The organism is Nitratireductor mangrovi (genome assembly GCF_007922615.2).
Classification (GTDB): domain Bacteria; phylum Pseudomonadota; class Alphaproteobacteria; order Rhizobiales; family Rhizobiaceae; genus Mangrovimarina; species Mangrovimarina mangrovi.
This window is the reverse complement of sequence record NZ_CP042301.2, coordinates 4213966-4269223: the sequence shown is the minus strand read 5'-3', so window position 1 is coordinate 4269223 and position 55258 is coordinate 4213966. Positions and strand designations below refer to the sequence as shown.

Annotated in this window: 57 protein-coding genes and 1 pseudogene (2 of these 58 running past the window's edge); 35 read left to right on the top strand and 23 right to left on the bottom strand. The window is 63.7% G+C overall.

Annotation, left to right across the window (positions count from 1 at the left end; genetic code table 11):
• The 5 genes in view from FQ775_RS20955 to FQ775_RS20935 are tightly spaced (at most 17 nt apart) and all read left to right on the top strand, a layout consistent with a single transcriptional unit that may run on beyond the window.
• Positions 1-496 carry the 3' portion of an ABC transporter permease gene (locus FQ775_RS20955; protein ID WP_146300916.1) on the top strand. The gene continues 410 nt to the left of window position 1, outside the view, so the window shows 496 of its 906 coding nt (coding positions 411-906); the start codon falls outside the window, past its left edge; the stop codon is at positions 494-496.
• 12 nt (positions 497-508) lie between these two features.
• Positions 509-1825 carry an amidohydrolase family protein gene (locus tag FQ775_RS20950; protein WP_146300915.1) on the top strand — a complete coding sequence of 439 codons (1317 nt, stop codon included), beginning with the start codon at positions 509-511 and terminating at the stop codon, positions 1823-1825.
• Between the two features lie 11 nt (positions 1826-1836).
• On the top strand, positions 1837-2679 hold the full coding sequence (locus FQ775_RS20945; protein ID WP_146300914.1) for a purine-nucleoside phosphorylase: 843 nt from the start codon (positions 1837-1839) through the stop codon (positions 2677-2679).
• Positions 2680-2688: 9 nt separating this feature from the next.
• Entirely contained in the window at positions 2689-3468 is a 780-nt protein-coding gene (locus tag FQ775_RS20940) for an SDR family NAD(P)-dependent oxidoreductase (protein WP_146300913.1), read from the top strand.
• 17 nt (positions 3469-3485) lie between these two features.
• Positions 3486-4256, top strand: a complete 771-nt coding sequence (locus FQ775_RS20935) for an SDR family NAD(P)-dependent oxidoreductase (RefSeq protein WP_146300912.1) — start codon at positions 3486-3488, stop codon at positions 4254-4256.
• 152 nt (positions 4257-4408) lie between these two features.
• On the opposite strand, the gene FQ775_RS20930 is transcribed toward FQ775_RS20935, so the two are convergent.
• Both FQ775_RS20930 and FQ775_RS20925 read right to left on the bottom strand, forming a co-directional pair.
• Positions 4409-5134 (bottom strand): response regulator transcription factor, encoded by a 726-nt coding sequence (locus FQ775_RS20930; RefSeq protein WP_146300911.1) that lies wholly within the window; start codon positions 5132-5134, stop codon positions 4409-4411.
• Positions 5131-6384 (bottom strand): GAF domain-containing sensor histidine kinase, encoded by a 1254-nt coding sequence (locus tag FQ775_RS20925; protein WP_146300910.1) that lies wholly within the window; start codon positions 6382-6384, stop codon positions 5131-5133. Before FQ775_RS20925 ends, FQ775_RS20930 begins: the two co-directional genes overlap by 4 nt.
• 264 nt (positions 6385-6648) lie before the next feature.
• On the opposite strand from FQ775_RS20925, the gene FQ775_RS20920 reads away from it, so the two are divergent.
• The 5 genes from FQ775_RS20920 to FQ775_RS20900 all read left to right on the top strand — a co-directional run bounded on the left by FQ775_RS20920 (position 6649) and on the right by FQ775_RS20900 (position 12026).
• Positions 6649-7665, top strand: a complete 1017-nt coding sequence (locus FQ775_RS20920; protein ID WP_146300909.1) for an ABC transporter substrate-binding protein — start codon at positions 6649-6651, stop codon at positions 7663-7665.
• Positions 7666-7758: 93 nt separating this feature from the next.
• Positions 7759-9219 carry a sugar ABC transporter ATP-binding protein gene (locus tag FQ775_RS20915; RefSeq protein WP_146300908.1) on the top strand — a complete coding sequence of 487 codons (1461 nt, stop codon included), beginning with the start codon at positions 7759-7761 and terminating at the stop codon, positions 9217-9219.
• On the top strand, positions 9216-10163 hold the full coding sequence (locus tag FQ775_RS20910; RefSeq protein ID WP_146300907.1) for an ABC transporter permease: 948 nt from the start codon (positions 9216-9218) through the stop codon (positions 10161-10163). Before FQ775_RS20915 ends, FQ775_RS20910 begins: the two co-directional genes overlap by 4 nt.
• Positions 10160-11110, top strand: coding sequence for an ABC transporter permease (locus tag FQ775_RS20905; RefSeq protein WP_146300906.1), 951 nt, complete (start codon positions 10160-10162; stop codon positions 11108-11110). Before FQ775_RS20910 ends, FQ775_RS20905 begins: the two co-directional genes overlap by 4 nt.
• A 10-nt stretch (positions 11111-11120) precedes the next feature.
• Entirely contained in the window at positions 11121-12026 is a 906-nt protein-coding gene (locus tag FQ775_RS20900; RefSeq protein ID WP_146300905.1) for an SMP-30/gluconolactonase/LRE family protein, read from the top strand.
• 129 nt (positions 12027-12155) lie between these two features.
• Here FQ775_RS20900 and FQ775_RS20895 read toward each other — a convergent pair whose 3' ends face one another.
• From FQ775_RS20895 to FQ775_RS20855, 9 genes are all read right to left on the bottom strand, one after another.
• Entirely contained in the window at positions 12156-13076 is a 921-nt protein-coding gene (locus FQ775_RS20895) for a methylenetetrahydrofolate reductase (protein WP_146300904.1), read from the bottom strand.
• A gap of 239 nt (positions 13077-13315) precedes the next feature.
• Positions 13316-14728: a vanillate/3-O-methylgallate O-demethylase gene (gene ligM, locus FQ775_RS20890; protein ID WP_146300903.1), complete on the bottom strand. Its 1413-nt coding sequence runs from the start codon at positions 14726-14728 to the stop codon at positions 13316-13318.
• A 119-nt stretch (positions 14729-14847) separates the two neighbouring features.
• A complete protein-coding gene (locus FQ775_RS20885) occupies positions 14848-15582 on the bottom strand; it encodes a GntR family transcriptional regulator (protein WP_146300902.1) in 735 nt (244 codons plus the stop codon).
• Between the two features lie 140 nt (positions 15583-15722).
• The gene (locus tag FQ775_RS20880) at positions 15723-16679 is read right to left on the bottom strand and encodes a VOC family protein (RefSeq protein ID WP_146300901.1); all 957 of its coding nucleotides are present in this window, start codon (positions 16677-16679) and stop codon (positions 15723-15725) included.
• Positions 16680-16717: 38 nt separating this feature from the next.
• Entirely contained in the window at positions 16718-17437 is a 720-nt protein-coding gene (locus FQ775_RS20875; protein ID WP_146300900.1) for an ABC transporter ATP-binding protein, read from the bottom strand.
• Positions 17430-18188 (bottom strand): ABC transporter ATP-binding protein, encoded by a 759-nt coding sequence (locus FQ775_RS20870; protein WP_146300899.1) that lies wholly within the window; start codon positions 18186-18188, stop codon positions 17430-17432. Before FQ775_RS20870 ends, FQ775_RS20875 begins: the two co-directional genes overlap by 8 nt.
• Positions 18185-19174 carry a branched-chain amino acid ABC transporter permease gene (locus FQ775_RS20865; RefSeq protein WP_146300898.1) on the bottom strand — a complete coding sequence of 330 codons (990 nt, stop codon included), beginning with the start codon at positions 19172-19174 and terminating at the stop codon, positions 18185-18187. Before FQ775_RS20865 ends, FQ775_RS20870 begins: the two co-directional genes overlap by 4 nt.
• 2 nt (positions 19175-19176) lie before the next feature.
• On the bottom strand, positions 19177-20025 hold the full coding sequence (locus FQ775_RS20860; protein WP_146300897.1) for a branched-chain amino acid ABC transporter permease: 849 nt from the start codon (positions 20023-20025) through the stop codon (positions 19177-19179).
• A gap of 53 nt (positions 20026-20078) precedes the next feature.
• A complete protein-coding gene (locus tag FQ775_RS20855; RefSeq protein ID WP_167813085.1) occupies positions 20079-21257 on the bottom strand; it encodes an ABC transporter substrate-binding protein in 1179 nt (392 codons plus the stop codon).
• Between the two features lie 469 nt (positions 21258-21726).
• On the opposite strand from FQ775_RS20855, the gene FQ775_RS20850 reads away from it, so the two are divergent.
• From FQ775_RS20850 to FQ775_RS20830, 5 genes are all read left to right on the top strand, one after another.
• Positions 21727-22680 carry an AEC family transporter gene (locus FQ775_RS20850; protein WP_146300896.1) on the top strand — a complete coding sequence of 318 codons (954 nt, stop codon included), beginning with the start codon at positions 21727-21729 and terminating at the stop codon, positions 22678-22680.
• Between the two features lie 165 nt (positions 22681-22845).
• On the top strand, positions 22846-23961 hold the full coding sequence (locus FQ775_RS20845; protein WP_146300895.1) for a PRC-barrel domain-containing protein: 1116 nt from the start codon (positions 22846-22848) through the stop codon (positions 23959-23961).
• Between the two features lie 129 nt (positions 23962-24090).
• Complete coding sequence (locus tag FQ775_RS20840; RefSeq protein ID WP_146300894.1) at positions 24091-24435, top strand: ElaB/YgaM/YqjD family protein; 345 nt, start codon at positions 24091-24093, stop codon at positions 24433-24435.
• A 58-nt stretch (positions 24436-24493) separates the two neighbouring features.
• Entirely contained in the window at positions 24494-25006 is a 513-nt protein-coding gene (locus tag FQ775_RS20835; protein ID WP_146300893.1) for a Dps family protein, read from the top strand.
• A 59-nt stretch (positions 25007-25065) separates the two neighbouring features.
• On the top strand, positions 25066-25293 hold the full coding sequence (locus FQ775_RS20830; protein WP_246730202.1) for a hypothetical protein: 228 nt from the start codon (positions 25066-25068) through the stop codon (positions 25291-25293).
• 15 nt (positions 25294-25308) lie between these two features.
• On the opposite strand, the gene FQ775_RS20825 is transcribed toward FQ775_RS20830, so the two are convergent.
• The gene (locus tag FQ775_RS20825; RefSeq protein WP_146300891.1) at positions 25309-26073 is read right to left on the bottom strand and encodes a Crp/Fnr family transcriptional regulator; all 765 of its coding nucleotides are present in this window, start codon (positions 26071-26073) and stop codon (positions 25309-25311) included.
• Between FQ775_RS20825 and FQ775_RS20820 the strand changes: the two genes are divergently transcribed.
• Together FQ775_RS20820 and FQ775_RS20815 are read left to right on the top strand one after the other, a co-directional pair.
• Positions 25990-26211, top strand: a complete 222-nt coding sequence (locus FQ775_RS20820) for a hypothetical protein (RefSeq protein ID WP_167812706.1) — start codon at positions 25990-25992, stop codon at positions 26209-26211. The genes FQ775_RS20825 and FQ775_RS20820 overlap by 84 nt on opposite strands.
• A 5-nt stretch (positions 26212-26216) precedes the next feature.
• Positions 26217-26606 carry a response regulator gene (locus FQ775_RS20815; protein ID WP_167813084.1) on the top strand — a complete coding sequence of 130 codons (390 nt, stop codon included), beginning with the start codon at positions 26217-26219 and terminating at the stop codon, positions 26604-26606.
• Here the strand turns inward: FQ775_RS20815 and FQ775_RS20810 are convergent.
• Both FQ775_RS20810 and FQ775_RS20805 read right to left on the bottom strand, forming a co-directional pair.
• Complete coding sequence (locus FQ775_RS20810) at positions 26586-27152, bottom strand: RNA polymerase sigma factor (protein WP_146300889.1); 567 nt, start codon at positions 27150-27152, stop codon at positions 26586-26588. The genes FQ775_RS20815 and FQ775_RS20810 overlap by 21 nt on opposite strands.
• A complete protein-coding gene (locus FQ775_RS20805; RefSeq protein ID WP_246730403.1) occupies positions 27149-27313 on the bottom strand; it encodes a NepR family anti-sigma factor in 165 nt (54 codons plus the stop codon). Before FQ775_RS20805 ends, FQ775_RS20810 begins: the two co-directional genes overlap by 4 nt.
• A 194-nt stretch (positions 27314-27507) precedes the next feature.
• Here FQ775_RS20805 and FQ775_RS20800 point away from each other — a divergent pair, with 194 nt between their 5' ends.
• The 3 genes from FQ775_RS20800 (at position 27508) to FQ775_RS20790 (ending at position 29670) form a co-directional block, all read left to right on the top strand.
• Positions 27508-28302 (top strand): response regulator, encoded by a 795-nt coding sequence (locus FQ775_RS20800; RefSeq protein WP_146300888.1) that lies wholly within the window; start codon positions 27508-27510, stop codon positions 28300-28302.
• Between the two features lie 95 nt (positions 28303-28397).
• Positions 28398-28562 carry a DUF1328 domain-containing protein gene (locus FQ775_RS20795; protein WP_146300887.1) on the top strand — a complete coding sequence of 55 codons (165 nt, stop codon included), beginning with the start codon at positions 28398-28400 and terminating at the stop codon, positions 28560-28562.
• Positions 28563-28689: 127 nt separating this feature from the next.
• Positions 28690-29670: a sensor histidine kinase gene (locus FQ775_RS20790; protein WP_146300886.1), complete on the top strand. Its 981-nt coding sequence runs from the start codon at positions 28690-28692 to the stop codon at positions 29668-29670.
• A 106-nt stretch (positions 29671-29776) separates the two neighbouring features.
• Here the strand turns inward: FQ775_RS20790 and FQ775_RS20785 are convergent, their stop codons facing one another.
• Complete coding sequence (locus FQ775_RS20785; protein ID WP_146300885.1) at positions 29777-29974, bottom strand: CsbD family protein; 198 nt, start codon at positions 29972-29974, stop codon at positions 29777-29779.
• Positions 29975-30128: 154 nt separating this feature from the next.
• Here FQ775_RS20785 and FQ775_RS20780 point away from each other — a divergent pair, with 154 nt between their 5' ends.
• The gene (locus FQ775_RS20780) at positions 30129-31763 is read left to right on the top strand and encodes a CHASE domain-containing protein (RefSeq protein WP_146300884.1); all 1635 of its coding nucleotides are present in this window, start codon (positions 30129-30131) and stop codon (positions 31761-31763) included.
• Positions 31764-31851: 88 nt separating this feature from the next.
• Here the strand turns inward: FQ775_RS20780 and FQ775_RS20775 are convergent, their stop codons facing one another.
• The 4 genes from FQ775_RS20775 to argH all read right to left on the bottom strand — a co-directional run bounded on the left by FQ775_RS20775 (position 31852) and on the right by argH (position 37572).
• The gene (locus tag FQ775_RS20775) at positions 31852-34413 is read right to left on the bottom strand and encodes a TIGR02302 family protein (RefSeq protein WP_246730201.1); all 2562 of its coding nucleotides are present in this window, start codon (positions 34411-34413) and stop codon (positions 31852-31854) included.
• A 134-nt stretch (positions 34414-34547) separates the two neighbouring features.
• Complete coding sequence (lysA, locus tag FQ775_RS20770) at positions 34548-35816, bottom strand: diaminopimelate decarboxylase (protein WP_146300883.1); 1269 nt, start codon at positions 35814-35816, stop codon at positions 34548-34550.
• Between the two features lie 45 nt (positions 35817-35861).
• Positions 35862-36071 carry a lipoprotein gene (locus FQ775_RS20765; RefSeq protein WP_146300882.1) on the bottom strand — a complete coding sequence of 70 codons (210 nt, stop codon included), beginning with the start codon at positions 36069-36071 and terminating at the stop codon, positions 35862-35864.
• Positions 36072-36171: 100 nt separating this feature from the next.
• Positions 36172-37572 carry an argininosuccinate lyase gene (gene argH, locus FQ775_RS20760; RefSeq protein ID WP_146300881.1) on the bottom strand — a complete coding sequence of 467 codons (1401 nt, stop codon included), beginning with the start codon at positions 37570-37572 and terminating at the stop codon, positions 36172-36174.
• Positions 37573-37598: 26 nt separating this feature from the next.
• On the opposite strand from argH, the gene tlpA reads away from it, so the two are divergent.
• Together tlpA and FQ775_RS20750 are read left to right on the top strand one after the other, a co-directional pair.
• The gene (gene tlpA, locus FQ775_RS20755; protein WP_146300880.1) at positions 37599-38273 is read left to right on the top strand and encodes a thiol:disulfide interchange protein TlpA; all 675 of its coding nucleotides are present in this window, start codon (positions 37599-37601) and stop codon (positions 38271-38273) included.
• A 135-nt stretch (positions 38274-38408) separates the two neighbouring features.
• Entirely contained in the window at positions 38409-38585 is a 177-nt protein-coding gene (locus FQ775_RS20750) for a hypothetical protein (protein WP_167813081.1), read from the top strand.
• 15 nt (positions 38586-38600) lie between these two features.
• On the opposite strand, the gene FQ775_RS20745 is transcribed toward FQ775_RS20750, so the two are convergent.
• Positions 38601-40985: a putative bifunctional diguanylate cyclase/phosphodiesterase gene (locus tag FQ775_RS20745; protein WP_146300879.1), complete on the bottom strand. Its 2385-nt coding sequence runs from the start codon at positions 40983-40985 to the stop codon at positions 38601-38603.
• 353 nt (positions 40986-41338) lie between these two features.
• Here FQ775_RS20745 and FQ775_RS20740 point away from each other — a divergent pair, with 353 nt between their 5' ends.
• Together FQ775_RS20740 and FQ775_RS20735 are read left to right on the top strand one after the other, a co-directional pair.
• Positions 41339-42709 (top strand): aminotransferase class I/II-fold pyridoxal phosphate-dependent enzyme, encoded by a 1371-nt coding sequence (locus FQ775_RS20740; RefSeq protein ID WP_146300878.1) that lies wholly within the window; start codon positions 41339-41341, stop codon positions 42707-42709.
• Positions 42710-42719: 10 nt separating this feature from the next.
• Positions 42720-43127: a response regulator gene (locus FQ775_RS20735; RefSeq protein WP_146300877.1), complete on the top strand. Its 408-nt coding sequence runs from the start codon at positions 42720-42722 to the stop codon at positions 43125-43127.
• A gap of 65 nt (positions 43128-43192) precedes the next feature.
• Here FQ775_RS20735 and FQ775_RS20730 read toward each other — a convergent pair whose 3' ends face one another.
• Entirely contained in the window at positions 43193-43579 is a 387-nt protein-coding gene (locus tag FQ775_RS20730; RefSeq protein WP_146300876.1) for a response regulator, read from the bottom strand.
• Positions 43580-43590: 11 nt separating this feature from the next.
• On the bottom strand, positions 43591-45465 hold the full coding sequence (locus FQ775_RS20725; protein ID WP_146300875.1) for an ATP-binding protein: 1875 nt from the start codon (positions 45463-45465) through the stop codon (positions 43591-43593).
• Positions 45466-45776: 311 nt separating this feature from the next.
• Between FQ775_RS20725 and FQ775_RS20720 the strand changes: the two genes are divergently transcribed.
• A complete protein-coding gene (locus FQ775_RS20720) occupies positions 45777-46547 on the top strand; it encodes a GNAT family N-acetyltransferase (RefSeq protein ID WP_246730200.1) in 771 nt (256 codons plus the stop codon).
• Positions 46548-46633: 86 nt separating this feature from the next.
• On the opposite strand, the gene FQ775_RS20715 is transcribed toward FQ775_RS20720, so the two are convergent.
• On the bottom strand, positions 46634-47122 hold the full coding sequence (locus tag FQ775_RS20715) for a phasin family protein (RefSeq protein ID WP_167813078.1): 489 nt from the start codon (positions 47120-47122) through the stop codon (positions 46634-46636).
• Positions 47123-47315: 193 nt separating this feature from the next.
• On the opposite strand from FQ775_RS20715, the gene FQ775_RS20710 reads away from it, so the two are divergent.
• The 9 genes and pseudogenes from FQ775_RS20710 to FQ775_RS20670 all read left to right on the top strand — a co-directional run.
• Positions 47316-48617: a DUF445 domain-containing protein gene (locus FQ775_RS20710; protein WP_146300873.1), complete on the top strand. Its 1302-nt coding sequence runs from the start codon at positions 47316-47318 to the stop codon at positions 48615-48617.
• Positions 48618-48704: 87 nt separating this feature from the next.
• Positions 48705-49136 (top strand): phasin family protein, encoded by a 432-nt coding sequence (locus FQ775_RS20705; RefSeq protein ID WP_146300872.1) that lies wholly within the window; start codon positions 48705-48707, stop codon positions 49134-49136.
• 21 nt (positions 49137-49157) lie between these two features.
• Positions 49158-50426, top strand: a complete 1269-nt coding sequence (locus FQ775_RS20700; RefSeq protein ID WP_146300871.1) for an alpha-hydroxy-acid oxidizing protein — start codon at positions 49158-49160, stop codon at positions 50424-50426.
• 87 nt (positions 50427-50513) lie between these two features.
• Positions 50514-50987: a MaoC family dehydratase gene (locus FQ775_RS20695; RefSeq protein WP_146300870.1), complete on the top strand. Its 474-nt coding sequence runs from the start codon at positions 50514-50516 to the stop codon at positions 50985-50987.
• A 197-nt stretch (positions 50988-51184) separates the two neighbouring features.
• On the top strand, positions 51185-52477 hold the full coding sequence (locus tag FQ775_RS20690) for an imelysin family protein (protein ID WP_146300869.1): 1293 nt from the start codon (positions 51185-51187) through the stop codon (positions 52475-52477).
• A gap of 74 nt (positions 52478-52551) precedes the next feature.
• On the top strand, positions 52552-52863 hold the full coding sequence (locus FQ775_RS20685) for a (2Fe-2S)-binding protein (RefSeq protein ID WP_146300868.1): 312 nt from the start codon (positions 52552-52554) through the stop codon (positions 52861-52863).
• Positions 52829-53314 carry a bacterioferritin gene (bfr, locus tag FQ775_RS20680; protein ID WP_146300867.1) on the top strand — a complete coding sequence of 162 codons (486 nt, stop codon included), beginning with the start codon at positions 52829-52831 and terminating at the stop codon, positions 53312-53314. The genes FQ775_RS20685 and bfr overlap by 35 nt, the downstream gene beginning before the upstream one ends.
• Positions 53315-53396: 82 nt before the next feature.
• Positions 53397-54896 carry a di-heme oxidoreductase family protein gene (locus FQ775_RS20675; protein ID WP_246730401.1) on the top strand — a complete coding sequence of 500 codons (1500 nt, stop codon included), beginning with the start codon at positions 53397-53399 and terminating at the stop codon, positions 54894-54896.
• Positions 54893-55258: pseudogene (locus tag FQ775_RS20670) on the top strand (imelysin family protein) (its annotated part continues 15 nt past the right edge of the window); the annotation flags it as partial. The gene FQ775_RS20675 and the pseudogene FQ775_RS20670, both read left to right, overlap by 4 nt.

The following is a 55258-nucleotide window of genomic DNA, read 5'->3' as shown; positions in this document are numbered from 1 at the left end:
CGAAGATATACCGGTCATCGGCCATGTGATCAGCGGCCAGTCGCCGCTGTTCTACCTGGCGCTACTGCTCGTGTATGCGCTGCACATCTTCTTCGCGCGCCATCGCCTCGGCTTGCGCATCCGTGCCGCTGGCGAGAACCCTGCCGCGCTGCGTGCCGGCGGCGTCAATCCGCTCTGGGTGCAATGCTGGGCGCTGCTGATGTGCGGCGGACTGTGCGGTCTCGCCGGCGCGCAGCTGTCCATCTCCAACGTCAATCTCTTCGTCGAGAACATGAGCGCCGGTCGCGGCTGGATCGCTGTCGTCGCGGTCCTGCTCACGCGCGGGCGACCCTGGCCGCTGTTCTTCATCGCGCTGCTGTTCGGCATGGTCGACAGCCTGTCGTTCCGTGTTCAGGGACTGGGACTGGCGCAACAGTTCACCGACATGATGCCCTACCTCGCCACGCTCATCGTGCTTACCGCGCTGTCGTGGTGGCGCATGCGCCGGCAGGCCTAGAGGAACCGTTCAATGACCGATCTCGTCATCAACAACGCTGTCGTCGTCACCTCCGATGCCAAGGGCTCGGTCATCGACAAGGGCGGCGTGGCTGTCGAAAACGGCCGCATCAGGCAGATCGGTCCGGCTGACGAGATCGCGCCCGTCGCCGCGCATGCCGCCAAGGTGGTGGACGGCAGCGGCCACATCCTGATGCCGGGCATCGTCAACACGCACTGCCACGCTGCCGACAGCCTGTTTCGCGGACTGGTCGAGAACCTGCCGCTGGAGCCCTGGCTGCAGACGGTGTGGCAGGCCGAGGGCGCGATCCTCAATCCCGATACGTCCCGGCTGGGCAGCGTGCTCGGTTTCGCCGAGCTTCTGTTGTCGGGCGTCACCAGCGTCATGGACATGTTCTGGTACCCGTTCGAGACGGTGGCGGCCGCAAGGCAGGTCGGCCTTCGCGTCTCAACGGGCGGCATCTTCTTCGATCCCGCCGGCGTGACGGCGCTGTCGATCGACGAGCGCGTCGCCGAGGCCCGGCGTTTCTTCGACGAATTCGCACAGGCGGAGGATGTGTTCGCGGCTTCGATGCCGCATGGTGCCTACACCGTCAGCCCGGAGAACCTGAAGGCGGCATGGGCCGTCTCGCATGAATGCGGCGGCCTCTTCTGTACGCACTGCGCCGAGACACGCGCCGAACAGCTCGATATTCAGACGCGCTATGGCCGCAGCGTCGTGCGCCACCTCGACCAACTCGGCTGCCTCGACGAACGTACCGTGCTCGCCCACTGCGTCCACCTCGACGAAGAGGAACTGGACATTGTCGCGCGCACCGGGGCGCATGTTGCCCACAACCCGATGTCGAACATGAAGCTGGCGTCAGGCTTCGCGCGCGTGCCGGAGATGCTCGACCGCGGCATCAACGTCTCGCTCGGCACCGACGGGCCCCTTTCCGGCAACGACCTCGACATGTGGATGACGCTGCGCCTCGCCGCGACGATGCACAAGGGCTTCACCGGGCGCGCCGACTTGATCTCGACCCGGCAGGCGTTCGACATGCTTACCATCAACGGCGCGAAGGCGCTGGGCGCGGAGGACCGCATCGGCAGCCTGGAGGTCGGCAAGCTCGCCGACATGGTGCTGGTCGACGTGAAGCGACCGCACGCCGTGCCGATGTTCGACCCGATGACGCACCTCGTCTATTCGACCAACAAGTCGGACGTGCGCCACGTCTTCCTCGGCGGCGAACAGGTGGTGCGCAACGGCGAACTCACTCGCATGTCGCTCGACGACACGCTGGCGACAGTCGAGGACATGGTGCCCAAGATCGCAGCCACAATCGCATAACGAAGGACCTCATGTCAGACAGCCAGTCGGAGCGGCTTGCCCGCGCTTACGCCTCGATCGAAAACCGTGTCGGCGCGCCATGCGAGATCGCGCTGGTGCTCGGCTCGGGCCTCGGCCATCTTGCCGACGCGGTCGAGAATCCGACCGTCATCCCTTATGGCGAGATCGACGGATTTCCGGTTTCGAGCGCTCCCGGCCACAAGGGGCAGTTCGTCATCGGCTCGCTGTTCGGCCGGCGCACAATCGTCATGCAGGGCCGCCTGCACCTCTACGAGGGCTGGCAGCCGCGTCAGATAGCGCTCGCTGTCTACCTGCTCAAGCGGCTCGGCGCGGGAACCTTTGTCGTGACCAACGCCGCGGGCGGTCTCAACGCCGATTTCGATGCAGGCGACGTGATGCTGATCGAGGATCATCTCAACTTCACCAGCACCAGCCCGCTGATCGGGCCGAACGACGACGAGATCGGCCTGCGCTTCCCGGATCAGTCTAAACTCTACGATCCCGAACTGAGGCAACTGGCAATCGATTCCGCCGCGCGCACAGGGACGCCGCTTCGGCGCGGTATCTACTGCGGTCTCAACGGCCCGGAACTGGAGACCTCGGCCGAGCGACGCTTCTTCCGTTCCGCCGGCGGCGACGCAGTGGGGATGTCGACGGTAATGGAGGTAATTGCCGCAAACCATGCCGGCATGCGCGTACTCGGCCTGTCCGCCATCGCCAACGCCGCCACCGGCGGTCCCGACCAGCAGCCGGACACGATCGAATCCGTCGCCGAGATGGCGGCGGTCTGCGGCGAGAAGATCGTCGGCATTCTCGAGGACCTGTTCCCGCGCCTCCCCGCGGCGAGCGCATGAGGACGAATGATGAGTGACCCAATACCCGCGGTATCGAAGCTTCTCGACCTCTCGGGACGCACCGCGATCGTTACCGGCGCGAGCGGCGGCATCGGCTCCGGTATCGCGAAGCGCTTCGGCGAAGCCGGCGCCCATGTGATCTGCCACTACCACTCCAACGAAGACGCGGCTGAAACGGTGGCGGCCGGGATCAGGTCCGCGGGCGGGAAAGCCACGGCCAGTCAGGCCGATGTCGCTTCGGCAAGAGACATCGCTGCCCTCATCGAGAACGCCGGCAATGCCGACATCCTGGTCAACAATGCCGGCATCCAGCCGGTGAAGTCGTTCATCGACCTTTCGGAGTCGGACTGGGGAGACATGATGGAGGCGAACTTGGCCGGGCCGTTTCTGCTCGTCCGCGCCTTCGCCGATGCCTTGCGCAAGAGCGGCAAGGGCGGCTCGGTGGTGAACATCGCTTCGATCGAGGCGCACAACCCCGCACCGGGCCACGGCCACTACGCCACCTCCAAGGCGGCGCTGCTGATGTTCACCAAGGCGGCGGCAATGGAACTTGGCGCATACGGCATTCGCGTCAACTCGATCTCGCCGGGGCTCATTCACCGCGACGGCATCGAGGACGGTTGGCCCGAAGGCGTCGAGCGCTGGAAAAAGGCAGCCGCCCTCGGCCGTCTCGGCCGTCCGGAGGACATCGCGGATGCTGCTCTCTTCCTCGCCTCCGACGCGGCGCGCTGGATCACCGGCACCGACATTATCGTCGATGGCGGCGTGATGGCGCGGCCGACCTGGTAGATGCGCAGAGGTTCGAAATGAGTGACTTGCAGGACAAGGTCTATGTGATCACCGGCGGCGCGGGCGGCATTGCGCGCGGCATCGCCGAAGCCATACTCGAGCGGGGCGGGCGGGTAGCGCTGTTCGATCTCGACCAGGCAAAGGTCTCGGCCGCCGCAGCTGCCCTCGAAGTGCGCGACCGGGCCATGAGCGCGGTCGCAAACGTGACCGACCTCGACAGCCTGAAGGCGGCTTTTGGCGACGTCGAAAGACGCATGGGCCGCCTCGACGGTCTGGTGAACAATGCCGGCATCGTGCGCCTCGGCCCCGCCGACGAGACGACCCCGGACGGGCTCGATCTCGAACTGGCCGTGAACGTAAAGGGCGTGCTGCTTGCTTCGCAGGTCGCGGCGACGCATTTCGGCGACGGCGGCGGGTCGATCGTCAACATCGCCTCAAATGCCGGTAAGGTCGGCTACCGCAACATGGCCGGTTACAATGCCTCCAAGGCCGCCGTCATCAATCTCACCCGCTCGCTGTCGCTGGAGTGGGCGGAGAAGAGGATCAACGTGAACGCGGTATGCCCCGGCGGCGTCGCCACCGACATGCTGAAAAGCGTAGCCGACTTCCTCGCGCCGCGGCTCGGCCAGGACAAGGGCGCGTTGTTCGACACCATGTATCCGGCGCAGCTCGGCCGGCACATCCAGCCGATCGAGGTCGGCCGCGTCGTCGCCTTCCTGCTCTCGGATGCGGCCACGATCATCCGCGGCCAGTCAATCAATATCGATGGCGGCGACACCCCCTACTAGCTGTGGAGCGTCATCAGGTTGTTCATCCGCTCCGGGAAGCTGAGCTTGCCCAGAGGTTCAGTGATGGGATCGGATGAACATTCAAAAGAGGCCAGTCTGACGCCGCGTGCTCGTTGGCGAAATGCAAGGCAGGTCGTGCGAGGCGTTTCTTCCTAAGAGCGGCTGTTCAGCCACTCCTGCTGCTCGTTTTCGGCGCGTTCGAGTGCGCTGTAGTTGAGGAGCTTTCTCAGCACCGCCACCGCGACAGCGCGCGTGCGCAGGTTGAATCGGCCGTCGTCATGGTCTGAGTTCGACGTCTGGTAGACGCCAAGCTTGTCATAAAGCTGCTGCAGCCGGTTCTGCACGCTGCGCAGCGAAAGGTTGCGTCGACTGGCGATCGCCCTGTCGGTGAGCCCCAGCGCCACGTCGACCAGAATCTCGTATTCGCTATCGGTGAAGCCATTCGCCTGGCCCATGCTCTTTTGCTGCAGCCCGCGCACCTCGCGATCGATCACACACTGGCTCTCGATGAAGATCGAGCGCAGCGCCAATCTCAGGCGCTCGTCGGATGCAGACTTCAGAACGTAGCCGTAAGCGGCACCGTCGGGCACGATGCGCGAGACACCACGCACATAGGCCTCGTCGGAATAGTTGGACCAGAACAGGATGCGCGTCTCAGGCCGCTCCTTCCAGATGGTACGCGCCGCTTCGATGCCGTTGCGCGCGGCCATCTGCAGGTCCATCACGATGTGGGCGGAGACATGATCACGGGCAAGCTTCTCCCCCGCGGTGCCGTTGTCAGCCTCGATGACCGCCTTGCATTCAGGCAGGGCGGCGCGCACGGCATCGTTGAGATAGGAGCGGTGCAGCGGGTCGTCCTCGACGATCAACACCTTCATCGTGCGCCCTCCTCCCGCGGAGCGGCGGCATCGGGCCTCGCGGCGAACGGCAGAGCGAGCTTGACGGCGGTACCTCCGCCGCCTCGGTCGGGCCCGATCGCGAAGCGGGCCGAAATGAGCCGTGCGCGCGTTCTCATATTGTCGATGCCGCCGCCGACTCGGCCGCGCCGCTTTGCGATTCCCGCACCGTCGTCGACGATCTCCATGGAAAGCTGCTCCTCGCTGCACAGCAGGCGAACCACGATATGGCTGGGCCGCGCGTGGCGCACGGCGTTGTTGATCGCTTCCTGGGCGATGCGGAAAAGGGCCACTGCAACCGTAGGCTCAAGCTCGTCGCAGGCGCCGTCCGTCTCGTCGGCGAGTTCCCAGGCGATCGTCGTGCCGCTGTCGCGGACGGAGCGCTCCAGATGGTTCTCAACCGCCTGGGCAAGGCCGAAGAGTTGAAGAACGGAGGGTTTGGCCTCCTCGATGATGTTGCGCAGGTCCTGCATGCAGTGCTGCAGGCTTCGCGACAGCGGTTCCAGTGCTTCTGTCGTGATATCGCCGGTGCGCGACAATTGCTCCAACCGGCGGGCGAGGCGAGTGAGGTCGGCGAGGGTCTGATCGTGCAGGTCCATGCCGATGCGCTGGCGTTCCTGCTCCAGCGCTTCGGTGAGTTTCAAGGCGCCCTGGCGCAGGCCTTCCTCGCGGGCCCGCGCCTCGGCCTCCACGATGGCCGAACGCTGCGCCTGCTCGGCGGCACGCAGCGCGAAGAAATAGGGCGACAGCAGATCCGCAATTACCCTCGCGTGCCCGACATCCTCCATCGTGTAGATGCGTCGCCTGGTCGAGGAACAGGAGAAGGCGCCGATGATCTCTCCGCGCACCTTCATCGGTGCATGCACCCGGCTTCGCAGCGACTGCTCCACAATCGGCCTCTTGAAAGCCCCCTCGAAGTGGAAGCGCGGGTCCTCGCAGGCGTCGTCGGTCAGGAGATAGTCGACCTCGCCCCAGAGCAACGAGCGGATCGGGCTGTTGGCGACCGGAGCGGCCTTGAGTTCACTCCAGGCGGTGTTCATGCCGGTTTCGTAAGCGGTATGGTATTTGCCGTCGACCATCAGGATGCACACATCGAGATGGTCGTGGGGCAGGATGTGGCCCACCTCTGCCGCCACCGCGCGGATGGCGGAGCGGAAATCAAGCTGGCCCGCCAGAAGGCGGGCAATGCCGAGATAGTGATCGACCAGCGCCGGCGGCGCCGTATCAAGCATGCCCAGTCTCCTCCCGAGGGTGCCGGTACCCGCACCCGCTTCAGTTAAGCGCGCAAGGAGGCATGCCCGTCTTGCATGAACCCGCATCATCTGCGGTAGAACCCGCAAACGGCTTGCCTCAATGTTCCTATACACCATCCCGGTTCCAATTCATCCTGCGGGTACTGAGGGAGGAAACTCAGCAACAGAAAACAGGTCCGCTCTGCCGCCGGCAGGCGCAGAGACCAATCCCGCCGCCGAGGCGGGCAGAAGAGGGAGAGAGGCATGAAACTTCACGCGTTTCTTATGGCATCGGCCGCGGTCCTTTCGGTCGCCGCTTTCAGCCCGGCGATGGCCGATACCTCGGGCAAGAAGATTGCCCTGTCGAACAACTATGCCGGCAATTCCTGGCGTCAGGCCATGCTGACCAGCTGGGGCAAGGTGACCGGCGAGGCCGTCAAGAACGGCGTCGTCGCGGCCGCCGACGCCTTCACCACTGCGGAAAATCAGGCGACCGAGCAGGCGGCCCAGATCCAGAACATGATCCTGCAGGGATACGACGCCATCGTGCTCAACGCGGCTTCGCCGACCGCGCTCAACGGCGCGGTGAAGGAGGCATGCGATGCCGGCATTACCGTCGTGTCGTTCGACGGCGTCGTGACCGAACCGTGCGCCTGGCGGATCGCCGTCGACTTCAAGGAGATGGGACGTAGCCAGGTTGAATATCTGTCAGGCCGGTTGCCCGACGGCGGCAATCTGCTGGAAATCCGCGGCCTGGCCGGCGTTTTCGTCGATGACGAAATCTCCGCCGGCATCCATGCCGGCGTCGAGCAATATTCGGGCTTCGAGGTCGTCGGCTCCGTGCACGGCGACTGGGCGCAGGACGTGGCGCAGAAGGCCGTCGCCGGCATCCTGCCGAGCCTGCCCGAGGTCAAGGCAGTGGTCACCCAGGGCGGCGACGGCTACGGCGCCGCGCAGGCGTTTGCAGCCACCGATCGGCCGATGCCGATCATCATCATGGGCAACCGGCACGACGAGTTGACCTGGTGGAAAGAGCAGAAGGACGCCAACGGTTACGAGACCATGTCGGTCTCCATTGCCCCCGGCGTGTCCACGCTCGCCTTCTGGGTCGCCCAGCAGATCCTGGACGGCAAGGACGTTCCCAAGGACCTCGTGGTCCCGTTCCTGCGCATCGATCAGGACAACCTTGAAGAGGGGCTTGCCAATACGGAAGTCGGCGGCGTGGCCAATGTGGAGTACTCGCAAGAGGATGCTGCCGAGGTCGTAAAGTCGGCGATGTAACGCTTGGGCGTTAAAGACGCACAGGCCAATACGGTGACCTTGAGGGCGCAACGGGTTGCGCCCTCACGTACACGTCGATAGTCAAAGCTAGCCATGTCGGCTTCCCCAGCACCAATCCCCGTCATCGAGGTCGAGGACGCCCGGATCAGCTTTGGCGCGGTCAAGGCACTGGCGGGTGTCAGCCTTCGCATCATGCCCGGCGAGTGCGTCGGCCTTGTCGGCCACAACGGCGCCGGCAAGTCGACCATCGTCAACGTCATCAATGGCGGGCTGTCCCCGGACGAAGGCCGGATCTCCGGTGACGGGGCGACCCTGGAACGCTACGGCATCAACGTGGCGCGGGCGCATGGCGTGCGCTGTGTTTTCCAGGAGCTGTCGCTGTGCCCAAACCTGACCGTCATCGAAAACACGCGGCTGGTGCACCGCGACCTGGGCGGGCTGGGCTGGCGGGGCCGCGCCCGCGCCATCATCGAGGAGAACCTGGACGCCATCTTCCCCGGCCATGGCATTGATAGCGGCGAGATCGTCGCAGCACTTTCCATCGCCCAGCGGCAGATGGTGGAGATCGCCATGGCGTTCTCGAGCGCCGGCACCGCTCCGCGCCTCGTTATCCTCGATGAGCCGACATCGTCCCTCGATTCCAGCCTCGCCAAACAGATGCTCGCCCATGTGCGCAGGTTCGTCGCCGAAGGCGGGGCAGTTGTCTTCATCTCCCACATCCTCAACGAGGTGCTCGCCACGGCAGACCGCATCGTCGTGATGAAGGATGGCCGCGTGGTAGCCGAACAGCCGGCGGGCGACTTCACCATCCATGGCCTAGTCGAGGCGATGGGCAGCGTCGCCAAGGAAGAGGCTGAACGTCGTGAAACCCGCGAACTGGCCTCCGCGCCGGCCGTTATCGAGCAACCGGGCCACGGCCTGCCACTGGTAGCCCGCAAGGGCGAGATCGTCGGCCTTGCGGGGCTGAGCGGCCATGGCCAAACGGAGATGCTGCTGCGCCTTCACGCCAAGAGGAGCGGCGACTGGGTGCTGCAGCGCGACCCGGCGGTGACTTTCGTCGCCGGAGACCGCCGGCTCAACGGGGTGTTCGAGCTGTGGAGCATCCTGAAGAACCTTTCGGTGGCGTCACTTCCGGATCTGTCGCGCCACGGCCTCGTCGCTCTGGAAGCGGAGCGTCACAAGGGAGCCGACTGGAAGGAGAGGATCGATATCCGGACGCAGGATATGGAGAACCCTGTCCTTTCGCTTTCCGGCGGTAACCAGCAAAAGGTGCTGTTCGCGCGGGCGCTTTCGACCCGGGCACCGGTCGTGCTGATGGACGACCCGATGCGCGGCGTCGATGTCGGCACAAAGCAGGAGGTCTACCAGATCATCCGCCAGGAAGCCGCAGCCGGCCGCACCTTCATCTGGTACTCCACCGAAATGGAAGAGGTGTGTCTGTGCGACAGGGTCTACGTCTTTCGTGAAGGCGAGGCCGTAGCCGAACTCGAAGGCGATGACGTGAACGAGAAGAACATTCTCGCCGCGTCCTTCCAGGGAGCCCTGGTGGCATGAGCATCAGGCTTTCCGCGGAGACGATAAGGCTCGCCATTCCGGCGCTTTCGCTCGTCACCCTGCTTGTCGCCGTCTTCTGGCTCCAGCCGCGTGCGATGAGCTATTTCGGCGTGAACCTGCTGTTCAACCTGGCTGTGCCGATCGCGCTCGCCACGATCGCGCAGATGCTGATCATGGCCGTCAACAATCTCGACCTGTCGATCGGCGCCTTCGTCAGCTTCGTGGCCTGCGTCGCCGCCACGTTCCTGCAATCAAACCCGCCGCTCGGCGTGCTCATCCTCGCCGGGGCCGTGGCGGCCTATGTTGCGCTCGGTGTCATCATTCATCTGCGCGATCTGCCTTCCATCGTCGTCACGCTGGGCATGAGTTTCGTGTGGACCGGGCTCGCCGTGCTGCTGCTTCCGGCGCCCGGCGGGCAGGCCCCGGAATGGGCGCGCTGGCTGATGACGGTCAAGCCACCCCTTCTGCCGATGGCCATCGTCGCCAGCATCGTCATAGCCGCGATTGCCCACCTCATCGTCATGCGCTCATCGCTCGGGGTCCTTATCCGCGGCATCGGCGGCAATGAGCGCTCGGTTGAACGCGCCGGCTGGTCGGCGCTGGCGGCGCGAGCGGCGGCCTACGCGCTTGCCGGCGCATTCGCGGTCGCGGCAGGCATCGCGCTCGTCGGGCTGACGACGTCGGCCGACGCCAATATCGCACTGCGCTACACGCTTCTTTCCATCGCTGGCGTCATTCTCGGCGGTGGCGAGTTCGTCGGCGGCCGCGTTTCGCCGATCGGCGCCGTCATCGGTGCGCTGACGCTTACGCTCGCCGGCTCGTTCCTCTCGTTCCTTCGAATTTCACCGGACTGGCAGATCGGCGCGCAGGGCGCGATCCTCATCATCGTCCTGGCGCTCAGGTTGCTTCTCAACCGGATCGAGAAACGCGAGGGGCGCCGATGACTATCCTCGGCGCGCTTTTTGGGAAGCCCTGGATCTGGGCGTGGCTGGGAGCCGCGATCGTCTGGTTTGCCACCGTCATGGTTACCGGTGGAGCAAGCGCGATCGGCCTCACCCAGGCCGCGCTGACCTTCGCCGCCTTTTCGGTGATCGTTGGCACCGGGCAGATGTTCGTCATCACGCTGGGGCCCGGCAACATCGACCTTTCCGTTCCCGCCACGATGACACTCGCGGGCACCGTGGCGCTGAAGCTGATGAATGTCGACAACGGCATGGTGGTGCCGGGGCTCCTCGCAGCACTCGTCGTCGGCTCGTGCGTCGGCGCCGCCAACTACTCGCTCATCAAGCTGTTGCGCATCCCGCCCATCATCGCCACGCTCGCGATAGGCTTCATCGTCCAGTCGGCGGCGATCTGGACCAACCGTGGTCTGAGGATCAAGCCGCCGGCCTTCCTGGCCGAGTTCACGACCTCGAGCACGTTCGGCATACCGAATGTGGCTCTTGCGGCATTGCTGATCACCGTCGCCGCATGGCTCCTGCTCGAAAAGAGTATCTACGGCCGCTGGGCAACGGCGATCGGCCAGAGCATGGCAGCCGCGCGTATGGCAGGCATCCCAGTCGATGGCACACGTTTTGTCACCTACGTGTTCTGCGCCGTGCTTGCCTCGCTCTGCGGCTATCTGCTGGCCAGCTTTTCAGGCGGCGCCGCGCTCAACATGGGTACCGAATACCTTCTGATGTCGATCGCGGTCGTCGTTATCGGCGGGACGTCGGTCGCCGGCGGCAATTCCAACGTGCCCGGTATCTGGGGGGCTTCGCTCTTCATGTTCCTGGTCGTGTCGATGCTCAACACATACGGACTTGGCGCCGGAATCCGCCTTGTCATGACGGGTCTCATCATCATCAGCGTCATCATCGTGGCCAGCGGCCGCGGCGCGCGGCAATCCTAGGCAAGGCTCCATGGGCGACAATACACTCTACGAAATACACGATCCCCGCTTCCGGGCGCTGATCATCGAAAACGCGCGCCTGGAGGAACTCTACAGCGGCTGCCGCTGGGCCGAGGGGCCGGTCTGGTTCAGCGACGCCAACCAGCTTGTCTGGAGCGACATTCCCAACCAGCGCATGCTGCGCTGGTTGCCCGGAGCTGGCGTGTCGGTCTTCCGCGAGCCGTCGAACTTCGCCAATGGCAACACACGGGACGGCCAGGGCAGGCTGGTGACCTGCGAGCACGGCACGCGCCGTGTCACGCGCACCGAGACCGACGGCTCGATCACCGTGTTGGCGGAAACCTTCGAGGGCAAGCGGCTCAATTCTCCCAACGACGTGGTCGTTCGCTCTGACGGTTCCGTGTGGTTCACCGATCCGACCTACGGCATCCTTCACGATTACGAAGGCTACAAGGCCGAGCCGGAACAGGCGTCGCGCAACGTCTACCGCGTCGATCCGGAAGACGGGGAATTGACCGCGGTCGTGAGCGACTTCCGCCAGCCGAACGGGCTCGCCTTCTCGCCGGACGAAAGCGTGCTCTATGTCGCGGACTCTGCGGCCAGCCACGATGAGACGGCGCCGCGCCACATCCGCGCCTTCGACGTGGTAGGCGGCCGGAAGCTCGCCAACGGCCGGGTCTTCGCGGTGATCGACAACGGCATTCCCGACGGCATGCGCGTCGACACGGGCGGCAATGTCTGGTCGAGCGCCGCCGACGGCGTGCATTGCTTCGCGCCCGACGGCCGCCTCATCGGCAAGGTTCGCGTGCCGCAAACCGTGGCCAACCTGACCTTTGGCGGACTGCGCCGCAACCGCCTGTTCATCACGGCAACGACCTCGCTCTACTCATTGTTCGTAACGGCGACGGGTGCTTAGCCCGACAAAACCGCTTCTTGTCGATACGCGACGCTGAGAGCAGTTTTCCGATATGGTCAACGAGGCAGAGGGCGCCAGAGTCCAAGGCGCGTCGGACTAGCGGATCGAGCTCACGCTCCGGTCAGCCGCTCAGCCTGCGGCGCGCAGGGCCACCGCGCCGCTGACCTCGTTTGCCCATTCCGCTGCTTTCGTGACGCCGCCGAGCGGGAAAAAGTGCGCCTGGGTGATCAGGCTCGCAGGATCGTCGGCGCAATGGGCAGCTAGATCGGCAAGGAAGTCCGCAGGTTCATAGGGCAGCATCAGGCGGCGCAAATCCATGGCGCGGCGTTGCAGCACGCGGATCGACGGCCCGACACCGCAAGAGAGCGCATATTTGATCAGCGTCTGAAGCCTGGCCGGCCCGGCGACGCCGACATGGATCGGAAGCGTGACGCCGGCCTCACGGAGACGCTTGCTCCACGCGATGACCGGGCGAGCGTCGAAAGCGAACTGGGTAACGATCGCCATTTCGGCATCGGTGCGCTCGCAAAATGCCTGCTTCCACGACAGTGCCGCGTCAGCAACGGCTGTAGAGCCGTCGGGATCGATGTCGCGATTGCCCTCCGGATGGCCGGCGACATGCAGTCGCCGGAAGCCGAGCCGGTCGAAGAGGCCGGTTTCCATCATCTCGATAGAACTGTTGAACGCGCCGTACGGTTTTGCCGTGCCGCCGGCCAGCAGCAACGCTTCGCTGACCCCGGCATCGGCGTAGCGGCGGAGCCACTCCTCCAATGTCGCCACATCGGCAATCATCCTTGCGGGGAGATGCGGCATGACCGCAAAACCCTCGTGGGCAAGCCGCGATGCGGTGGCAACCATGTCATCGATGGGCGTGCCCTCTATGTGGGCGACATAGACGCGCGTCCCCGCCGGCAGAAGCGCTGAAAAATCAGCGATCTTCGCCGCCGTTCGCGGCATCACCTCGATGGAATAACCGTTGACGAAGGCGGCTATCTGCCGCCCGGAGGAGACCGATCCGGCACCGGAGACCGCGTCTTTCAGAAAGGCCATTCTTACCCTCCAAGTCGTTGCCTATGTATACATGCTTGGGAAATGCACGCAAGTCGATCTCACGTCCTGGTGCGAAAAACCTGAATTTTTCGGCTAATTTTGCCCTCTACGCCGCTCAGGACCCTCTTGTCACGCCCGGCAGGATTGCCGGCGTGAATACATATGACGACTCTTGATGATGCAAAAAAGGCGACGCCCATGACGCCGCCCTTTGCAAGATCGCGACGCGCAGTAGCGCGTCAGGCACTCCTGGTCGTGCGCCAGCTGTCCTCGGCATAATGCTCGCGCACCTCGCGGGCGTAAGGCGTCGGAGAGACGCGTACCCTGATCTCGGTCTGCTTGTGCTTTTCGGTCGAGGTCTTGCCGGTGGTCTCCGGCTCGCCCCACAGCATGGTCAGCACGTCGCCGACCTCGACATCGCTTTCGACGACGCCTAGCGACAGCATGCAGCGCTCGTTGTAAGAATAGCCGTTGAACATCGACATTCCGACCATCTTGCCGTCGCGCATCACCATGTCGGCGCTGGTCGAGGCGTAGTTGGGCTGCGGGAAGTCGATCCACTTGTAGGGCGTGCCCTGCTCGAAGCCGGAGGCGATGACCTTGAGCACATCGTCGCGGTTCCACTCGAAGGTGACCTTCTTGCGGTTGTTGCGCGACTTCATCTCGGCCAGCGCCTGCCTGCCGATGAAATCGTCCTTCTTCCAGCCGATGTAGAAATCGTAGCCGAGTTCGAACGGGTTGACGTAATAATCCTCGATATTCTTCGAGACGTAGGAGCCACCGATCGCGCCCATGGCCTCGTAGCTGTCGGCGCCGAGCCACTGGCGGTAATCGGCCAGCATGCCGTCGCCAGTGTAGATTGCCGGCAGCGGCGACGGAATCCAGCCCGATTCCAGCGTGTTGGTGGAATAGGCGCGGCTGCCGCAGCGCACGAGGTCGACCCCGGCATCCTTCGCGGCCTGCAAGATGCAGGCAAGGATATAGGGCTTGTCCTCGTAAGGACCCCAAATCTCGAGGCCCGGCGCACCGGACATGCCGTGGCGCAACGCCTGCACCTTCTTGGAGCCGACATTGATCCAGTCGACATGGAAGAACTTGATATCGGGGATCGGGCCGCCATTCATCTTTTCGAATATCTTCGGCGCGTCCGGACCCTGGATCTGGTAGCGGTAATGGGTGCGCAGCACGCGCTCGCCCTCAGGCCGCGAAGGCGAGCGCGGATCATGGCGGATGCGGACGTTCCACTTGCCCCAGGCGGCGCAGAATTGCAGCCAGTTCGACACCGGCGCGCGGCCGACGAGGATGAACTTGTCCTGCCGCTCGCGAAAGATGATGTGGTCGCCGATCACATGGCCGTTCGGCGTCACCGGCACGAAGTGTTTGGCGCGGCCGAGGTCGAAATTGGAAAACGCGTTGATGCCGTGATGGGCGAGGAACTTCTCGGCCTCCGGCCCCTCGACGAACAATTCGTCCATATGGTGGGTCTGGTCGAAAAGCACCGCGGAATCGCGCCAGGCGCGCTGTTCGTCGCGCCAATTGGAGAACTCGGGCGCAACCACCGGGTATACATACATGCCGATCTTCGAGTTGCGCAGAAGCTCGACTGCATTGCCGGATGCATCCAAAACGGCCTGAAGGCTGGATTTTGTCATTCTCGCTCCTCCCGAGTGCTCGCTGCTATGTATACATCTAACTGGGAAGCATATGGAATGCAATAGCTGGCGCGTATGGCCGGCGCGGCACCAGGGCCGGCGGATGCAGGTGAGGAGGCTCAGTCCTTGACGAGAGCAAGCCCGGGCAGGTGCTTCATGAGGCTGCGGTCCTCGGCAAGGACGTAGTCGAGGTTGCGCCGCGCCGTGCGGGCATGCTCGCGCGCCAGAGCCTCGGCCCGCGAGCTTTCGCGGCCGGCAATGGCCGCGATGATCTGGCGATGCTGTTCCTGGGCGATGTAGAGCGAGCGGGTGAAGGCCTCGATCTCGGCGGAGTTGGGCAGGAAGGCCGATGGCGAGGCAAATGGCAGTCCCGTCACGCGTTCGACCTCGCGGCGAACGATCTCGCTACCGGAAAGCCCCGCGAGTTCGTGGTGGAACCGGGCGTTGAGATCGGCATAACGCTCGAAATCGACTTCCTCGCGGTCCGGACCGAAACATTTGTCCAGCTCGGCGACGATTTCCTGGATACGTTGCAGCGCCTGCTCACCGGCGCCGCGCTCGGCCGCCAGCCGGGCCGCGGTGCCTTCCAGAACGCCGCGCAATTCGATCGCGTCGATGACGTCGCCAAAGCTGAACGAACGCACGACGAAACCGCCGCCGCGGGCCCGGTCGAGAAGGCCCTCCTCTACGAGCCGCGACATGGCATCGCGCACCGGGGTTCGGGAGATGTCCAATTGCTCGGCCATCTGCACCTCGAAGAGGCGGGTGCCGCCCGGCAGATCGCCGCTCAGGATGCGTTTGCGCAACTCGATCTGGGCGCGTGTCGCGTGGGTGTTGCCGGTCGGTTGACGCATTGCCAGCGAGCCTCCTTGTCTCCAGGCGGGAGCGGTCATGCAGATACCACACCGTCGAAAAGCTTGCGCACCGTTCGCAATACACCGGCCGAACCGACCACGCCATCTTTACGCCTGGCCATCGTTCCGCTTCGCGCCCCTCATCCCTTCGTGATGGGCGGCGTACCGTGGGTATGAAAACTCTCGATCGTCTTCAGCCCCCAGGCCTGGCCCTTCCTGCGCTCGGCCTCGGTCCACACGACGGTTTCCCAGTCGGGGTCGAGCACCAGCCGGGCACCGGCATTGGCAACCTCGACCCGGTTTCCCGCCGGCTCATAGACATAAAGGAAGAACGTACCCTGTATGGCGTGCTTGTGAGGCCCGGTCTCGATAAAGACCCCGTTCTCCAGAAAGATGTCGGCCGCGCGCAGAATATCGTCGCGATGGTCGGCGGCATAGGTGATGTGGTGGAACCGGCCGGAAGCGCCGGAGTGGTCTTCGGTGCAGGCCATGTCGTAGCCCTTGTTGTTGACCGTGAACCAGCAGCCGCCGATGCGACCGTTTTCCAGCTGGATCATTTCGGTCACCCGGCTGCCAAGCGCTTCGACCATGAAGTCGCGCATCTTCGACACGTCGGTGGCAAGCAGATTGAAATGGTCGAGGCGGCGCGGTGCTACGCCGCGCCCATGATAGCGTTGAGCGATGTTCTTGAGCGCCGGCTTCTCCGCCTCCGGCGCTTCATATTTGTTGGTTTCCCAATAGAGTTCGAAGACATGGCCGTCAGGGCTGTTGAAGCGGTAGGCAGGGCCGTGGCCAAGGTCGCCATCGGACCAGCCGATGCCGAGATTCATGCGCTCGATCACCGCGACCCGGCGCTCCAGCGCGGCCCGCGATGACGCGCGGTAGCCGCAATGCGCCATGCCGGTGGTGTTCGATGCCGTCAATTTCAGCGAATGGAACTCGTAGTCGTCCCAGGCTCGCAAATAGACGGAATCGCCGTCGCGTCCGCTTTCGGTGAGCCCGTAGACGTTGACGAAGAAGTGGAGGCTTTCCTCAAAGCGGTTCGTCAACAGTTCCAGGTGACCGAGATGCGCCGCGTCGAAGCAGGGTTCGTTCATGTGATCGCTCCTCCAGTCCGCCGTTCCCGCATTTTCAATCATTCCTCCGTCGCGACAAGGTTCATGCCGACAAAGCGGTCGAGCGTCGGACGATCCTGAAGCAGTTCCCTGGACCTGGCCCGGTGCGCAATCGTGCCGCGCTCGACCACGATGGCATCGCTGGTCAGTTCCAGCGCCGTTTCGGCGTGCTGTTCGACGAGTATCAAGGTCACACCTTCGGCGGCCATCTTGCGGATCGCCGCTGTCAGCTCCTCGACGATGATCGGCGCCAGGCCTTCAAGCGGCTCATCAAGCAGCAGCACGACCGGGTTGGTCATCAGGGTGCGTCCGATGGTGAGCATCTGCTGTTCCCCGCCCGACAGCTGGCTGCCCATATTGGCGCGGCGCTCCCTGAGGCGGGGAAACAGCCCGTAGACGGCATCGCGATCCCAGCGCCCAGGTTGCGCCGCCACGGTCAGGTTTTCCTCAACGCTCAGCGAAGGAAAGATGTCGCGCTCCTGCGGCACCCAGCCGATACCTAGCCGGGCCCGCTTGTGCGGTGGCAAGCGCGAGATGTCGGCACCGCGGAAGAGAACACTGCCTCCTGCCAGAGGGAGAAAGCCCATCACCGTAAGAATAAGCGTCGTCTTGCCGACCCCGTTACGGCCGAGGAGCGCAAGGCTGCCGCCCGCCGCAATATCTATCGAGACGCGGTCCAGCACGATGCCTTCGCCATAGCCGGCGCTGACGTCGCGAAGTTCGAGGACCGCTTCAGCCATGGGCCTGCCCCAGATAGACATCCCGCACGCGTTGGTCGGTGCGGATCACTTCCGGTTCGGCTTCCACAAGCACGCCGCCAGCGACAAGCACGATAATGCGCGAGGCAAAACGGAAAACGAGGCTCATGTCGTGTTCGATGAAAAGCACGCAGATGTCTTCCGGGAGGGCCTCGATCACCGAAAAAAGTTCCGCGCTCTCGCCCTTCGGTATACCGGCGGCGGGTTCGTCTAGCAGTAGCACCCTGGGACGGGTGGCGAGCGCAAGGCCGATCTCGAGCAAGCGCTGCTGCCCATAGGCAAGAAAACGCGTCGAGCGGGTAGCGACGTCGCCAAGCTGGAGCTGGCGCAGGATGGCGTAGGCCTCGTCGATCGAATCACCATGATCGGCAAGTCCGCGCCAGAACTGGCCGGCCGTGCCCTTGCGCTCACAGACGGCCAGTGTCAGCGCCTCGATCGGCGTCAGGTCAGGGAACAGGGCGTTGATCTGGAAGGTACGCGCGAGCCCGGCCTTGACCCTCGCGGCGCGCGGCTTGCGGGTGATGTCGTTGCCGGCAAGGCGAACGCTGCCGGAATCGGGCTGAAGCTGCCCGGTTATGAGATTGACGAGCGACGTCTTGCCGGCGCCATTCGGCCCGATCAGGGCATGACGGGCGCCGCGCGGCAGGGCGATCGAGACGTCGCGCGCCACCTCCAGCGAACCGAAACGCTTGTTCAGCGCGATGGTCTCAAGCACGGGAGCGCCGGCGTTCATCGGCGCAATCTCCCCGCCACGGACGCCAGTCCGCCGAGGATTCCCTTCGGCATCAGCAGCACCACCGCCATCAACAGAAGCCCGATCCAGAAATACCAGTATTGCGGGTTCATGTCGGCGAGCTGGTCGCGCGCGACCAGAAAGATGATTGCTCCGACGATACCGCCATAAAGCCGGCCGGTGCCGCCAAGAATCAGCATCACCACCACGTCGGCGGAGCGCTGGAAGGAGAGCGTGTCGAGCGAAACGGTTTCCGTGGTCTGGGTCAAAAGCGCGCCAGCAATGCCGGCAATGCCGGCCGAGATGGTGTAGATCGTCTGCAGCCGCAGTCGATAGGGCGAGCCGATTGCCGGCATGCGACCAAGATTCTCGCGGATGCCGCGCAATGACAGGCCGAATGAGGAGTGAACGATGCGCCGGCTAACGACGACGCCGAGAAAAAGGACAGCGAGCGCATAGCTGTAGGCGGTGTAGCCCCAGAGATCGAACTCGAAGGCGCCAAAGACCGGCCAGACATCGACCCCCTGCAGTCCATCGGTACCGCCGGTAAGCCAGCTCATGGCGTTGGCCAGTTCCAGCGTGAGGAGGCCAAGGCCGAGCGTGATCATAATCAGCGCGAGGTGATGGACCCTTACGATCAGGAAGCTGACGATGAAGCCGATCAGCGCCGCAAAGGTGCCGGAGAGCAGGAGACCGGACAGCGGTTCGCCCCAGCCGGCCTTGGTGAGCAAGCCGGCGCAATAGGCTCCCAGGCCGAAAAACATCGCATGGCCGAGCGTGATGACGCCGGCATAGCCGAGGATGAGGTCAACCGAGACGGCAAAAAGCGCGGTGATGGCGATCTGACTGGCCAAAGTCAGGTAGGTGGGAAAGAAAAAGAACGGAATGAACGCAGCCACCCAGAACGCGGCCTCCCACGCTGTCCAGCGGCTCTGGCGTCTGAGCCAGCGTTGCGGCCCGTCATCAGGTATCACGGTCTCGGCCATGGTCAGCGCCTGCCGAAAAGGCCGAGCGGCCGGAAGAAAAGGATGCCTATCATGAGCAGGTAGATCAGGAAGGAGCCGATCTCGGGCACGAAGTATTTTCCGGCAACGTCACCAATGCCGAGCAATGCCGCTGCCGCGAAAGAGCCTCCAATGGAGCCGAGTCCGCCGACCGCGACCACGATCAGCACGTAGACTAGAACATGGAACCCGAAGGTGGGATCGAGGCCGACGATCTCAATCGCCAGCGCCCCGCCGAGACCGGCGAGGCCGCAGCCCAGCGCAAATGTGATCGCGAAGACGGTGTCCACGTCAATGCCGAGGCCCTGCGCCATGCGTTGGTTGTCGACCGCCGCGCGAACGCGCGCGCCAAAGCTGGTGTGCTCGAGACCGACTACCAACAGCGCCGTCACCACCAAAGCGACGATCACCAGAAACAGGCGATAGGCGCCAAGCCGTACTCCAGCCACCTCGACAGAGCCGCGCAGGTAGTCGGGCAGCTGAATGGGCTGCTGGCCGGTGCCGAAGACATAGGCGGCAACGGCCGAGGCAACGAAGACTAGGCCGATGGTGAACAGAACCTGGTTCAGTTCGCCGGCCCGGTAGAGCCGCCGAAAGAAGGTTCGTTCGCAGGCGATCCCGACGACTGCTGCGGCGACAAACGCGGCCGGAAGGCCGAGGAGGAAAGGCAGGCCCAGCTCGCGCGTGGTAACAAGCGCCACATAACCGCCGAGCATGCCGAAGGCGCCGTGCGCGAGGTTGACGAAGTTCATCAGCCCCAGGGTGACCGACAATCCCACCGACAGGACAAAAAGCAGCATCCCGAAGGCGAAGCCGTCGAATAGGACGATCATGAGACTGCCGGTCACGAAATGGAGCGTCGAGGCGCCGCCCTTGGGTCCAGTGGTCAGTTGGCGCCGTGCAGCGGATCCTTCACATTGTCGATCTGGTCGATGATGACGTTCTGCAACGTGCCGTCAACCTCCTGGACTTCACGGATGTAGACCGTCTGCACGATGTCGCGGGTTTCAGGATCGATCGAGATCGGCCCGCGCGGGCTGTCCCAGGCCATACCCTTGCTCGCCTCGACCAATGCCTCGCCAGTGGCGTCACCCTCCGTCTTCTTGAGCGCCTCGTAGATCAGGTGCATGCCGTCGTAACCGCCAATCGAGAACAGGTCGGGGCTGCGTCCGCCATTGGCCTCGCGGTAGGCGGCGACGAAGGCGTTGTTGAGCGGGTCGTCACGCTCCAGCGTGTAGTGGAACGTGGTCACGATGCCGCGGGCGTTTTCGGCCATGCTTTCCAGCGCCTCGGGATGGGTGAGTTCGCCCTGGCCGAAGACCTTGGTGTCGGGAGGCGTCAAGCCGCGCTCGGCGAGCGCCTTGCCTATGGCCGCCGGCTGGCCGCCGCCGGGAATGAAAATATAGACGGCTTCCGGGTTGGCGTCCTTTACGCGCTGGACGAAGGCCGAGAAATCCGGGTTGGCGACGGGCGTATTGTCCGCGCCGACGATCTCGCCGCCGGCTTCGGTGAAGCCCTTTGCGAACGCCTTTTCGGCGTCGTGGCCAGGACCGTAGTCGGCGACCAGCGTGTAGGCCTGCTTCACGCCGCCTTTTTCGGCGGCCCATTTGCCGAACGAATAGTTGAGCTGCGGAATGGTGACCGAGGTGCGCACGATATATGGCGACTTCTCCGTCACGATCGACGTCGCCGCGTTCATGACGACCATGAACTTCTTGGCCTGGTCGGCCACGTCGGCGGCACCGAGCGCCTCAGGCGTCAGCGCGAAGCCGGCGATAATGTCGACATTGTCGCGCACGACAAGTTCCTGCGCCAGCCGCTTGGCAACGTCGGGAGCCGGACCGCCAGTGTCCTTGCGGATGATCTCGATCTTGCGTCCGGCGACCTCGTCGCCGTTCTGCTGCATGTAAAGCTTGATGCCGGCATCAAGCTGGTTGGCGGCGTCGGCGAAAGGCCCCGAATAGGGCAGGATGACTCCAATCCTGAGCGCTTCCTGCGCGCCTGCGGCAAACGACCAGGACAGACCCGCGGCCAGAGCCACGGCAAATGCGGTTCTTGCGTGCATCTGATTTCCTCCCAGAATGCGTCTTGTTCTTGAGAAGAGTGTATACATGGCGAGAGGGAAATCAATGGCCACCTGCGGGACAAGAGCGCATAGTGAACACCGAGGCACTTGCGCACGCCGACCGATGGACATTTGCTCCACCTGCCGGGTGCCGACATCAACGACATGCCCCTGCGGCGATGCCCCCTGGCTTTGCATCGCTTTGCGGCGCTTGCTGACGAACAATCGCCTAGAGCACGGAATGCCCCATGAAGATCGTCCTTGGGCGCTGCTCAGCGCCAAGCAACATGGCTCGATCGCGCGCAGCCCCCGATTTTGACCAAAGCAGAAGCTATGCGAACGGCTTGTGACAAAAATCTTGGCTCTGCGCAAAGAATGTATACAAGCGATGTCTAGAGCGATGATCCGGCAACTTGTGACGCCATTCCTTTGACCGTTCGGAACAGAACCTCGTGAACAAGGTCTGCGCATGGTGAACGTGTTGTCCGTCGTGCTGCCGATCATGCTGATCATCGGGCTCGGTCTGGCGGCGGTGCGCTCGGGTGCGGCGAAGGACGTGCATATCGAAGGTCTGGCGGCTTTCGTTCTCAATTTTGCACTGCCTGCGGTCATGCTGACGACCCTCGCCGGTCAGAATATGCGAGAAAGCTTCAACCTCGGCTATTTGGTGGCCTATGGCGGCGGCTCACTCGCAGCCTTCGCCGCGACGTTCGCCATCCTGCGGTTCGCGATGGGCCGACCGCTGACCCGCGCCGGATTGGGCGCCCTTGGCGGCACGACGTCCAATACCGGCTTCATCGGCTATCCGGTCGCGGCCCTGGCACTGGGAGCGCCAGCGCTCGCAGGCATGCCGATGACCATGCTCATCGAAAACGCGCTGATCATTCCGTTGGGTATGGCGCTGGCGGAGTTGGGCCGCCGCGACGGAACGCATTCGGCCATGCGCCTGGTCTGGCAGACCCTGGCACGGCTTGCCCGCATGCCGCTGATCCTCGCGATCGCGGCGGGGCTCGTGCTTTCGCTGGCCGGGATCCAACTGCCCGACATGGCCGTGACGACACTCGAAATGTTGGCCGCTGCGTCCGCGCCATGCGCGCTGTTCGTCGTCGGCGGCACGGTCGCGCGGTTGAACCGGTCAGACATCTCGCCAGAAATCTTCGCCATCGTGGCCGGCAAGCTCCTTATCCACCCGGTAGCCGTGACGGCGGCGCTGCTTCTGGTGCCGGGTGTTCCAACCGGATTGGTGGCCGTCGGCATGTTGTTTTCGAGCGTTTCGATGATCACCATCTACCCGCTCTTCTGCGTCCGGCACGGCATGGAGAAGGATGCGGCGACCGCGCTGGTCGCGGCAACCACGCTGGCATTCGCGGGCATCGCAGTGATGCTCGGCTGGGCAATTCCTCTGGTTGCCGGCGACGGTTGACGGCCGCAACGGAGCCGCTCTGCGGCGCCCAAATCGAGCACACACAGCGGAACAACTTCGCGTGAGCGGCGTTGATTGGCTGTCCGTGCGGCCGCGCTTCTCCTTCTCAGCGACGATCGTGAGAAGCGCGGCCGTGCATGCGAACGATGCACAGGAGGTTCTATCATGTTCCGCAAGCTCTTGGCGACCACCGCCATCGCGACGCTGGTCTCGACCGGCGCCATCGCGCAGACCACAACGAACCCTGCCCCGGCAGATCCGACGGTGCAGACGCAGCCCACCGCAGAGGTGCCCATGGTCGTGAAGGCCGAGGGGCAACTCGCCAGCAACATCATCGGTGCCTCGGTCTATAACGGCACCGGCGACGATGCGGAAAACATCGGCGACGTGAATGACATCGTCATTGGCCCGGACGGCAATATCCAGGCCGTGGTGATCGGCGTCGGTGGCTTTCTCGGCATTGGCGAAAAGCACGTAGCAATCGAGTACGATCTGGTCGAATGGGCGGAGATCGACGGCGATCGCTGGCTCGTCGTGGAAACCACGGCGGATGCGCTGAAAGCGCAGGAGGAATTCGACCGCCTCGCCTATCAGCCGATGCCGGCCGACGCCAACGTCAAGGAGACCAAGCCCGCCTCGGCAGAAGACCTAGCCAAGGCTCCGGCGCCCGAACAGGCAGGTGATGGGGCCGGCGACATGGCGGCCGCCGAGGGCGAGACCGCGGCTGAAGAGAATGTCGCGGAGTCTGAGCCCGCGACCGAGCCTGCCGAGCAGGACACCGCCATGGAGAACACCGAGGGCGGTAAGGACGACCGTGTCGCGACGGCAGATGAGAGCGCCCAGGCTGAGGACGGTGCTGCCGACAAGGATACCGCCGCTTCGCCGCTTGAGGATCCGGCAAAGGACACCGACGCGACCCAGACGGCGGCCATCGACCGTTCGAGCCTGGAACCGCTCGCGACCGACAAGATCACGGCCGAGGAGTTCGTTGGTACTACCGTGTACGGTGCCAATGAAGAAAATATCGGCGAGATCGGCGACGTTGTCCTGACGACGGACGGCAAGGTCGATGCGGTGATCATCGATGTCGGCGGCTTCCTCGGCATCGGCGAGAAGCCGGTCGCGGTCGGTTTGGAGAACCTCGAGTTCATGACCGACGGCGAAGGCAATCGGTACCTCTACACGAACTTCTCCCAGGAGGAGCTCGAGGCGCAGCCCGCCTACAACGAGGCGGAATACGCCGAAAAGCGCGACGACATGCGCATGATCGTCCCCAACTGATTCAGTTGCGCATGACACGGAAGAAGGCCCGCGCCCGCCAGCGCGGGCCTTCTTGCACCGCGAAGCTCAGCTTAGCTGGAACTTTCCGCGCCGGCGCAGCGTTGCCCGCATGAAGAAAAGGAGGCATCCATGGCAACCCCCAGGACCAATACGAACAAGAACGGCAACGGCGGCAACGAGCCGTCAGCCCAGCAGATCGAAGAGCAAATCGCGCAACTGCGTTCGGACGTGGCAGGTCTCGCCCGAACGATTGCCGGCTATGGCTCGCACAAGGCAGGCGCGGCCCGCGATCAAGCGATCGAAAAGGGCCACGCCGTCGCGGCCATACCGCGTGAGGCAGTGAGCCTCCTGCAAGGCGAAATCGACATGCTGGAGCGCAGCCTCAAGGCTCGCATCCGCTCGCGGCCGCTGACGACGCTTGGCATGGCTGCGGGCGCCGGCTTCCTGCTGGCACTTCTCTCACGCAGGGGCTGAGTCGCGGCGAACTGCCGGCTCACCGCAACAGCGACACCAGAACAAGGAAGGATCAACAATGGCGAATGTCACAGCTGTCCTGAAACCCAAGGCGCACAAGGAAGAGATCAATACCGGCCTGGGCGCGAAATATCGTGCCGACATGGCCAAGCGGCTGACGGCGATCCTGTCGGCCACATACCGGCTGACGGTGAAGAACCACATCTATCACTGGAACGTGGTCGGACCGTTGTTCAAACCGCTACACGAACTGACCGAAGAGCATTACAACGCGTTGTTTGCTGCGACTGATGTGATCGCCGAGCGCATTCGCGCCCTCGGTCATCTTGCGCCGGTGTCACTCGCGGGCGCCGCCGACTTCGCACCAGAGGCGCGCGACGTCGATCACGGCTCCGCCAGCGCCATGGTCGCCGACCTGATCGACGATCACGAACAGGCAGTGCGCGATATGCGTGAGACGGCGGCCAAGGCCGGAGACGCGGGCGACGTCGTCACCGAGGACATGCTCACCCAGCATCTCAACTTCCACGAAAAGGCGATCTGGATGCTGCGCGCCATCATCGCGAGCTGATGCGCCAGCAAGGGAACGCGTCAGGAAAGGACTTCGATATGAAAGAATCCAGGATCAGATTGAAGATCGCCGACATTCTTGCCGCCGATGCACTCGGCAAGGGCGAGAAGATCACACGCCTGACCGAACTGCGGCGCGAAGCGCGCGACGAACAGCGGGCGGCCTCGGAGGCTGGTATGATCGACGACGATGGGCTCAACGCGGATCTGCGCGAGATCGATCTGGCGCTCGACCAGTTGGGCGCGAACGTGACATCGATCGAAGACAAGGGCGCGGCGACGCTCTGACGTGAGCTTGCCCGCCTAGATGAAGGGTCTGCCCCGGGTCACCGGGTCGACCCATCCGGCGAGTTCGCAAAGCCCGTCCTCATCGAGTACCTCGCAGCCGCGTTCGCGCCAGTGCAGCAGCTTGCGGTCCGCCAGTTTTCTAAGCGTCTTGTTGGTGTGGACTAGCGACAGGCCAAGCGTGTCGGCGAGATGCTGCTGCGAGATCGGCAGTATCTTGCCGTGTTCAACCAGGCCGCAGGCGCGCGCTCTTCGATTGAGAAAGGCCAGCAGGTAGCCTGCTCTTTCCAGCGCCGAACGACGGCCGATCGACAGCAGGTGTTCGTCAAGGATACGTTCCTCGCGCGCCGCGATCCAGGTGAGATCATAGGCAAGGTCGGGGTATTTTTCGAACAGCGTTCTCAACCGACCGCGTTCGAAGACGCAAAGCGTGACTGCGGTCAGCGCTTCCACCGAATGCTGCATCTCCCCCATCAGCGAACCCTGGAGGCCGATGAGGTCTCCCGGCATGACAAAGTTGAGGATCTGCCGGCGGCCGTCCTCGAGAATCTTGTAACGGAAGGCCCAACCGGCCAATACCGTGAAGAGGTGAGCACTGTGCGCGCCTTCGACGAGAATTGAGGCGCCGGCGTCCGCCGTCAGTTCGCCCGTCTTGAACTGTGATACGAAATCGAGTTCGTCAGGGTCGAAGTCGCGAAAATGTTCGCGCTGACGCAAAGGGCAATGCTCGCACCTGGTGCGCGCGGCAATCAGTTCACCATTTCTCTTTTCCACAGCCGTCATCTCGCCAACATGCCCGGCGCGGGGATGGTCGCAAAGCCGCGCGACATGTCTTTTTTAAATGACTTCGGAGGCAAAGCAGCGCTTCTGGAGCGCTGGAGAGGCCTCCCGGCAAAGCGCCGGGCCAATCAAGCGTTCTGAGACCATTGCCCGATAACAAGCTGAAGACCTTGATCGTAGACAGCGAGTACCTCATCGCACTCGATCTGGAACTCATGATTGCCGAACTGCTCGACTGTGAGATCGATGTTGTCACGCCCGCAACGGCTCGGGAGACTGCGGCGAACCGCCAATATGACCTCGCGCTGATAGAGCGGCCGGAGCCTGACAATTCGCGAGGAGACCTCGTCCACCAGTTGGCACGTGCCGGCACGGCACTGGTTTTCACCTCAACCGCCGAGGGCGACAGCGCAGGTCTGCAGGAGCACCCGGGCTGGCCCGTGGTGCTGAAGCCTTTCGCCGCAACGGCGGTGATTGCCGCGGTACGGCTGGCGATTGCGCGGCGCGAAGGCGACCTAGCCGGCGAAAGCACGTGACGCGATCGCGGAGGAATTGCGGTCAGGCCCGTAGTCGGCTTCTCCCGATACGTCGAGCAGTTCCTGCAGCCTGACTCGCGCCCGGCTGACGCGGCTCTTGATGGTTCCAACGGCACAGCCGCAGATTTCCGCCGCTTCCTCATAGGCAAAGCCGGAGGCACCAACGAGGATGATCGCTTCGCGCTGGTCCTCAGGAAGCTGCGCCAGAGCCTTGCGGAAATCTTGCAGGTCGAGCGAGCCATATTGCGCCGGATGCACGGACAGGCGCTCGGTAAAGGTGCCGTCGCTATCCTGAACCTCGCGTCCGCGCTTGCGCATCTGGCTGTAGAACTCGTTGCGCAGGATGGTGAAAAGCCAGGCTTTCATGTTGGTTCCCGGCTCGAAGCTCTCCTGCTTGGCCCAGGCTTTCATGATGGTGTCCTGGACGAGGTCGTCGGCCTTGTCATGGCGCCCGATCAACGACACCGCAAAGGCGCGCAAGTTCGGTAGAGATGCCAAGAGGTCGCGCTTGAAATCGGCGCGAACGTCCGAGGGAGCGCCACTCATTTGCGCTCCCCGCCGTCACGGCGACCGTGGGCTTGCTCGACCTCATCCAGCTTCTCAAGCAAGTCAAGGAACCGATCCGGGATGGTCTCCTCCCGAACCGTATCGTAGAGTTCCCGCAGCTTACGCGATATACGCTCTCCTGCGCCATCTGCGCCCGCCATATCATTCGGCGTCACGTCGAATGCCCGCATGCTCTTCTTGTCCTTCATATTGCGACGGTTCCCAAAGCCCGGTTTCAAGACGGCAAATGCAAAGGCGGCGAAAAAGTTCCGTTGCACGGGAACTTTTTCCGCAAAGATGCGTTAACCGACACTTTGGACGCCTGTCCGCTGCCATACAAGGGAGACACTAATCGATGTCACTTTCGACCCGTATCGCTCCGCACCTGCCCCTGCTGCGCCGCTATGCGCGTGCCATTACCGGGTCACAAACCTCGGGCGACGCCTATGTGGCCGCCGTTCTCGAAGCGCTCATCGCCGATATCTCGGTCTTCCCCGAGACCTCGAACGACCGGGTATCGCTCTACAAACTCTTCAATTCGGTCTTCGGTTCCACGTCGATCGACGTCAGGCCGATCGAGTCTCCGTTCGCCTGGGAAAAGCGCGCGGCCGCCAATTTGTCCTCGATGCCGGCGATTGCAAGACAGGCATATCTACTGACCGCGGTCGAAGGCTTTACCAACCCCGAAACCGCCGAGATCCTCGACCTGGACGAGACCGACGTGATGGACCTGCTTGATGCGGCGACCCATGAGATCTCCCGCCAGATGACCACCGACATCATGATCATCGAGGATGAACCACTGATCGCGATGGACATCGAGCAGATCGTCGAGGAACTCGGACATCGTGTCACCGGGGTCGCGAGGACCCACAAGGAAGCGGTGGAGCTCTTCGGCAAGACGGCTCCCAAAATGGTGCTGGCCGACATTCAGCTCGCGGACGGAAGTTCCGGTATCGATGCGGTCAACGACATTCTGACGTCCTCCAGCATCCCGGTCATATTCGTAACCGCCTTTCCGGAACGGCTCCTCACGGGCGAGCGACCGGAGCCAACGTTCCTGGTGACGAAGCCGTTCAACCCGCACATGTTGAAGGCGTTGATCAGCCAGGCGCTATTCTTCAACGATCAGGCGCGGGCCGCAGCCTGAAGCGGCCAACCAACGGCTTGCGATGACCCCCGGCCCAGCGGAACTAATAAGCAGCTTCTCCGTTCTGCCTTCGACAATGGCGAAGGAGTCAAGCGATGCTTTATTACGCACTGGTTTTCCTGGTGATTGCGATCGTGGCGGGGGTACTCGGGTTCGGCGGCATCGCCGGCGCCGCCACCGGCATAGCGCAGATTCTGTTCTACCTCTTCCTCATCCTGCTGGTCGTATCGCTTGTCGCCGGCTTTATCAGAAGGACCTGAGGCCATCCTCTTGTCCAAAAGCGGTCAACGGGCGCCGGTGGGGCGCCCGTGTCGCGGTGGGCGAAACGCCGACCGCGCAATCCGGCAAACCGACGGTCCCGTTGTGACAAAGCCATCTAGCAAGCGAATGAGTTGGGAGCGGCGAGGCCAGAACAGCGAGCAATTTCGCAAGCAACTTGCCTTCGCGCTGCTCCGCTCAGGAATTTGCCTGACCTTGCAAAATGAAGAGGGCGAGTATCTGCTGATCGCCAATTTGCCGGATTGTTGGTCACTTCCAGACGTCGAGCCGACGGACGCGAGCCTTTTTGGGGAGGCACTTGCCGGTCGCCTCTCGGACGTGAAAACGCGAGTGGTGGACAGTGGCGGCAGCGAGCGCGTGCATGCCGACCTTCCCGACGGACGCTATTTCGAACTCGCCGTCGAAGCACCTGAGCTTGGCGATGGTTTTTGCATCCTGACCACGATCGTCGAACTCACTGAGGAACGGCGACGCGAAAGAGTGTTGAAGAATCTCCTGCGCGAGGTAAGTCATCGCTCAAAGAACCTGCTCGCCATCATCCAGAGCATCGCCTCGCAGACCGCGCGGTCGTCGACGTCGCTGGGATCGTTCCTGCCCAAGTTTCACGGTCGGCTGCATTCGCTTTCGCAATCGCAAGACCTTATTACGGATTCGAGCTGGCGCGGAGCCCGCTTTCGGGATCTCGCGCGCCAACAATGTGCCAAATATTTCGGCGAACTCGAGGACCGCGTCGTCATCGCCGGCGACAACCCAATGTTGTCCCCTAACCAGGCCATGCATGTCGGGCTGGCGCTGCACGAACTGATCGTGAATGCCGTCGCGGCGAGCCGGCCCTATGGCGGTGTTCCGGACGTTTCAATCCGTTGCGATGTGAAAGGCGAGGATCATGGAGCGTCCGCCTCGATCGCGTGGAGCGAGAGGCGCGACGCCGGCGTTGCGCCGGGCGCGGGCGGCGATCAGGATGACCATTTCGGTGGGGTGGTGCTGAAGCGGGTGGCACCGTCGGCGCTCAACGGCCATGCAAGCTATGTCGTGGACGAAGAGAAAATCAGTTACAGCCTGACTTTTCCGCTCACCACCGAAGATTGACGTCATCGGGAGAAGATAGTGCGCCTTTCCGATCGAAAGAGACAACAGAAAGGGCGGGCCTCACTTCGGCCCGCCCTCGTGACACGTTGCTTTGGTCTCGCCTTGCTCAGTGCCGGCGCAGCCAGTCGTCGATCTCGCGCTCGGCATCCGCCTCAGCCTTGCCGTAGCGCTCCTGCAGTTTGCCTGCCAATTCCTTCCGGTTGCCGGCAACCACGTCGAGGTCATCACCGGTCAACTTGCCCCACTGCTGCTGGACCTTGCCCTTGAACTGCTCCCAATTCCCTTCGACCTGATTCCAGTTCATCGCGTTCTCCTTTCCACTGGTTGATGACGACAAGGATCGTCAGTCAGGAAAACGCCACAAGGCGGGTGCAGTTCCCATTTCGTGTATTTGCTCGAGGGACAAATCGGCGCATGCGGCACTCAACAACCACACGACGGGACATTGACCTGACCGGATGCTGAAAAGGTTCCCCCACGGCAACATGAAGCGGCTTCTGCCGCTGGCGGCGTTCCTGCTGGTCGCGGCGGTGGGCGCCGGCGTCACGGCGGTTGTCTACCGGACCGAGGAAACGGCGAACCGGGCGCGCTTCGAGGCCGTCGCGGACGAGGCGGCCGACCGCATCAGCGACCGGGTAAAGGAACACGTCGCGCTCCTCGTGGCCACGGCCTCGTTCCTTAAGGCAAGCGGCGGTGCCGTGCCGAGAGCGGCGTTTCGCCGCTTCGTCGAGGGCCTGGACCTCGATGGCGAGTTCGACGGTGTGCACGGCATCGGCATTGCGCGCGTCGCCGCGAAAGAGGACGACGCCGCGGTGGCGGCCGAGATCGCCCGAAGCTACGGCGTCGAACGCGGGGTGTGGCCGGAGACCGACCAGCCTTTTCGCACCCCCATCGTGGTCCTTGAACCGGAACGGGCTCGTTCCAGCGCGACGCTCGGTTTCGATATGTACAGCGAAGCCAGCCGGCGTGAGGCGATGAACAGGGCCATTGCCAGCGGCAAGGTTCGCGCCACCGCGCCGGTCGAGCTCCTGCGTGAGGTTCCCGGTGAGGCGCAGACGGGGTTTCTAGCCTACTACCCCTTGCCGGAAAGCCGGCCAGCGGCTTCCCGGCTGCCGGCAGTGTCGGGATTCGTCTACGCGCCATTTCTCGCGCATGACTTACACACGGCAGCTCTGGACGAACGCTACGGCCTGCCGGTCGAGATCGAGACGCGCGACACTACCGCGAACGCTTCCGTGCTGCTTTACAGATCAGCTGACTATGCGATTTCCGGCGCCAGCCCACGCTACAGGCTGAGCCGTACAATCGACGTCGCCGGGCGGACATGGACGCTGAGCATGCATGAAACGCCCGGCTATATGCGCGGGCGCACGAACTTCTACAGCTTCATCGTCGGCGCGATTTCGCTGCTGCTGGCTGCGGCCATTGCAGCGTCCGCGCGCTGGCAGATTCGCGCCGTGGAGAGCGCCGAACAGCTGCGCGCGGTTTCGGAACAGGCGGTGAAGGACAAGGAACTCATCCTGCAGGAGATGAAACATCGGCTGAAGAACGCGATCGCCCGCATATTGGCGATGGCGCGCCAGACCGGCGCTCATGCCGATACGGTCGAGGATTTTTCCTCCTCGCTCTCAGCGCGCCTGCAGGCCATGGCCAACGCGCAGGACATGCTGGCGCGCTCGCGCTGGCAACGTGCTGATCTGCGCGATCTGCTGATGACGGAACTCAACCAGGTGTTTGGCGATGCGGCCGCGGAAAGCCGGATTGCGGGCGAAAGCGTCGAACTCAACGAAAAGCAGACGCAGGCTTTCGCTCTCACGTTCCACGAACTGGCGACCAACACGCTGAAGTACGGCTCGGGAGCGGAAAGCAAGGGCGGGTTGAGCGTCCATTGGACACTGGCCGGCCCGCCGCGTGGGCGCATGCTGGACCTGACGTGGGAAGAAACCACCGGAACTGCCGTCGCCGAACCGGAAAGCCGAGGCTTCGGCAGCCGGCTCATCGACGCCAACATCAAGGGCGAACTGGGCGGAACGGTCGAGCGGTCTTACGGGGAGAACGGCTTCTCGATCAGGATCGTGGTCCCTTATCGCTGAAGGCAATTAGTGCCGCCTTCATCGCAGCCTGTGCCTCGAGTTGTCGGTCCGACAGCAGCCCGTCGTGCAAATCCGGCAGCCTGCGCGCTTATTCCAGTTGGAGCAGGCGTTCGAGATAGTCCTTCTCGATCTCCGGGCTCAGGGCATCGCCGAGACGTCGCCGAATGGCCTCGAGGATTTCCCGCGCCCGCTGCACATCGATCTCGTCGGGCACGTCAACCGAGTCGCCGAAATCCGGACCGGTCGTGGCGCGCGGCCTGCCGAGCGGATCGCGATCGGCGTTCTGCTGGCGCCCGCCTTCTTCCGATCCGCCCTGATCGCCCTGCATGGCCTGCTGCATCTGCTGCATCATGTCCTGCGCGCCACGGCGCAGCGCCTCCAGGGCGCGGCCCTGTTCGCCGACAGCGCGTTCACCCTGGCCCTCACCGAGCGCGTCACCGGCTTCGCCCATCGCCTCTCCGGCCTCACCGAAACCTTCGCCGGGACGAATGCCCATGCCTTCGAGGCTATCCATCAGTTCGCCGAGTTCACCCTGGAGTTGACCCTGGCCTTCCTGCATGCGTCGCAAGGCCTCGGCGAATTCGTCCGGCGTCATGCCGCCCTGGCCCTGCTGGCCCTCTCGTTGTTCACCCTGACCGAGCTGTTCACCGCGATCCTGGCCCCGCTGGCGCTGGCCGCGCTGCATCTGGTCGAGCCGGTGGGTCTCGTTCATCATCTCCTGCTGGCGCCGCATGATCTCGCCGAGCTTGTCCATCTGCTGGCGCATCTCGCTCTGCTGGCCGCTGCCCTGCTGGCGTTGCTGGCGACCGGCCTGCAAGTTGTTCATCATGTTCTGCAACTGCGACAGCAGTTCTTGCGCCTTGTCGCGCGCGCCCGACTTGGCAAGCTCCTCGATCTGGTCAAGCAAGCGCTCCAGATCGTTCTGACGCAGCATCTGGCCGTCCTGCGGCATCTGCGGCATCGCCATGTTGGGATCACGCGCCGCGCGCTCGGCGAATTCACGCAGGAACTCCTGCATCGCTTCGCGCAGTTCGGCCATCAGCCTTTCGATCTCTTCGTCGGAGGCGCCGTTTTCGAGCGCGTCGCGCAGGGCCTGTTGGGCCGCGCGCAGGCGCTTTTCGGCCGCGGTCAGGTCGCCGTCCTCGATGCCGAGCGCAATCTCCCAGAGATAGTCGACGACGCCTCGCAACTCCTCGTCCTCGTCAGCCATGGCAAGGCGCTCGCGCGCGCTGCGGATGGCGAGGAAATGCGCCATATTGTCGAATGTGTCCTCAGGCCGCAGCGTGACAGCGTCCATCAGGTCGAGTACGCGCGGCTTGCGGTTGGCGTCCAGCGCCAGCAGGCGGCGCTGCTCGATGACGGCGCGCGCCAGCGGGTTGGTAAAGGGCCGTTCGGGGAGCTTGATCGATTTTTCCTCGCTCCGCGCCTCCTGTCCGGCATCGTCCATCGCGGTGAGGCCAAGCACCACGTCCGCGCCGGCCCAGGGGTGCTCGGTAAGGTCGCGTGAAGTCTGGGCGCCCGTGTCCTTGCCGCCGCGGCGTGGCAGGGTAAGCGGCATTTCCGGCGCTTCGTAGAGCGGTCGGGCGCCGGGTGCGGGTGCCTCTTCCTGGCGCATTGCCGTGCCCGCGGAGGCCGCGCCATAGTCGTCCTTGATGGTGTAGGCCAGTTCGAGCGTGCCGTTCACCGCACGCTTCGGCTCCTCGGCGAAAGCGATCTCCGGCGGCATGTCGGGGATGACGTCGAATGACCAGCTCTGGACTTCGCGGCTGCCGGAGCCGAGGCTCAGCGTTCCGTTCTCGGCAAGACGGAACGCGAATTGGGAAACGCCGCTGCGAACCGGAGTTCCAGCCACGGCAGGCTCGATCGTCTCGGGCTCTGTCGCCTCGTCGGCGCCGCTAGAGCGGAAGGCGAGCCGTTCCTCGCCCGAGCCACCGGTCACTCTCAGCGACACTTCGCTGCCCGTCGGGACGCGGAACGAGGTCTGGTCGCGATTGGCCTCGGCCGTCATGAAGATCGGCGGCCTGCCCGTGTAGGCAGGCGGCGTCACCCAAGCGTCGATACGCGCCGGCGCGGCGCCGACGGCCTCGTGGGGCCGTAAGGCATCGCCGACCGAACCGCCGAACGGGCTGGCGGAAAAGGCGAATGCCACGACCAGAAGCAACGGCACGGCGGCGCGGAGCGCCCAAGGGTCACGTTCGGGCACGCGCGGATGCGGCAGATCGCCGGACAGGGTGCCCAGGCTCGCCGCGAGGCGCCGGCGATGCTCGCGCCACAGCGCGCCGGCAAAATCGTCGTCCTTGCCTGCCAGCCGATCCGATTGCGCCGTGACCGGACGATGGTCGAGCCGGTTGGCGAGTTCAATGCGCCGGTCTATCTCTCCGCGAGCCGGCCATCGGAAAAAGCGCAACGGATAGAGCGCGGCCAGCGCCGCGACGGCAAACAGCCCCGCCACCGCCATCCGGATCGTGTCCGGCACCATCCGGAAGAGCCCGAACCAGGACAGCGCGACGAAAAGGCCAGCCGCCAGCAGAACCGGCAGCGCCAGCGGCCACAACCGCTCCAGCACCATCGCAAGGCCTGCGGAAAAACGCGTGCGGCCGATACCGAGAGTGCCGCCTCCGCCGGCACCGCCCGCGGAACTTGTCGCCATATCGTCTCCTGTCGCGGCCGAAACGGCCACCGCATCGTAGAATCACAGGATAACTGAAATGACGGCAAAGGCGAGGCACATGCCGCAATCGTGATGTTCGCGCCGACTCCGAGTTCGTGACGCGGTTCTGCTGGTCAGGCGAGCCAGTCGGGCAGCGAATCGAGACCTATGAGATCGTCATAGCTGGGACGCGGGCGCACGACATGATGGCGGTCGCCGTTGACCAGCACCTCCGGCACCAGAAGGCGCGAATTGTAGGTGCTCGACTGTACCGCCCCATAGGCGCCAGCCGTGCCGACCGCAATGAGGTCTCCGGCCGCCAGCCTGGGCAGCTCGCGCTGATGAGCGAGGTAGTCTCCGGTCTCGCAGACCGGACCGACGACATCCGCAACCATGCGCGGCGTGTCGACGCCCGTCAGGGCAACCGGGCGAATGTCGTGATAGGCATCATAGAGCGTCGGCCGGATCAGGTCGTTCATGGCGGCATCGACGATGAGAAAGTTCTTCGCGTCACCCTCCTTCACGAACAGCACGGAGGAAACGAGGATACCGGCATTGCCGACGATCATGCGGCCGGGCTCGAAGATCAGCTTGAGGCCGAGGCCGGCGACGCGCTTGCGCACGGTCGCGGCATAATCTTCAGGCAGTGGCGGCGGATCGTTGTCGAAGCGGTAGGGAATACCGAGGCCACCACCGAGGTCGACATGCTCGATGGCATGACCGTCGGCGCGCAGCGCGCCCGTCAGTTCGGTCAGGAGCGCGAAGGCATCGTCGAAGGGCTGCAGCTCGGTGATCTGGCTGCCGATATGCATGTCGACGCCGACGACGCGCAGGCCAGGCAGCGCCGCAGCCCGGCGGTAGGCATCGCGTGCCTGCTGCCATGGGATACCGAACTTGTTCTCTGCCTTGCCGGTCGAGATCTTGCGGTGCGTGCGCGCGTCGACATCCGGGTTGATGCGTAAGGACAACGGCGCCTCGAGGCCTGCGGCTACCGCGCGTTCGGAAAGCAGGGCGAGTTCCGGCTCGGATTCGACATTGAAGCAATGTATGCCGGCGGAAAGTGCGAAATCCATCTCGGCCGCCGTCTTGCCGACACCCGAGAACATGATCTTCGTCGGAGGAAAGCCGGCGGCGAGCGCCCGGCGCAATTCACCTTCCGACACGACGTCGACCCCTGCGCCCAGCTGCGCCAGCGTCTTCAGGATGGCCTGGTTGGAATTTGCCTTCATGGCGTAGCAGACCAGGGTATCGAGACCTGCGAAGGCTTCTGCAAAGACCCTGTAGTGGCGCGTGAGCGTCGCCGTCGAATAGCAATAGAACGGCGTGCCGACCGCCGCCGCGATGATCGGCACCGGCACGTCCTCGGCGTGGAGCACGCCGTCACGATAATCGAAATGGTTCACGTGGTGTCCCGCAACTGGGTGGTCGGGACCGGCCGGTGGGCCGGCCTATTCGATAAGGCCGTCGAGGATGAACGGCTTGTCGGCGACCGGTTTCTCGGGCTCCGGCGGCAGCGGCTCGCCCTTGTCCTCGGCCTCCTTGCGCGCTTCCACGGCCGCCTCATACGGCGAGAGCGGCGGACCGCGTCGCCCGCAGGCGGCGATCGCCGTCGCTGTGGCCAACAGCACGAAAAGCAGTACGGACCGGCGAAGGAACATGCGCATCCTCGTCATCTCGATGCGTCGTCTTTAGCGAAGATCGCGCCGCAATGCATCCCTTTTGGGGCATCCCGTTCGGGCATCGCCGGCGACTTCGCACTCAGGCCCGGGCGATCCGCTTTTTCCAGTAGCGTATCTGTCGCCGAACCTCTGAGGGCGCGGTGCCGCCGAAGGACGATCGGCTCTTGACCGAATTCCTGACGGAAAGAACGGAGAAGACGTCGCCGGTGATGCCGGGGTGAATCGCCTGAAGATCCTCCAGCCCGAGCTTCTCGAGGCCGACACGGCGCTCCTCCGCGAGCGCAACGGCACGCCCCGTCACGTGATGCGCCTCCCTGAACGGTATGCCGAGCACGCGAACCAGCCAGTCGGCCAGGTCCGTGGCGGTGGAATAGCCGGCGCCTGCCGCCTTTCGCATCGCGTCCTTGTTGACCGCCATGTCGGTGACCATGCCGGTCATGGCTGCGAGCATCAGATCGAGCGCCTCGGCGGCGTCGAAGACCGCCTCCTTGTCCTCCTGCATGTCCTTGGAATAGGCGAGCGGCAGGCCCTTCATCACCGTGAGCAGGCCGACGAGATGGCCGTTGACGCGGCCAGTCTTGGCGCGGATCAGCTCGGCTGCGTCGGGGTTCTTTTTCTGCGGCATGATGGAAGAACCGGTCGAAAAGGAATCCGAGAGCCGAACGAAACCGAATTGCGGCGTCGACCAGATCACGATCTCCTCGGCGAGCCGCGACAGGTGAGAGGCGCAGATGGCGGCGACGGAAAGGAACTCGAGCGCGAAATCGCGGTCCGAGACGCTGTCGATCGAGTTGCGTGTCGGCTCGCGGAAACCAAGTGCGGTCGCTGTCTTTTTCCGATCGATCGGAAAGCCGGTGCCAGCGAGCGCCGCCGCGCCCAATGGCGACTCATCGAGCCGCTCGATGGCGTCGCGAACCCGCGACAGATCGCGCCCGAACATCTCGACATAAGCCATGCAGTGATGGCCGAAAGTGACCGGCTGAGCCGTCTGCAGATGGGTGAAGCCGGGCATGACGGTGGCTGCATGCTCCTCGGCGCGAACCAGAAACGCAGCAAGGAGGCGCTTCAACGCTTCGGCCGTGCCCTGCAGTTCCTCCTTGACCCAGAGCCTGAAGTCGACCGCCACCTGGTCATTGCGCGAGCGAGCCGTGTGGAGCCGGCCGGCGGCCGGACCGACAAGCTCGGCGAGACGGGCCTCGATGTTCATGTGGATGTCTTCGCGCGCGGTCGAGAAGACGAAGCTGCCGTCCTCGATCTCTCGCAGAATCGTGTTCAGCCCGTGAGCAACAAGCTTTTGATCCGCCGCCGAAATTATGCCCTGTTCGGCCAGCATCTCGCTGTGCGCCAGCGATCCGCGAATGTCCTGCGCGTAAAGCTTGCGGTCGAACCCGATCGAGGCGTTGATCGCTTCCATGATCGCGGCGGGACCCGAGGCAAAACGTCCGCCCCACATTTCGTTGCTGGTCTTTTTGTCGCTCATGATGCTACCCGGACGCCGGAGTTCGAATGATGGACTGGAAAACGCTCAACCTGCCCGCGTCGCGCCTGATCCTGGCAGCGGCGGTTGCCGGCATCACGGCCGGCGCGCTTGCCGTATACGTGACCGCGCAGCGTGATGGCAACATCGCCGCCGAGGCGCCGGGCGGGCGTGACCAATGCTCCGAGAAGGTCGGTCTGGCGCAGGCAGTGGGCGAGGCAGCGCGCGGCGATGTCGCGGCCATGCTTGCCGCCGATCCGCCACGATCGCTCGCCGATCTGGCCTTCAACGATCCCGCCGGCGAGCCGATGACGCTCGCCGACCTTTCAGGCAAGACGGTCCTGATGAACTTGTGGGCGACGTGGTGCGCCCCGTGCCGGGCCGAGATGCCGGCACTCGATGCCCTGCAAAGGGATATGGGCGGTGCCGACTTCGAAGTGGTGGCCGTCAACGTCGACACGGGCGACGATCAGAAACCGAAGGCATTCCTGAGCGAAACAGGCGTGGCATCACTTGCGTACTACCGCGACAACACTCTCGGCCTGTTCAATGAATTGAAGAAACGGGCGCTGGCGCTGGGATTGCCCGTGACGCTGCTGGTCGACGCCGAGGGCTGCCTGTTGGCACACATGAACGGGCCGGCGGAGTGGTCGGGCGCGGATGCAAAGGCACTGATCGGCGCCGCGCTCGAACGCGCGCAATAGGTAACATGGCGTAAGCAAACGTGAACCCGCCGACCAAAGGAAGGGAGTATAAGCGCCAAATCTTGGGGCGAGTGTTTGCTGCCGTCAGGTAGCGCGTAACGGTAACCGGCAACGCGTACAGTGTTGGAGGGGATGATGACCGGGGACGAAAAGCCTTACGACCACGACCACGATTCGCAGGGAGAGACCGTCCCGCGTGAGGAATCCGACAAGGAGTCCAGTTCGCCGTTCAATGGCACCCGCCATGCGGAACATCCGCGCGATCCGTTCCGCGACCTGTTCGGCGACAATCGGTTCAAGTTCGAGTTCTAGTCACGTCTGCTGGCGTCAGCCGGCGCGCGCCGCTTCGATTTCCCTCGACGCGGTGCGTTTTGACGTTCCGTCGCGAAAATTGGCCAGCACGTAGCCGGCCAAGTCCATCTCGTCGAGCGGCCGGGCAAAGTAAAAGCCCTGCAACTGGTTGCAGGCAATCTCACGCAGGAAATCGACCTGTTCCTGGGTTTCGACACCCTCCGCGGTGATGTGGATCTTGAGTGTCTTGCCGAGCGACGCGATCGACCGGAGGATGTCGCGTGCAACCGCATCCTCGGAAGAGGCCGTGACGAACGACTTGTCGATCTTGATCTTGTCGAAAGGGAATTTCAGCAGGTAGGACAGGCTGGAATAGCCCGTGCCGAAATCGTCCATGGCGACCGTCACCCCAAGCGCCTTGATCCGGCGCAGTTTCTCGATGACGTCTTCGGGCTGCTCGATAAGCAGGCTCTCGGTGATCTCCAATTCCAGCCGGTGCGGCGGAAGGCCCGTCTTGTCGAGCGCAGCGGCGACGACCGCGACGATGTCGGACAGTTGGAAATGCTTTGCCGACAGATTGACCGCAACGATCAGATCGTCGGGCCAGGCGGTGGCGGCCGCACAGGCGGCCTCGATGGTCCAGTCGCCGATCTGCTTGATCAGGCCTGACTGCTCGGCAAGCGGAATAAATTCCGAGGGCGGCACCAGACCCCGAATGGGATGGTTCCAGCGCACCAGCGCCTCGAAGCCGCTCGGCTGGTTGTCCTCGGCCGAAACCAACGGTTGGTAATGAAGGACCAGTTCCCCTTCCTTCAGGGCCTGACGCAATTCGAGCTCGAGCATGCGCCGCTCGCGCACGTCGGAGTCCATTTGCGATTCAAAGAAGCGATAGGCCCCTCGGCCCTCCGCCTTCGAGCGGTATAATGCCAGGTCGGCGTTGCGCAGGATCTGGTCCGGCCGGGTCCCGTTGATCGGGGCGATGGCGATGCCGATGCTCGCCCCTATGGACACGAAGTCACCGTCGATCTCATAGGGCTTCGAAATGTCCTCAATCAGGCGTGCTGCCAGTTGGCCGAGGACGTCAGACCCTATCTCCTTTGACAGGATCAGGGCGAACTCGTCGCCCCCCAGGCGCGCGGCAATATCGGTCTCGCGCACCACCTTGCGGATGCGCTCCGCCACCAATGCCAGCAGCTTGTCGCCGACCATGTGGCCGAGGCTGTCGTTGACCGCCTTGAACTGGTCGAGATCCATATAGAGCACTGCGAAGGGCGAGCCATACCGCTCCAGCCTTGCGACATTGTGCCTGAGATGTTCGGTGAAACGGGCTCGGTTCAGCAGTCCCGTAAGAGCGTCGTTGTGGGCGAGGAAGGAGATGCGCCGTTCCGCCTGCTTCTCGGCGGTGATGTCGGATGCCGTACCGATATAGCCGGCATACTCGCCGAACTCGTCGCGAGCCGGCTTGCCGGTCAGCCGCCACCACGTCTCGGTGCCGCCGTCATCGAACTGCAGTTCGATGTCCGAGAAGGTTTCGCGGGCCGCGATCGAGGAACGGATACCGGCAAGGACGGCCTCGTTGCCGTCGGCGAGACAAGCCAGGAAGCCGATGAAGTCGGTTCCTACCAAGGCCTCACGCGGCCGGTTCGCTACGGCCTGAAACCTGTCGGAAACGCGGTCGATCCGCCCCTCGCGATCGAACTCCCAGAGCCAGTCCGAGGAATTCTCCTCGAACTCCTTCAACAGCAGGCTGATAATGTCGTTCTGCTCGCGAATCTTGAGTTCCGACACGCGGCGCGTGACGAAGTCGCGCATCTGACGCAGGCTGACGAGCAAGGTCACGGTGACGAAGCTTGCCAGAAGCAGCGTCAGCACGGCAGCGAGCGAGGGGTCACCGATCTGCGTGAGCGCCACCAGCGAACCGGCGAGAACCGGCATCGAGAATGCGAAGGCGGCCGCCGGCATCACGATCAGTGCGAGGCCGCCGGCGCTCAGCACCCCGGCGATCGCAACTGCCGTCACGATGGTGAGAGTCATCGATCCCTGCGAAAGGAGCAAGATCGGCGCCAGCCCCCAGACGGCACCGGCAACGGCGGTGTCGAGGATTACACGGCGGCGCGCACCGGGCCCAAGGTTCGAAGGCCCTCCGGCACGCCGGGCATTGGCCCAGATCCAGAGGGAGCGCGCCAGAATCGCATAAAGCATCGCCGCCCACACGAGAATCCCGGGGAAAGCGCCGGTGCCGACCGCGGCCCAGATCAAGACGCAAGATGTGACAAACGCTCCGCCGACCACGGCCGGCGTCACGTCGACGACGGCCTTGATCTGCTGTGCGACAAGATTGGCCTGGGTGGCGGAATCAAGCTTTTCATCCGCGCCTGCGAGCCTCGCGCCCAGCGGACGCACCAACCCCCGAAAAAGCAACTCAACCCCCTCGATTGCGTGACCCGGAGGATATCGGGGACCGCTTAAGTTTCGGTTTCCTTGGATCTACAAAGAACGGATGGCAGACAAACGTTATGAATATTACCCCGTACTTAATTTGGCAAACCACAAGTCCGCCAAGTGAGACGAGAAAAATGGCCTTCTTAAAGCGCCATTCGAACAAGCATAGAAATTGAATGGCTTGCTCAACGGAATTTTGATCATGTCTGACGAAAGTCACGTTCCTGAGCGCTACAAGCAAAAATAAACCAATCGGGTTAAGCCGACATTGTGGGCAGGCGAACTAGGGTTCCCGCAGCATGGGCAAGCCATAGGGAACAAGGGGGCCTGAAATGTTCAAATCCAACAAGACGAATGTCATCCCGGAAGTCGCGCTCAAGGGCAGCCTGCGCGATTTTCGCCAGCCAGCCGGCACCGACCTGCTCGGGCGCGCCGACGGCTTCTTCGAGTGGCAGGACAAGCGACGTGATTACGGGCTCTGGCCCTACGCGAAGTCGACCGCGACGGCCCCGAAGACGCACTGTTCGGCCAAGACCGACTGCGGCGAGGAAATCGTCGGCGTCAACTTCGCCTCACAGGACTATCTGAGCCTCGCCTCGCATCCGAAGGTGAAGCAGGCGGCGCTGGAAGCGATCGAGGAGTACGGCGTGCATAGCGCTGGCTCCGCGGCGCTACTCGGCAATACGCGGCACTCGCTGCTCCTGGAGAAGACCATCTCCGACTACGTTCACGGACGCGAGATCGTGCTTTACCCGACCGGCTGGTCGGCAGGCTTTGCGTCCGTGCAGGGGCTCGTGCGGCCGAACGATCACGTCGTGCTCGACGTGCTGGCCCATTCCTGCCTGCAGGAGGGCGCCCGCGCCGCCACGCAGAACATCCATTTCCACGGCCATCTGAACATCGATGGCCTGGCACGCAGGCTGCACCGCATCCGCAACGCGGACAAGGACAACGGCATCCTCGTGGTGACGGAGAGCCTGTTCTCGATGCACTCGGACACGCCGGACATCGCCGCCCTGCGGGCGACCTGCGACGAGTACAACGCCGTGCTGCTGGTAGACTGCGCGCACGATTTCGGCTGCATCGGCGATGATGGTCTCGGCCATCTCGGGCTGCAGAACATGCTCGACAATGTCGATATCATCATCGGCAGCTTCTCCAAGACGTTTGCGTCCAATGGCGGCTTCGTCGCCGTGAAGTCGCGTGCGACGGCGGAATACCTGAAATATTACAGTGCCACGCAGACCTTCTCGAATGCCTTGTCACCGGTACAGGCGGCAGCCGTCCTGGCGGCGTTCGACATCGTGCGCTCCGAGGAAGGCCGGCAGCGCCGCAGGCGCCTGATGGACAATATCCTCTACATGCGCAACGAGATGACCAAGGTCGGCATGGAGACGCTTGGCGACCCGTCGCCGATCGTCCCGGTTCGCGTCGGCGCAGAGGGCCTGGCGCGCATCGCCTCCCGCGAGCTCGCCTCGCTGGGCGCGATCGCCAACCTGGTCGAGTATCCGGCCGTTCCGCAGGGCGGCGCCCGTTTCCGCGTGCAAGTCATGGCCGACCACTCGCATGAAGATGTCGACCTGCTGGTGCACATGATGCGCGACGCCTTGCGCAGCGCCGATCTGGAGTTCCGTTCCTATCGCGAGAACGACCCGTCGCCGGCCTCGGTGCGTAGCTGGGAAGCGGCGACGCACGCCGCCTGAGGAAAGGGACATGGAGCAGCAGAGCGACAAGCGGCCACTGCGATTGCTGGCGGTCGATGATGACGCCGCATCGGCCGAACTCATCGTCCGCGTGGCGGAACGCTGCGGCTACGAGGCCTTCGCCACCTCGGATTCGCGCGGGGTGATCAACCTCGCGCGGGCGCTCTCGCCGGATATCATGGCGCTGGACATCAACATGCCCAATGTCGACGCGCTGGGGCTGATGACACTGCTCGCGGAGGCCCGCTTTGCCGGCCGAATCCTGATCGTCAGTGGCGAGGATGAGCGGGTATTGCGCGAGACGCAGGCAAAAGCCGAAGCGTTGGGTCTCAACGTCCCCTATCTTCAGCAAAAGCCGCTCGACTTCCAGAAGCTGCGTGCGATGCTGACTTCGCAGGACGTCCGCAACGCGGCCTGATCCTGGCCGGATCGACGCAAGAACGGCCCGCCGGTGCCAGGAGGCGTCGGGCCTTCCCTTATGGCTCAGGCGGCAGGCACCGTGCCCGGTTGGCCAAGGCTGCGCTCGATCTTGCCCAGCAATCGCGCGAGATCGACCGGCTTGGTGTCGAAGTCGCAGCACCCGGCTTCAAGGCTCTTGATCCGGTCGGATTCAAAGGCACTCGCGGTCAGGGCGATGATCGGAATGTCGCTCGTCTTGCCGTCTGCCTTGATGCGCCGGGTGGCTTCCCAGCCGTCCATCTCGCCGAGGCCGATATCCATCAGGATCACGTCGGGCATGACCTCGCCGGCCGCCCTGATACCGGTGGGGCCATCCTCGGCAAACCGGATGGAGTAACCGCGGCGCTCGAGGCGGCGGCCAAGAACGTCTCGGTTGATCGGGTTGTCCTCGATGATGAGCACAAGTGTCATTGTCTTCGCTCCTAGCCGGCAGCGCGCCGTTTCTGGTCGCTTGCCTGATCATGTTCTACGGACCGCATGGCCGCCTTCAGCTTGCTGACGTCAAGAGGCTTAGAGATCAGGCCTGATGCCCCGTTTTCGCGCGCCTTGTGGCGTTCCTCGTATATGGACAGCATGAAGACCGGTATCTTGGTGGTGGTAGGATCCGACTTCAGCGTGTCGAGCACGTCCCAGCCGTTGAGGCCAGGCATCTGGATGTCGACAAGAACGGCCGCCGGCATCACGGTGCGCGCGATCTGCAGCACCGATTCAGGCGCGTCAGTACAGACCGGGCTGTAACCTTCCTTGACCAGCAGACGCTCGGCCAATTCGAGGAAGACAACGTCGTCGTCGACGATGAGGATCTTCTGGCGCGGCCCGCTTTCGACGCTCGACATGCCGGCAAAGCCGGCCTTGCGGCCGCGCTGGTCGGCGAGGGCGTCAGACAGCATGTCGTCTTCGGTCGGATCACCCGCCGCCGGCTGCCCGGCCGGCAGGTGGATCGAGAAGCAGGAGCCCTTGCCAAGTTCGCTTTCGACCGCGATCCAGCCGCCCATCAGCCGGCACAGGTTCTGCGACAGCGAAAGGCCCAGGCCAGTGCCGCCATATTTGGCGGCGATCGCCGGATTGGCCTGCGAGAAATTCGAGAACAGATGGGCCTGCTGTTCGCGCGCGATGCCGGCGCCGGTATCGCGTACCGAAATCACCACCCATTCGGTGTTTTCACGACGCTCGCGGCGGGCCGACAACGTGATTTCACCGCTCTGAGTAAACTTGGCCGCGTTGGACAGCAGGTTGAAGATCGCCTGGCGCAGCTTGGTGGCGTCGGCGGTCATCGTGCCCAGATTGTCGCCACGCTCAACGACGAAGGCATTGGTGTTCTTGGCGGCGAGCGGCCGGCCGGTCGATTCGATCTCGTCGACAAGGCGGGCAAGGTCGACAGATTCCAGATTGAGCTCCATCTTGCCGGCCTCGATCTTGGAGATGTCGAGGATGTCGTTGACCATGGCCAGCAAGTGCTTGCCGGCAGCGCTGATCTTCTGGAGATCGGCGATCTCCTCGCCTCGGCCTTCGATCTCGGCGTCCTCAAGCAATATCTCGGAATAGCCGATGACGGCGTTGAGCGGGGTGCGCAACTCGTGGCTCATCTTGGCCAAAAATTCGGACTTGGCGCCGTTGGCGCGCTCGGCCTCTTCCTTGGAGGCACGCAACATCTGCATCGTCCCGCGGTGCCGGTCGATCTCCTTGAGCAACTCGGACTGCGAGTCCACGACGCGCGAATAATAGCTCGCCATGAAGAAAACATAGGTGGCGGCGCAGAAGGCCGAGACGACACCGATCTCGACCATTTCGTGCACATGAATGTGGGACGGGAAGGAGTTCTCAAACAGAAAAGCGGCGTAGAACGAGGCCAGCCCGAACGCGATCTGCGCGAAGATGATGACACGCGTGTTCATGCTCGAGCCGAGATAGAAGAAGGCAAGCAGCGGCATGACGAGCAACCACATCAGGAAGGGTGAACTCGCCCCGCCATAGTGATAGGAGCCCCACAGGATCGCGAAGTTGAGATTGAACACCGAGACCAGCGCCAAGCCGGTGTAGTGGTTCGGCAGCAGCTTGAGCGCGAGCGGGAACAGCCAGAAGGCGAAAATGGAGGCCGCCAGCAGCGGCACGTGCGGCCAGGGACTGGGGTCGGCGATGTAGAGGAACAGCGGGATCGGCGCGCCGAGGATCGGCCCGAACATATGGCTGATCAGGAACATGCGCACGCGTTTCTTGACGTGCAGGTCCTCGCGGTATTGCGGCGGCGTCAACCATTCCAGAAGTGCGTCGAGTCTGCGCAGAATTTCCATTGCCATGCCCCTCTCGTGCCCGAAGAGCCCGAATCACCCGCAATCTTCCGCCAAGGGCTTTGACAGTTCGTAAACGAGCACGGCGCCGCGAACTTCGGCGTTAGGTAATTGGAAACTCCAATAACGCTTTTCTGCCGAAACGAACAAATACACCCATTTCGGCTTTACCGAGTTCGACGGCACGCTGATTGACGCGCGTCTCGACATGCTGACCGCCCGCATAGGCTACAAGTTCTAAGCGCAGCGGCAAACGCTGGCATCGCCTGAACGCCCGCAACCGCCGGGCCTGCCTTCCGCTCCAGCCATGCGCTGGGCGCGTGGCAGACCTGCCGCAAACAGGGCGTCTCACCGACAAAACACACTTGCCCGCCCTGTTGCGGCGCACAATATTAGCCTGGCAAGGAGTCAGCGACTCGGGGAGGAAAACCGCGAGATGTTTGACGATGGCGCAGTCCGCACCATTCCTGCCGCTTGCAGGATCCATTCGGGAACTCGGCACGCCCGATCTCCCGCTCTTTCTCGACCATTTGTTGCGACTTGACCCATCGAGCCGGCGCGACCGGTTCAACGGCGTTACTGACGAAGATTTCCTGAAAGCCTATGCCACGCGCTGCTTTGGCGACGGGACGACCGTGATTGCCCATATCGCGGACGGGGCCGTGCGCGGCGCCGCCGAGTTGCACGAACGCAAAGATGGCGAACCGCATTCGGCAGAAATCGCATTCAGCGTCGAAAAGGAGTGGCAGAACCGCGGCATCGGCAGCCGGCTGTTCGAAAGGCTGATCGGCCAAGCGCTCATGCTCGGCTACAAGACCCTGCACGTCACCACGCACCCTCACAACGAGGCGATGAAGGGGCTGGCACGCAAGTTCGGCGCAAGACTAACCTTTGCCAATCTGGAGACCGTCGGCGCGATCGACCTGACCGGTCTTGGGGCTGACGCCTCGGGGAGCCCTGCAAGGAGGGCTGACCCGAACATGGGCCAACAGAGCGGCGACCTCGCGCAAGCGTTGGCCGGACTGACGCGCGCTGTCGCGGATTTCCAGATCACGGCGCTGGGACTACGCCGCAACCGAACTTCCGACTGAATCCCGCGTGCCCGCGCACTCCAGACTGACCGCACAAAAAAGGCCCGGACCGCTCCGGGCCTTTTCAGGAATTCCGATGATGTGCGTCAGGCGGCCTTGCCGAAATACGGGTTGACGCGGACGAACTCGGCGCGCAGCTGCTCGGTCCCGTCGGAAACGGCCTTGCGGGCTGTTTCGGCGGCATTGGAGAAGCGCTCGTAGTTGGCCTTGGCCCGCTCACGCACGAAGTCCGACTGGACCTCAAGGGCGTCACCGACGGTCTTTGCACCGGCAAGCTTCTCGATCGTCTCAAAGCCATGGCGGACATTGTCGAAGGTCACATCGACGATGTCGCGCGCGACGTTTGCGTAGCCGCCGACGAAAGCAGTGGCGAGCTTTTCGGCCGATGAGGCCGCGTCCGTCGCGCCTGCATGAAGCGTGTCGGCGCGCTCGCGGGCATTGACGGCACCGCGCTGGACGAATTCGCGAGCAGCGGCGGGCACTTCAATCTGGCCCTGGATCGCCTCGAAGGACTTCTTGAACTGGTCGAAATAGGTCTCGGTACCGGTCTTGCCGGCGGTGTTCTTGCGGGTCATTTCTGTCTCCATTCTTTTCAAGCCATGGTGATCCCCGGCCATTCCGGCCCGGGGACACTCCTCATATAGGAAGGCGCATTGTGCAGTGCAACATTTTTTGTGCACTGCATCATAAATTCCCCTGACTGGCATTGCCGGACCTGGACGCCGATATCTGCCTATGGGTCGCGGATTCGGCCAGGGAGAGCGCTCCATGAGCAGCCAGAACGATGTCGTTGATCATCCGGACGGCGTGACGGCCAGCGCAGACGCGGAAAAGCTCGCCGCCCTGCGGCGAACGAAATTGGCCGCGACCACAATTCTGGTCTGCTGCATAGGCCTGTTCGCGGCGGCACGGCTGCTCGAAGCTTCCTTGCCCGGGCTCGGCTTCGTCGCGGCCTTTGCCGAAGCCGCTGCCATAGGCGGCATCGCCGACTGGTATGCCGTGGTGGCACTTTTTCGGCGACCAATGGGCCTGCCGATCCCTCACACTGCCATCATTCCTGCCAACAAGACGCGAATTGCCGACAACCTCGGCCGTTTCATCGAAGCCAATTTCCTGGCTCCGGGGCCGATCCGCGCCAAGCTCGGCGAAATTGACTTCGCGGCGATGGTGTCGGACTGGCTTGCCGATCCCAAGCGCTCCGACGGACTGGCGCGTTTCATCACAAGGCTTGCACCACAGGCTGCCGACGCAGTGGAACAGTCCGGGCTGCCGCGCTTTCTCGCCGCGCGCATGAACGACCAGATCGAACAGGTACGCCTGGCGCCACTGGCGGCCGAGCTGCTGGGAGCCGTGACGGCCGAACGCCGACATCAACGGCTTTTCGACGAACTGATCGTAGCACTCGGTCGCTTCCTCAACGACGAGCAGGCGCTGGCGGTGATGCGCGACAGGGTACGAGACGAACTGCCGACGCTCGCAGGCCTGTTTCGCGCCGACGCCTATCTGGTGCGCAAGATCGTCGCGTCTGCCGGCATGCTCTTGGACGAGGCGCGCGATGACCCGGATCACCCGCTGCGGCTGGAGTTCGATCGTTTCGTCGCCCGGTTCATTGAGCAGTTGCGCACGTCACCCGACTACGCGGCACGCGCCGAGCGTTTGAAACGCGATTTTCTCGCCCGCCCCGAACTTTCGCGCATGGCGGAAGGCTTGTGGCAGGGCTTGCGCGCCTATGTGATCGAGGACGCCGGGCGCCCCAATTCGAGGATCCGCGAACACCTCTCCGGCCTGCTGGTCAATATCGGTTCGCAGCTGGCAGTCGATCCGAAGGTGCGCGCCGACATGAATGCCGGGTTCGTCGCCATGCTGGCATCCTTCATCGACAGCCAGAAAAGCGGCGTGGCGACCTTTGTGGCCGAGCAGGTCAAAAGCTGGGATCTCGACCAGCTCACGCGCATCATCGAGATCAATATCGGCCGCGACCTGCAATATATCCGCTTCAACGGCATGATCGTCGGAGGGCTTGCCGGACTGGCGCTGCATTTAGGAGACCTGCTGCTGCTCGCCGATTGACGCGGCGCGCCCAGCGCCTAATCTCGTTCTTGTCGGCGTCCGGTCGCGACGGCCGCCTTGCCAGTGCAGAAGCATGGGAGGACCAGAATGGCGAAAAAACCGCAATCCGATTCCATCATCGACATGTTCGCTCGGCTGGGAGAAGACCTGAAGATGCCCAGCATGGACATCGAGCGGGTGATCGAACATCACCGCAAGAACCTCGAGGCCTTCGAGAAGGCATCCAGGGCAGCGGCCAGCGGCGCCACGGACGTCTTTTCCAGGCAGCGCACCGCGCTCGAAGAAACGTTGCGCGAGGTTTCGGAGATGGCGCGCGATCTCGGCTCGGGAGCCTCCCCGCAGGAACTCATGTCCAGGCAGTCCGACTTTGCGCGGCGTTCGTTCGAGTCCGCGGTGAAGAACGCCAGCGAGATCGGAGAGGTGATGCGGAAGTCGTCCAGCGAATCGGTGGAAATCCTGCGCGAACGCATTCGCGAGGCGATGGCGGAGATACGAGAAGGTTACGACAAGAAGAGCTAGCGATCGCAGGGTCCGAACCAGATGAGCGAGGCTCCGCCGCCGGCAGCGCCAGGCCGCCAGCGCCAGATGGAGGTCTATGTGACCGGCGCCGGCGGCACGCGACCGCTGGTCCCGGTCGCGCCGGCGAAGCTCGAGGCCGCGGCCGCACGCAAGATGAGCCAGGAGGCGGCGGCCTACATCATCGGCGGCGCGGGCATGGAAAGCACGATGGCCGCCAACCGGTCCGCGTTCGACCGGCATCGCTTCGTGCCACGCGTCCTCAACGATGTCTCGGTGCGCGACCTTTCGGTGACGCTGCTCGGCCGCAAGCACAAGGCGCCGCTGCTCCTCGCCCCGGTCGGCGTTCTGGAGATGGTGCATGCGCAGGCCGACCTTGCGGTGGCGCGCGCTGCTGCCGCGGAAGGCTGCGGCATGATCTTCTCGAACCAGGCCTCGGTTCCCATGGAAGGCTGCGCCTCTGCGATGGGAGATACGCCGCGCTGGTTCCAGCTCTACTGGTCGAGCGATGACGACTTCGTGCGTTCGCTGGTCGGGCGTGCCGAACAATCGGGCTGCGAGGCGATCGTCGTGACACTGGACACGACATTGCTCGGTTGGCGGCCGCGCGACCTCGACCTCGCCTATCTTCCTTTTTTGCGCGGGCTTGGCCTGGCGCAATATCTCTCGGACCCGGTTTTCCGCGGCAAGGTGCCGTCATCGCCGCCCGATACCGGCGTGAAACCGCGCGGCCTCGACATCGTCTCGACCGCGCTCAGCCTTTATCGCAAGGGCCGCACCTTCGACCTGCCACTTTCGCGGATGCGTGCCGCAGTGGCGCATTTCACCGCCACCTATTCGCGTCCCGACCTCGGCTGGAGCGACATAGCCAGGCTGCGCGACATGACCCGGCTGCCGATCCTGCTCAAGGGCATCCGCCATGCCGAGGACGCGGCCCTCGCGCTCGAGCATGGCGTTGACGGCATCGTGGTCTCCAATCATGGCGGGCGCCAGGTCGACGGCGAAACCGCGACGCTCGACGCGTTGCCTGCGGTGGTCGCTGCCGCCGGCGGCTTGCCGGTGCTGCTCGATTCCGGCATCCGCACTGGCAGCGATGTCGCCAAGGCCCTGGCGCTCGGCGCCGACGCCGTGCTTGTCGGCCGACCTTACGTCTACGGCCTGGCGATCGCGGGAGAGGCCGGCGTGCGTGAGGTGATCCGCAACATCGTCGCCGAACTCGACCTGACGCTGGCGCTGTGCGGGCTCTCGCGTGTAGCCGATCTCGGGCCGTATTGCCTGGAGCCCCATAGCTGAACCACTCAATTCCATTTGCTGACAAATGAGATTAGCTTCGCCGCCCACGCCCCGCGCGCGGGCGGCCGAACGAAGAGGATACGCTTGATGGCCAAGTCGACATTCGCGGACATGCCCGGCCGGGCCGGCGAGGAACTGGGCGTGTCCGAGTGGATTACCGTCGACCAGGCGATGATCGACCAGTTCGCGGACACGACCCGCGACCGGCAGTGGATCCACATCGACGTGGAAAGGGCGCGCTCCGAAAGCCCGTATGGCGCGACAGTGGCGCATGGCTATCTGACCCTCTCGCTGCTGGCCGTGATGAGCTACGACATCGGCGCGGCACCCGAGGGCACCGTCGCGGCCTTCAACTACGGGCTCGACAAGGTACGCTTCCTGTCGCCGGTGCGCGCCGGCGCGCGCGTGCGCATGCGCTCGAAGCTCAAATCCTTCGAAAAGAAGAGCAACGGCCAATATCTGATGAAGAACTACAACGTGGTCGAGATCGAGGGAGAGGAGCGGCCCGCCCTTGTCGCCGACACGCTGGTTTTGCTTGTGGCCGGCCCGGACGCGGAATAGGCGCATGACCGTCAGATGCGCCAAAACATGACTTTGACCGTCAAGTCAGTTTAGAATAGTTCTAAACTATTGATTTTCATACACTTTCAGGCGCTTTCCGTTTGACATGAGCAAGCGGCGGAGTCTTTATGCCCGGCGCGAGACAGAACGCACGCCTTTGATAATTGGGCCTTGAACCCGGTCGATTGGAGGACCAGATGCTTTTTCCCGCCCCGCGGGCCCTTCACTTTGCGGCGACCGTCGCCACCTGCGCCATGTCAGGCGCGTTCACGCTGCAGCCCGCCTCGGCGGACACCGACGTCAAGGCGGTGCTTGCAACCTACGCCGACATCGCGCTGGCGAAATACGAGGACTCGCTCACGACGGCAAAAGCGCTGGACGCCGCCGTTGATGCGCTGATCGTGTCGCCATCGGCTGAGGCGCTGGGCTCGGCCAAGGCCGCATGGCTCGCCGCGCGCGTGCCCTACCAGCAGACCGAGGCCTACCGCTTCGGCAACGCGATCGTCGACAACTGGGAAGGTCGCGTGAACGCCTGGCCGCTGGACGAAGGCCTGATCGACTATGTCGACGCGACCTACGGCACGGAATCCGATGACAACGGCCTCTATACGGCGAATGTGATCGCCAACGCGCAGGTGACCATCAACGGCCAGCCGGTCGACGCGAGCGCGATCACACCGGAATTCCTGTCCGAGACGCTGCATGAGGCGGGCGAGATAGAGGCCAATGTCGCGACCGGCTATCATGCGATCGAGTTCCTGCTCTGGGGCCAGGACCTGAATGGCACCGGGGCGGGCGCGGGCAAACGCCCTCACACGGACTTTGACGCCGCCAACTGCACCGGCGGAAACTGCGAACGCCGCGCCCAGTATCTGGCTGCCGCGTCCGACCTGCTCATCGCCGACCTCGAGGAGATGGTGGCGAACTGGACGGCGGATGGTGCAGCGCGCAAGACGCTAAACGACGATCCGAAGGCCGGTGTCGCGGCGATCCTGACGGGCCTCGGCTCGCTTTCGTACGGCGAACTTGCAGGCGAGCGCATGAAGCTCGGTCTGCTCCTGCACGACCCCGAGGAAGAGCACGACTGCTTTTCCGACAACACGCATAATTCGCATCTTTATGACGCTGTCGGCATCCGCAACGTTTATAAGGGCCGCTACCAGCGCATCGACGGCAGCGTTGTCGAAGGCGCCTCGCTTGCCGATCTGGTGGGCGAAAAGGATGCTGATCTCGACGCCGAACTAAATGCGAAGCTCGACAAAACCGTCGCGGCCATGGAGGTGATCGCCGCACGCGCCGAAAGCGGCGAGGCCTACGACCAGCTGATCGATGAAGGAAACGACGAAGGAAACGTACTCGTGCAGGCGGCGATCGACGCGCTCGTCGACCAGACCCGATCCATCGAACGGGCAGTGGCCGCGCTGGAACTCGGCGCGATCGCGTTTGAACGTTCCGACAGCCTCGACGATCCCGGCGCCGTATTCCAGTGAGCGTGTCCGCACACTAGATAAGGACGATCAGCCAGCTTGCCACCCGCGGCCGCCAGCCCAGGAAAAACAGCAGAATGCTTGTCTGTCACTGCAACCTGATTACCCAGAAGGAGATCGAGGACACGATCGTCGGCCTGCTCGACGCCGATCCGTGGCAGCTCATCGTTCCGGCCAAGGTCTATCATGCGCTGGCCAAGCGTGGACGCTGTTGCGGCTGCTTCCCAAATGTGGTGGAAACGATCATCCGGGTCACCGAGGAGTATCATGCTCGATCGGCTGCGGCCGAACCGGATATCGTGCTACATCTGGACCGCGTCCGCGGATTGCGCGGCCAATTCGGGAGCAGGCGTCATGAAGGGCGAAAAACAAATCATCGAGCGGCTTAACGAGGCCCTGTTTCTGGAACTTGGCGCCGTCAACCAGTACTGGCTGCACTACCGGCTGCTGGAAGACTGGGGCTACACCAAGCTGGCGAGGAAGGAACGGGCCGAGTCGATCGAGGAGATGCACCATGCCGACAAGCTTGTCGCGCGCATCATCTTTCTAGAGGGCCATCCCAATCTGCAGTCGGTGGCGCCGCTCAAGATCGGCCAGAACGTCAAGGAAGTCCTGGAAGCCGACCTTGCAGGCGAATATGACGCCCGCACCTCCTACAAAAAGTCGCGCGACATCTGCCGCGATCTCGGTGACTACGTGACGATGCAACTGTTCGAGGAACTGCTCGCGGACGAAGAAGGTCACATCGATTTCCTCGAAACGCAGCTCGATCTCCTGAAGTCGATCGGCGACAAGAACTACGGCCTGCTCAACGCGGATCCGGCTGACGAAGCCGAATAGCTTCCCACGCGTGCGGCCGTCCAGACGGTGTAATGACCGAATGCTCGCACGCAGAACACGACCGGGACCGATGTGGCTGACCATGACCGTGGCGGGCGTGGTCGGTGCAACGGTGGCGACAGCCGCGCCGGACGGGCTGCCGACCGTTCGCGATGACCTGACACCGGAAGACCAAGCGCGCGTCGAGCGTGTGACGCGTCCTGCCCAAGACTTTTCCAAGCCCGAAAGATACGAAGCGCTGCCGGGCGGGGCGGCGACCTCGCGCAAGCTCGCCAACCGCGACGCCTTCTCACAGCCGTCGGCCAATCTGAGCTTCGAGGAAGAAGGCACCTTCAAGCTCGGCAACGCGCTTTTTCGCAAGCTCTGGGTGTCGTCGCCCTCTTCGACCCAGGCTTCGGACGGGCTTGGCCCGCTTTTCAACGCCCGAGCCTGCCAGAGTTGTCACCTGAAGGACGGACGCGGCCACCCGCCGGAGGGCGACAGCGACGCGACCTCGATGTTCCTGCGGCTGTCGCGGGCGCCGCGAACGCCCGAGGAGCAGGCGCTCCTGAAAGACAAGACGCTGCTCAACCTGCCCGACCCGGTCTATGGCAGCCAGTTGCAGGATCTGGCGGTCCCGGGGCTGCGCGCCGAGGGCCGGATGGAGATCGCCTACGAGGAATTCACCGTCACGCTTGGCGACGGTACCGAGGTGCCGATGCGGCGGCCGGACTATTCCGTCACCGACCTCGCCTACGGGCCGATGGATATCAGCACGACGCTTTCTCCGCGCGTGACCCCGGCGATGATCGGGCTGGGGCTGATAGAACAGATTCACCCGGCCGACATCCTGGCCCTTGCCGATGCAGACGACGCTGACGGCGACGGTATCTCCGGCAAGCCGAACATCGTGCGCGATGGCAAGAGCGGAGAACTGGCGCTCGGCCGTTTCGGCTGGAAGGCACAGACTGGGTCGCTACGCCAGCAGGCGGCGGATGCCTTCGCCGGCGATATCGGCATCTCCAGCCCCGACGCGCTGCGCCATTGGGGCGATTGCACCGAGGCGCAGGCCGATTGTCTGGCCGCCGCCACCGGGGTGCAGGAAAGGCTGGGCGACAGCGAGGCGCCGGACCCGGTGCTCGACCTCGTCACCTTCTACTCCCAGAACCTCGCCGTGCCGGCGCGACGCGACGTCGCTGACCCGCAGGTGCTGCACGGCAAGCAGGTCTTCTACGACCTCGGCTGCGCGTCCTGCCACACGCCGAAATTCGTCACCCGGCGTGACGCGCCCAACGACGCCCACGCTTTCCAGCTGATCTGGCCCTACTCCGATTTTCTGCTTCACGATATGGGACTTGAGCTCACCGACTGGCAGATCGTCGGCGATGCGCGCGGTGGAGAATGGCGCACCCCGCCATTGTGGGGCATCGGCCTCACGGAGACGGTGAGCGGCCACACCTTCTTCCTGCACGACGGGCGGGCCCGCAACCTTACCGAGGCCATTCTTTGGCATGGCGGCGAAGGCGAGGCTGCGCGCGACGGTTTCGCGGCCCTGGCGAAGGCGGAACGCGACGCGCTGATCCGTTTCCTGGAGTCCCTATGATGCGACTCGCGGTAGTCGTCCTCGCTGCCCTTGTCCCGAGCGCCTTCACTCTTCCAGCCCCGGCACGCGCCGCCGACAAAGGCGCGACGAGCGAAATGGAGCTTGGCGCCATCGAAGACGCGATCCGACCGGCCTACAGAGACTTTGCGGCGGCCTCGGCCAGGCTGCAGGACGACATGGCGTCTCTTTGCAACGCGCCCGGATCGGAAACGCTCGCCGAAGCGCGTTCCGCTTTCAGGAACGCGGCGGTGGCATGGTCGGTGGCCGAGATGGTCCGGTTCGGTCCGGTGCGCGAAGACAACCGCCTGGAACGAATTCTGTTCTGGCCCGACCGGCGCAGCATCGGGCTGAAGCAGGTGCAG

Excerpts from the sequence above, each read along its gene's own strand:
- FQ775_RS20950 (WP_146300915.1), top strand. The coding sequence starts at position 509 with ATGACCGATCTCGTCATCAACAACGCTGTCGTCGTCACCTCCGATGCC.
- FQ775_RS20945 (WP_146300914.1), top strand. The coding sequence starts at position 1,837 with ATGTCAGACAGCCAGTCGGAGCGGCTTGCCCGCGCTTACGCCTCGATC.
- FQ775_RS20940 (WP_146300913.1), top strand. The coding sequence starts at position 2,689 with ATGAGTGACCCAATACCCGCGGTATCGAAGCTTCTCGACCTCTCGGGA.
- FQ775_RS20935 (WP_146300912.1), top strand. The coding sequence starts at position 3,486 with ATGAGTGACTTGCAGGACAAGGTCTATGTGATCACCGGCGGCGCGGGC.
- FQ775_RS20930 (WP_146300911.1), bottom strand. The coding sequence starts at position 5,134 with ATGAAGGTGTTGATCGTCGAGGACGACCCGCTGCACCGCTCCTATCTC.
- FQ775_RS20925 (WP_146300910.1), bottom strand. The coding sequence starts at position 6,384 with ATGCTTGATACGGCGCCGCCGGCGCTGGTCGATCACTATCTCGGCATT.
- FQ775_RS20920 (WP_146300909.1), top strand. The coding sequence starts at position 6,649 with ATGAAACTTCACGCGTTTCTTATGGCATCGGCCGCGGTCCTTTCGGTC.
- FQ775_RS20915 (WP_146300908.1), top strand. The coding sequence starts at position 7,759 with ATGTCGGCTTCCCCAGCACCAATCCCCGTCATCGAGGTCGAGGACGCC.
- FQ775_RS20910 (WP_146300907.1), top strand. The coding sequence starts at position 9,216 with ATGAGCATCAGGCTTTCCGCGGAGACGATAAGGCTCGCCATTCCGGCG.
- FQ775_RS20905 (WP_146300906.1), top strand. The coding sequence starts at position 10,160 with ATGACTATCCTCGGCGCGCTTTTTGGGAAGCCCTGGATCTGGGCGTGG.
- FQ775_RS20900 (WP_146300905.1), top strand. The coding sequence starts at position 11,121 with ATGGGCGACAATACACTCTACGAAATACACGATCCCCGCTTCCGGGCG.
- FQ775_RS20895 (WP_146300904.1), bottom strand. The coding sequence starts at position 13,076 with ATGGCCTTTCTGAAAGACGCGGTCTCCGGTGCCGGATCGGTCTCCTCC.
- ligM (WP_146300903.1), bottom strand. The coding sequence starts at position 14,728 with ATGACAAAATCCAGCCTTCAGGCCGTTTTGGATGCATCCGGCAATGCA.
- FQ775_RS20885 (WP_146300902.1), bottom strand. The coding sequence starts at position 15,582 with ATGCGTCAACCGACCGGCAACACCCACGCGACACGCGCCCAGATCGAG.
- FQ775_RS20880 (WP_146300901.1), bottom strand. The coding sequence starts at position 16,679 with ATGAACGAACCCTGCTTCGACGCGGCGCATCTCGGTCACCTGGAACTG.
- FQ775_RS20875 (WP_146300900.1), bottom strand. The coding sequence starts at position 17,437 with ATGGCTGAAGCGGTCCTCGAACTTCGCGACGTCAGCGCCGGCTATGGC.
- FQ775_RS20870 (WP_146300899.1), bottom strand. The coding sequence starts at position 18,188 with ATGAACGCCGGCGCTCCCGTGCTTGAGACCATCGCGCTGAACAAGCGT.
- FQ775_RS20865 (WP_146300898.1), bottom strand. The coding sequence starts at position 19,174 with ATGGCCGAGACCGTGATACCTGATGACGGGCCGCAACGCTGGCTCAGA.
- FQ775_RS20860 (WP_146300897.1), bottom strand. The coding sequence starts at position 20,025 with ATGATCGTCCTATTCGACGGCTTCGCCTTCGGGATGCTGCTTTTTGTC.
- FQ775_RS20855 (WP_167813085.1), bottom strand. The coding sequence starts at position 21,257 with ATGCACGCAAGAACCGCATTTGCCGTGGCTCTGGCCGCGGGTCTGTCC.
- FQ775_RS20850 (WP_146300896.1), top strand. The coding sequence starts at position 21,727 with ATGGTGAACGTGTTGTCCGTCGTGCTGCCGATCATGCTGATCATCGGG.
- FQ775_RS20845 (WP_146300895.1), top strand. The coding sequence starts at position 22,846 with ATGTTCCGCAAGCTCTTGGCGACCACCGCCATCGCGACGCTGGTCTCG.
- FQ775_RS20840 (WP_146300894.1), top strand. The coding sequence starts at position 24,091 with ATGGCAACCCCCAGGACCAATACGAACAAGAACGGCAACGGCGGCAAC.
- FQ775_RS20835 (WP_146300893.1), top strand. The coding sequence starts at position 24,494 with ATGGCGAATGTCACAGCTGTCCTGAAACCCAAGGCGCACAAGGAAGAG.
- FQ775_RS20820 (WP_167812706.1), top strand. The coding sequence starts at position 25,990 with ATGTTCGCGCTGACGCAAAGGGCAATGCTCGCACCTGGTGCGCGCGGC.
- FQ775_RS20825 (WP_146300891.1), bottom strand. The coding sequence starts at position 26,073 with ATGACGGCTGTGGAAAAGAGAAATGGTGAACTGATTGCCGCGCGCACC.
- FQ775_RS20810 (WP_146300889.1), bottom strand. The coding sequence starts at position 27,152 with ATGAGTGGCGCTCCCTCGGACGTTCGCGCCGATTTCAAGCGCGACCTC.
- FQ775_RS20805 (WP_246730403.1), bottom strand. The coding sequence starts at position 27,313 with ATGGCGGGCGCAGATGGCGCAGGAGAGCGTATATCGCGTAAGCTGCGG.
- FQ775_RS20800 (WP_146300888.1), top strand. The coding sequence starts at position 27,508 with ATGTCACTTTCGACCCGTATCGCTCCGCACCTGCCCCTGCTGCGCCGC.
- FQ775_RS20795 (WP_146300887.1), top strand. The coding sequence starts at position 28,398 with ATGCTTTATTACGCACTGGTTTTCCTGGTGATTGCGATCGTGGCGGGG.
- FQ775_RS20790 (WP_146300886.1), top strand. The coding sequence starts at position 28,690 with ATGAGTTGGGAGCGGCGAGGCCAGAACAGCGAGCAATTTCGCAAGCAA.
- FQ775_RS20785 (WP_146300885.1), bottom strand. The coding sequence starts at position 29,974 with ATGAACTGGAATCAGGTCGAAGGGAATTGGGAGCAGTTCAAGGGCAAG.
- FQ775_RS20780 (WP_146300884.1), top strand. The coding sequence starts at position 30,129 with ATGCTGAAAAGGTTCCCCCACGGCAACATGAAGCGGCTTCTGCCGCTG.
- FQ775_RS20775 (WP_246730201.1), bottom strand. The coding sequence starts at position 34,413 with ATGGCGACAAGTTCCGCGGGCGGTGCCGGCGGAGGCGGCACTCTCGGT.
- FQ775_RS20765 (WP_146300882.1), bottom strand. The coding sequence starts at position 36,071 with ATGTTCCTTCGCCGGTCCGTACTGCTTTTCGTGCTGTTGGCCACAGCG.
- argH (WP_146300881.1), bottom strand. The coding sequence starts at position 37,572 with ATGAGCGACAAAAAGACCAGCAACGAAATGTGGGGCGGACGTTTTGCC.
- tlpA (WP_146300880.1), top strand. The coding sequence starts at position 37,599 with ATGATGGACTGGAAAACGCTCAACCTGCCCGCGTCGCGCCTGATCCTG.
- FQ775_RS20750 (WP_167813081.1), top strand. The coding sequence starts at position 38,409 with ATGACCGGGGACGAAAAGCCTTACGACCACGACCACGATTCGCAGGGA.
- FQ775_RS20740 (WP_146300878.1), top strand. The coding sequence starts at position 41,339 with ATGTTCAAATCCAACAAGACGAATGTCATCCCGGAAGTCGCGCTCAAG.
- FQ775_RS20735 (WP_146300877.1), top strand. The coding sequence starts at position 42,720 with ATGGAGCAGCAGAGCGACAAGCGGCCACTGCGATTGCTGGCGGTCGAT.
- FQ775_RS20730 (WP_146300876.1), bottom strand. The coding sequence starts at position 43,579 with ATGACACTTGTGCTCATCATCGAGGACAACCCGATCAACCGAGACGTT.
- FQ775_RS20725 (WP_146300875.1), bottom strand. The coding sequence starts at position 45,465 with ATGGCAATGGAAATTCTGCGCAGACTCGACGCACTTCTGGAATGGTTG.
- FQ775_RS20715 (WP_167813078.1), bottom strand. The coding sequence starts at position 47,122 with ATGACCCGCAAGAACACCGCCGGCAAGACCGGTACCGAGACCTATTTC.
- FQ775_RS20710 (WP_146300873.1), top strand. The coding sequence starts at position 47,316 with ATGAGCAGCCAGAACGATGTCGTTGATCATCCGGACGGCGTGACGGCC.
- FQ775_RS20705 (WP_146300872.1), top strand. The coding sequence starts at position 48,705 with ATGGCGAAAAAACCGCAATCCGATTCCATCATCGACATGTTCGCTCGG.
- FQ775_RS20700 (WP_146300871.1), top strand. The coding sequence starts at position 49,158 with ATGAGCGAGGCTCCGCCGCCGGCAGCGCCAGGCCGCCAGCGCCAGATG.
- FQ775_RS20695 (WP_146300870.1), top strand. The coding sequence starts at position 50,514 with ATGGCCAAGTCGACATTCGCGGACATGCCCGGCCGGGCCGGCGAGGAA.
- FQ775_RS20690 (WP_146300869.1), top strand. The coding sequence starts at position 51,185 with ATGCTTTTTCCCGCCCCGCGGGCCCTTCACTTTGCGGCGACCGTCGCC.
- FQ775_RS20685 (WP_146300868.1), top strand. The coding sequence starts at position 52,552 with ATGCTTGTCTGTCACTGCAACCTGATTACCCAGAAGGAGATCGAGGAC.
- bfr (WP_146300867.1), top strand. The coding sequence starts at position 52,829 with ATGAAGGGCGAAAAACAAATCATCGAGCGGCTTAACGAGGCCCTGTTT.
- FQ775_RS20675 (WP_246730401.1), top strand. The coding sequence starts at position 53,397 with ATGACCGTGGCGGGCGTGGTCGGTGCAACGGTGGCGACAGCCGCGCCG.